We start from the raw sequence: 56,535 nt of genomic DNA, 5'->3' as shown, positions 1-56,535 counted from the left end.
GGCACTGTTGTCTTTAAGGCTGTCTACCGCTCGTTTACCCATTTTACACCAGTTTACCTTTCACCACAACCCCCCCTAATTCTCCGGAACAATGGAACAAAAGAATGCCCTGAACAAGAACGTGCGGCCTGCCGCTCCTGCCGCGCCCAAGGGTGAGGCGAAAGGCGGATCCGCGTTTGCCGCCATCGTGATTCCGCTGGCCTTCATCGTAAGCATACTCATCTTCCAATTTGTGCTGGGTGCTCCCGGTAACTTTGTGGGTAATGACAACGCTAACGCAGCTCTGCCCGGCAATTACCTCGGTACGGTGTACAAAGGTGGTGTCATCGTACCCTTGCTGATGACGCTTTTCCTGCTGGTACTGACCTTCTCGATTGAGCGTTTCCTGACTATCAGCAAAGCCAAGGGTTCAAAAGGTGTAGAAAGCTTCGTTCGTACCGTGCGTCAGAAACTGAACGTAAACGACATCACCGGTGCCATTGCTGCCTGCGACCAGCAGAAAGGCTCGGTAGCCGCCGTAGTTAAGTCGGGCCTGCTGAAGTACCAGGAAATGGCACGTGAGCGTGGCATGGACAAAGACCAGAAGATCCTGGCCATCCAGAAGGAAATCGAAGAGTCGACGACTCTGGAGCTGCCCATGCTGGAGAAAAACCTCGTTATCCTGTCTACCATTGCTTCGGTATCGACGCTGGTAGGTCTGCTGGGTACGGTATTCGGTATGATCAAGGCCTTCTCGGCTCTGGCCCAGGCCGGTAACCCCGACGCAGTAGCACTGGCAGAAGGTATTTCGGAAGCACTGATCAACACGGCTATCGGTATTGCCGGTTCGGCCATTGCCATCATTGCCTACAACTACTTCACCAGCAAGATTGACGAGCTGACCTACAGCATCGACGAGGCTGGCTTCAGCATCATTCAGACCTTCGCTGCCCAGCATGGCGAGAAGACGACGGAAACTTATACGGCTTAAGTCGCGGTTAACGCACTAGAGCCTCACAGTTTTCGTTTTTCTGAATATTCTCAACCACGCACGAAATGGGTAAAGTAAAGCCTCACAGAACCGGCCCCTCGCTGGACATGACCCCGATGGTGGATCTGGCCTTCCTGCTGGTGACGTTCTTCATGCTGACTACCAAGTTCTCCCCGGAGGAAGTGGTAGTGGTTGACACTCCTGCCTCTACTTCCGACTTCAAGCTTCCCGAAAGCAACGTTATCCGCATTCTTATCGATAAGGACAAGCGGGTGTTTTTCGGCTTGGAGAGCGACAAGGCCAAGCCTCTGCTGCTCGACAAGATGGCTGCCAAGTACGGCGTCACGTTCACGCAAAAGCAAAAGAACGCCTTTGGCGGCCTGAACAGCTTCGGCGTACCGGTGCAGCAGCTTGGCTCATTGCTCGATATGAGTACTGAGAAGCGCAAAGAAGTAAAGCAGCCTGGCTTGCTTTCCGTTACCGATACAGTTCAGTTGATGGACTGGGTTATGGAGGCGCGTAAGGCCAATCAGGAAGCCGTTGGCAAGCCTACGTTTATTGCCATCAAAGGCGACAACAACGCAGACGTAGCGACGGTGAAGCGTGTCATTCAGCTGATGCAAAACAAGAACATCAACCGTTTCAACCTCATCACCGACCTGGAGAACAAGCCGGTAGTGAGCCGTTAAACCAGCAGCGACATGGCAGAAATACAACAACAAGCCGACTCCGGTAAAGGAGGAAAGAAGCGGGCCAAAAAAATGTCGACCAAAATCGACATGACCCCCATGGTAGACTTGGCCTTCCTGCTTCTGACCTTCTTCATGCTGACTACCACGTTCAACAAGCCGAACGTGATGCAGCTGACCATGCCGGTTAAGGAAAAGAACCCGGAAGATCAGTCTCAGATCAAAGCCTCGGATGCTTTCACTATCGTAATGGGTGAAGCCAACAAGCTTTACTACTACGAAGGCCTGCTGGCCGACGACGTGAAGCCCGAGCTGAAGCTCTCGGACTACTCTGCCGATGGGATCCGCAAGGTCTTGCTGGCCCGGCAGCGCCAGAACCCCAAAACGGTGGTTCTGATCAAGCCGGACGACAAGTCCAACTACCAGAACATGGTGGATATCTTGGATGAGATGAACATCACCGACCAAAAGAAATATGCGTTGGTGGATATCTCGAAGGCTGACTTAGAACTCATTAAATCCTCCGGGCTATGATGGATAATGCGCAAATAGCGCAGGCGAGTCTCAACGACATCGTATTCGAAGGCCGGAATAAAGCCTACGGTGCGTATGTGTTGCGGCGCTTGTACAACAAGCACGTCACGCGCGCCCTTCTCATCGCAGTTGCCTTTTTTGCTCTGATCGTGAGCTTCCCGCTGATTGCGCGGATCTTCAGCGATAACACAGTAGTAGAAGAGGACAAGATGCTGAAGGAAAACGTCCTGATGGATGCTCCTCCATTGGACCAGACCAAACCACCACCACCGCCCCCGCCACCGGAGGCGCCACCACCGCCACCACCCAAGCTTTCTACCATCAAGTTCACGCCTCCGGTAGTGAAGAAAGATGAGGAAGTACGGAAAGTGGAGGAAATTCCGGATCAGAAGGAATTGGAAGACAAGGTAGTTTCGACCGTCACTGTGAAAGGCAACACCGACAACCCAATCGACCTGAACGGGCTGGAAGGTGAAGGCACTAAGGTGGTGGAAGAAGTAGTAGAGCAGAAGGTGTACCAGTACGTGGAACAAATGCCCGTATTCCCTGGTGGCCAGGAAGCCTTGCTACAGTACATTGCCAAGAACATCAAATACCCGGCGCTGGCTCTGCGGAATCAAGTAGAAGGAAAGGTGTTCATTGCCTTCGTAGTAGGTCCGGATGGTCAGGTGACGGATGTGAAAACTCAGAAGGGTATTGGAGCCGGTTGCGACGAAGAAGCAATGCGGGTTATCAAGAACCTGCCGAAGTTTGCACCGGGTAAGCAGAACGGCCGCGCCGTGAGCGTATCCTACACCGTACCGGTAACCTTCGCTATTAAATAAGCATACCAGAATCGGGCCTGGGCCTGATTCATTGAAAAAACCCACAACCAGCACGTGCCGGTTGTGGGTTTTTTATTTTCAGATTATTTATACGGCTTGCATACTATATAGGAAACAGAGGCCGTTATACCCCTGAAAGCCAGGCGGTGTGTGCCGTGAAGACGTGAGAATGAGCCGGGCTTGGGAATGCGCTGTGTGTATCCGTTTCACCTTTAGCCCATATATCCCATGAACACCCTCGATCTGCGCACCGCCACCCTTGACGACATGGTCTTCGAGGGGCGCAACAAAGCCTACGGCGCCTTCATTCTGCGGCGCCTCTACCACCAGCACCTGGCTCGTGCATCGGCCATTGCCATTCTGCTGAGTCTGCTCTTCATCAGCTCCCCCCTGATTGTGCGGTGGCTGTTTCCTCCTCTTGTAGAGGCGGCTGCCCCTATAGAATTGCCCCCTCCAGTAGTGGAACTGATGAAGCCGCCGGTACTTGACTCGCATAAGGAAGTAGCTCCACCCGTCGCACCAGTACGTCCCATTGTGAGGCCGCCCGCACAGGATATTGCTACCCAAGTGGTGAAAGACGAACTGGTGAAGCCGGAAATTGTCAAACCCACGATAACTGACGTGGGTCCGATAACCGATATTGAGACTATAGCCGGCTCGACTGGCAAATCGGGTACAGGGACCGGGACTGGTACGGGCAAATCAGATTCAGGCACCACGAAACCGGCATCCCCGCCCGCACCTTTTATCACTGCCGAAGTGATGCCACAATTTGTGGGTGGAAACGAGGCTCTGATGAAGTACATGCAGAAGAACCTCAAATATCCGCCGTTGGCCTTACGCAGCAACATTGAAGGCAAGGTATTCATCTCCTTTACCGTGCAGGCTGATGGGTCTATTGCCGACGTGCAGGTGCTGAAAGGATTGGGCTTTGGCACCGATGAAGAGGCCGTGCGGGTGGTAAAGGGAATGCCAGCCTGGGTACCGGGGCAGCAGAACAAACGCTCAGTTGCAGTGCGCTACAACATGCCCATTACGTTCCGCTACGACTAGCTTATTCCAGTCGGCGAGAAGCTGAGCATCACGCTGCCCGGCTTTCAGGAAAGTTGGAATTGATTTATAACAGGTCAAAAATCAGCCGGTCTTTCCCAGACTGGCTGATTTTTGACTTTTTTTGTGGCAATAACCATCCCTGTGATTCGTTCAGGCGAACCAGGCTCGGGAAATTTCGTGTTATACTGCTTACAAGATTTTGCGCTGACCTGCCTGCTATGCTGAACCGCCCCACCACTGAGGAACGCCTGAACCAAACGGCCCCGAAACTGCTGCTGCGCTACTTCCTCCTTTTCATGACCATCGTATATATGGGATTAGGGGTATGTTTGTGGGTAGCACCCATTCCCCTGAACCTAACGATGAGCACCCGCCGCATACTGGGAGGCGTATTCGTGGTTTACGGAATCATTAGATTTGTCCGCATCTATCGGGAACATTTCCAGAACTCTTCCTCCAAGCATGAACGCACCATTCGATAATCTGCGCACCTCCGGCCTGTTGCTGGCATCTGCCGTCCTGCTGCTGGCTGGCTGTAATCAGAATCCGGGAGCTAATACCGGGCCGAATGATGACACGCCTACCAGTGGCCGCATTCAGATCAGTGTCGATGAGACGTTTGCACCCATCCTGAAGTCGCAGGTAGATACCTTTCAGAAGCTCTACACCTATGCGCATGTGGAAGCAGCCTACAAGGCGGAAGACTACGTTGCCAATGACCTGATGACTGGTAAGGTGCGCGCCATTGTGATAGCGCGGCAGTTGACTGCGGCGGAGAAGGCCAAGTTGGAGAGCCAGAAGCTTATTCCGCGCACTACCAAAATTGCCACCGATGGTCTGGCCATCATTGTGCACCCCTCGAACCCCGATTCGCTGCTGACTATGGCGCAACTGAAAGCCATTTTTACGGGGCAAAGTGCTTCCTGGAAGCAGATAAGCGGTAAGAACCCGCTGGGAGAAATTGATGTTGTATTTGATGCGAACCGCTCCAGCACAACCCGCTACGTTCAGGATTCCATCACGCGAGGTACGGCACTTACCAAGCGGGTTTTTGCAGCAAAATCGAACCCCGCGCTGCTGGATTACGTTGCAACTCATCCGAACGCCATTGGTATCGTAGGCGCAAACTGGATTAGCGACCGGGATGATGCGGCTGTGCAACGGTTCCTAAAACGCGTACATGTAGCCGGTATCAGCAAGTCGGATAAGCCGGCCTCGCCCGACGATTATCTGCAACCGTATCAGGCCTATCTGGCCCTTAAAACCTACCCGCTCCGCCGGGAAGTGTATATCATCAGCCGCGAGGGGCGGGCCGGTCTTGGCACCGGTTTTGCATCCTTCGTAGCAGGTACCAAAGGCCAGCTGATTGTTCTGAAGTCAGGACTGATGCCGGCTACCGGGCAAACTCGTATCGTGACCACTACGAAACAGTAAGTCTGCTTCTTTTCCACAAACACACCATTTTCCAACATCCAATGCTCATGAACTTCAAGCCCTGGAATCTTTCATTCCTCGTTGCCTTGTCAGTTTCCGGCTCTGCCGCATTCGCCCAGACTCCTCAGAAGGCCATTGAACTGGAGCGCTACAGTGAAGCCCGCGCGGCACTGCTCCGCCAGGGCTCATCGCCCGAAGCGTCGTTCGAACTGGGTCGTCTGTACCAGATGCGCGATATGCCAGACTCGGCAGCATTCTACTTCAACCGCATCAGTCTGAACCCTAAGGACCCGATGACGATGGTAGCTGCTGGCCGTGCCGCTCTGGCACAGGGCAAAGCAGCTGAGGCACAGGTGCAGTTTGACAATGCGGTGAAAGCCAGCAAAGGCAAGGACGCCAAGGTGTATACGATGATTGCGCAGGCCTACGCCGAGTCGGATCTGAAGGACGCATCGAAAGGTCTCTCCTATGTAGAGGCGGCGCACAAACTGAACAAGAACAAGGATGATGCAGCGCTGATGATTGCGCGCGGTGACATCTATGCCAAGTCGGAAAACGGCGGTGGCGAAGCAATGAACAGCTACGAGCGGGCCCTGATGGCTGACCCCAACAGCGCGCTGGCCAGCTTCCGCAAAGGAGAGTTGAACGTACGTTCGCGCAACTACAACGATGCGCGTACGGCTTTTGAGAAAGCCGTAGCTGTTGATCCGAACTACGCCCCCGCTTACAACGCCCTGGCAGAAACGTACTTCTATGCTGGCAAGTACGATGAGGCACTGGCTACGTTCCAGAAGTACCAGGGTGTAGCTGAAAAGTCGCCCGGTACGGATGCCAAATATGCTTCCTTCCTGTTCCTGACGAAGAAATATCCGGAAGCGCTGGTAGAAGTGGAAAAGGTGCTGGCTCGTGACCCGCAGAACGTGACTATGAACCGCCTGAAGGCATACTCGTTGTTCGAAACCAACAAGAATGCCGAAGCCCTGGCTGCTATGGAGGCGTACATGAAAATACAGCCTGCCGACAAGCTCATTACCGAAGACTATGTGTACTACGGTAAGATCCTTTCCAAGGCAGGCCGTTCTGAAGAAGGAACCGCGGCCATCCAGAAGGCAATTGCCGCTGACCCCAAGAAGGCTGGTGAGCTGCAGAACGAGCTAGCCCAGAGCTATATGCTGGCCAAAAACTACCCGGCTGCCATCAAAGCTTATCAGGCCAAGATGAAAGCGGATGGCACGCCTGAACTCACTGACCAGATTCGTCTGGCTGTAGCTTACGGCGGTAACAAGCAGTACGACAAAGCTGACAGCCTCTACAACGCAGTGCTGGTTGCGCGTCCTACTTATGTTCCTGGCTACCTGATGCGGGCTAAAGCGAACTACTACATGGATCCAGACTCCAAGCAGGGTCTTGCCAAGCCTTACTATGAGAAATACATCGAAATGGCCAAAGCTGACCCTTCGAAGTATAAGGATGGTTTGGTAGAGGCAAATAGCTACCTCGGCTACTATTACTACCAGAAAGGCGACAAGACTACTGCTGCTCCGTATTACAAGGAGGTGCTGGCTCTCGATCCTAATAACGAAAGCGCCAACTCAGTTATCAACTCGATGAAGGCTCCTGCCAAGGCTCCGGTCAAAGCTGCTCCGAAAAAGAAATAGTTTCGTTTGAGCATTTCATTGAAAAGGCCCGCTACTGCTGTAGCGGGCCTTTTTTTGGTGCCGTCTTGTCTTTATTGGCAGGTAGTCAGGAAACAAACTTTTCCCAGTGCGCCAACAGGGAAGCAAAATCGGCCGGAAGCTCCGTCTCAAACTGCAACTGCTCGTTGGTAGTTGGGTGCACAAACCCTAACGATTTGGCATGTAGCGCCTGCCGGGGCATGAGTTCAAAAGCTTTTTCTACGAAGGCTTTATAGGCCCCCGTCCGCTGACCGTACAGCACCTTGTCGCCGCCGTAGGTACTATCTGAAAATAGTGGATGACCGATGTGCTTCATGTGTACCCGAATCTGGTGCGTGCGGCCTGTTTCGAGGTTGCACTGCACCAAAGCCACATGGCCGAAGGTCTGTAACACTTTATAATGGGTTACGGCGCGTTTGCCCTGGTCGCCCTCCGGAAATATGGCTTGCACCTTCCGGTCCTTCAGGCTGCGGCCGATATTGCTGCGAATCGTGCCCTGCTTCTCTTTCGGAATACCCCACACGAGTGCCAGATACGTCCGCTCGATGGTGTGGTGGAAGAACTGCTGCGACAGATGCGTCATGGCCCACTCTGTTTTGCCAACAACCAACAGACCCGAGGTATCCTTATCGATGCGGTGTATCAGGCCGGGCCGGATTTCGCCGTTGCGGCCCGTAGGCAGATTGTTGAGGTGATGCGTCAAGCCGTTCACCAGCGTACCGGTCCAGTTGCCAAAAGCCGGATGGACTACCAAGCCAGGCGGTTTGTTCACAAGCAACAGGGCTTCGTCTTCATAGCGAATGTCCAAGTCCATTTCCTCAGGCATCACCTTGTATTCGCGCGGTGGCTCAGGCAGCGTAATCGTAATGACGTCGTTGGGCTTTACCCGGTAGTTTGACTTCACCGCCCGTCCGTTTACCTGCACCGCTTCTGCCTTGATGGCATTCTGCAGCTTGGTTCTGGTAGCGTGGGGCAGCCGGTTCATCAGAAACTTGTCGAGGCGCAGCAGCTCCTGCCGGCGGTTGGCCTGAATGCGGTGGTGCTCGTACAGCTCGTCGCCTTCGTCCGCGTCATCCTCATCAGGCGACACGTACTGTTCAGGCAATTCTTCTTCGTGGAGGTCAGCGGAAGTCATATGGCATCTGGCAGGCTTTGTAGAGCCCTTCTATAAACAAGAAAGCCGGAGCACAGGGCTCCGGCCTCTTTGCCGAGTAATAATGGCGTAGGAAGCCTTATTTCTTCGTTTTGGTTTTCGTCTTGGTGTTGCTGGCCGGAGCGGCCGGCGTGGCAGCTTTAGGAGCAGCCGAAGGAGCGGCCGGAGCCGCACCCGGCGTTACGCCCATTTTCTTCAGAATCAGGTCCGAAATGTCGCCTTCCTTGGGGCCGTGGAGCAGCACCGGGCTGGCACCGTCCGAATTCAGCACGTACGTGTAGCCGTTTTCGTCTGCTACCAGGTCAATGGTTTTCTGCAGCTTGTCCAGAGCCGGCTTCAGCAGCGTCTGCTGCTTCTGCTGCAGGCTCTGGTCGGCGCTGCGCTGGAATTCCTGGATGGACTGCTGCATATTGGTCAGCTCCTTCTCCTTATCGGCACGCACTACGTCGGTCATGGTAGAACCACCCTTCTGGTAGGCTTCTGCCTTGGTCTGGTACTCCTGATATTTGCTCTTGAGCTGGTTCTCCAGCTGCGTGCTGAAAGCTTTTAGGTCAGATTCTATCTGCTTGCTTTCGGGCATCTGGCTCAGCACGTATTCCACGCTGGTATAGCCGATTTTCAGCGGACCGCTGGTAGTGGTGGCCGCCGTAGTAGGAGCCTGCGCCAACGTAGCCGTCGCCGAAGTGAAAGTGAGGGCGGCCGCAGCCAACGCAACGCGGAACATGTTCATGGTGGTCATCAAAAGGAGAACGTCTGAGAGGGTTAATGTTGCAAAGTTAGTTTTTTCGGCTGGCCGGACGCGTAGTACGGGGCGCAGGCGTGGTGGCGCCTTTTTCCGTATCTACGTCAGCCTCATCGCCAGCCGGCGTTTTAGGCGTTGCCACCGTCTTTACGCTGCCTTTCTGGGCGGTCTGGTTGCGGTCTTCGGTTGCCAGACCCAGCTCTTCCATCACAAATTCCGTGTAATCATGCACTGGATTGGTGTAGAGCATGGTCAGGTCGCCGGACTTATCGAACACAATAGCCAACTGCTTCTTCTTGGCAACTTTTTCAATGGCCTCGAATACCTGGTCCTGCACCGGCTTGGTCAGCTCCTGCCGCTTTTTGAACAGTTGGCCTTCGTAGCCGAAAATCTTGTTCTGGTAGGTTTTGATGTCCTGTTCCTTTTTCAGGATTTCGTCCTGACGCTTCTTTTTCATCGGCTCAGTCAGCAGCACTTCTTCTGCCTGATACGTCCGGTAGAGCTTATCAAGGTCCTTCTTTTGCGCCTCAATTTCCTTCTGCCAGTTCGACGACAACGTGTTCAGCTCGGTTTGCGCCTGCGCGTAAGCCGGCATCTTGCTCATCAGGAATTCAGAGTCGACGTAGCCAAACTTCTGAGCGAAGGATGAAGAGCCGGTTGCGACCAGCAGCACCAGCGTAGTAGCCAGCGTGGAAAGCAGTTTTTTCATAGGTGCGAAAATAGAAAGCCGGCCCGCTGCTGCCATAGTTAGCGAATCTGCTGGCCGATGATGAAGTGGAACTGGTTGCGGTCCTGGGTGGCCTGCGTACCACTCGTGCGTGGAATAGCATCGAATGCCCGACCGTAGTCGAAGCCTAGCAAACCAAATGCCGACATGAACACACGAGCGCCAAAACCTGCGGACCGGTACAATTTATACGGGTTGTAGTCGGTGTAGCTGTTGAAGGCGTTGCCTGCCTCCGCGAAGCTCAGAACATAAACCGTAGCCGCCGGGTTCAGCGACACCGGATAACGTAGCTCCATTACATATTTATTGTAGGCTACCCCACCGCTGGAACCCGACTGGGCCGTAGGCAGCGCATTCGGGTCGTTCGGATCGGCGTAGCCGCGCAAGCCAATGTATTCGGTGCCCACCAGGAAGTTGCCGCCGCCGCCGGCCGCCAGGCCCGAACCACCAAGCTTGAACCGCTCGAATGGCCCGATGGGACGGGAACTGTTGTAGGTGCCAATGTAACCGAAATGCGCCCGCGTATTCAGCACCAGCTTGCCTACAATTGGGGTGAACCACGAGGCGTCTACCATCCATTTATGGAATTCGACCCACTCGTTCACGTTCGGGTGCGAGCCGCTGAACACCGAGTAGGGCGGTGTCAGGTTCACGCTCATGGCCAGCGACGAGCCCCGACGCGTATAGGTCGGGTTGTCGATGCTGTTGCGCGACAGGGTAGTGTTGAGCGTGATGTTGTTGGCGTTGCCGTTGCTGAAACCCTGGAAATACGGGTAGTTTTTCAGCTTGTACTGGCTCACCGACAGCGAATTGCTGAGTGTGAAGTAGTCATCGGGCCAGCGTAGGCGGCGGCCCAGGCTGATAGCCGCGCTGTTTACCTTGATAGACTGCTCGGAATTAGCATCGAAATTGGTGCCGACACGCTGAATACTCTTGTTGAGGCTAAACGACAGCGAATTGGGCTTGCGGCCGCCCAGCCACGGCTCCGTGAAGGAGAAGGAGTATGCCTGATACTGCAGACCGTTGGCCTGTACGTTCAGCGAGAGGCGCTGGCCGTCGCCGGCCGGAACCGGCGTCCAGTTGCGGAAGTCAGCGGCTTTACGCAGCGAAAAGTTATTGAAAACCAGACCTACTGTACCAATAAAACCGGCATAGCCACCCCAGCCGCCCGAAAGCGTAATCTGGTCGGAAGGTTTCTCAACCACCGTATAGTTGATGTCCACGGTTCCGTCCGCCTGGTTTGGCACCGGGTTGATACCTACTTTTTCCGGGTCAAAATAGCCCAGGGTTGCAATTTCACGCTGGGAACGGATCAGCAGCTCGCGGTTGAACTTGTCGCCGGGCAAAGTCCGCAATTCGCGGCGTAGCACATGGTCCGACGTTTTGGTGTTGCCAGCAATGTTAATATCCTTCACCCGGGCCTGCACGCCTTCGGTGATGCGCATCTCGATATCAATCGAGTCGCCCTCCACCTTCGTTTCTACCGGCTCAATAGAGAAGAACAGGTAGCCATCGTTCATGTAGAGCGAGGTGATATCCTGGCCTGTGGGGTTGTAGTTGAGGCGCTTATCCAGCGTTTCCTTGCTATATACGCTTCCCTCCTTGATGCCCAGCACTGATGCCAGGGTCTTGTCGTCGTAGAGGTAGTTGCCGGCCCAGCTGATGTTGCGGAAGTAGTATTTCGGCCCTTCGTCCAGCTTCACCCGCAGTGCCAGCGCATCGCCGGTCCGCTCCAGCGTATCCGACACAATAACGGCGTCCCGATACCCTTCCGCGTTGTAGAACTCGATGAGCTTCTTTTTGTCTTCTTCGAACTCCGTGCGCTGGAACTTGCCCGAGTTCAGGAATTTAGGAAACTTCTTTTCCTTCGTTTTCTTGAATTTACCCTTCAACTTGCTGTCTTTGAAGGCCTCGTTGCCTTCGAATGCAATGTCTCGAATGCGGATTTTACCGCCTTTATCCACATTGATTTTCAACACCACGCTGTTCGACAGGCTGGAGTCGGGTACCTGCGTGATGTTCACTTTGGCATCCAGAAACCCTTTGTTGGTGTAGAACTTCCGGACCTGGGTTCGGGTATTGCTCAGCAGTGCATCTGTCACCACCTTGCCCCGGATCAGCTTGATTTTTTTCTCCAAGTCATCGGCCTGGCCTTTGCTGATGCCCGAAAACTCGAACTTCGAGAGCCGGGGACGTTCCTTTAGGTTGAAATCCAGGAAAATACGGTTGCCCTCGGTGCGCGCAATGGATACGCTCACATCCCCGAGAATTCCCTGGTCCCAGAGCTTGCGGATGGCCTTTCCTATCTCTTCACCCGGCACTGAAATAGGGTCGCCGATGCGCAGCCCCGTCAAGCCAATCAGCGTATTCGTATCCAGATAACGGGCACCACTAATGGTAATACCCCCCAACTCGTACCGTTTCGGCTCCTCGCCCGTTGTGGCTGGGGCAGTTTGCGCCAGCGTAGCCAACGGAAATCCCAGGCCAAGCGTAACTACTACGGCCGCAACCCGGCCTATTGTATGCAAAGAAGAATTCATTCTGTCGTCGAAACCTTACGAAACGGTTAGCTGCTCACTCGTCTTCCCAAAACGCCGCTCCCGGCGCTGGTAGGCCTTGACGGCTTCCTCAAAATGCGTGCGCCGGAAATCAGGCCACAGCAGGTCAGTTATATACAGTTCAGTATAGGCTAACTGCCAGAGCAAAAAATTACTGATTCGCTGTTCGCCACTCGTACGAATCAGCAATTCCGGGTCGGGCATACCTGCAGTCGTCAGATACGCCGCTATTGTGCTCTCCTTAATATCCTCAGCCCGAAGTTTTCCCAAGGCAACATCAGCCGCCATACGCTGCGCAGCTTGGGTCAGGTCCCAGCGGCCGCTGTAGCTTAGCGCCAGCACCAGGGTCATTCGGTTGCCATCTTTAGTCAGTTCTTTTGCTTCCGCCAACTCGCGTTGGCAGGAAGCCGGCAGGCTCTCAGTCTGGCCAATGGCTTCCAACCGGATGCTGTTTTTGAGCAGCGTTGGAGTTTCCTGCCGGATAGTATGCACCAGCAACTGCATCAGGGCCATTACCTCATGCGCTGGCCTCGACCAGTTTTCGGTTGAAAACGCATACAGCGTCAGGTAACGCACCCCCATTTCGGCGGCGGCCTCCACGGTTTCGCGCACAGCCGTAATGGCACTCTGATGCCCGAAGATGCGGAGGCCGCCCTTCTGCTTGGCCCAACGTCCGTTGCCGTCCATTATAACAGCAACGTGGGCAGGAATATTCTGGGGGTCTATTTCGGACCGAACGGCCATTGGTACTTTTTGCGTAAAGAGGCCGCAAGTTACGCAAATGGTTGCATTCGTCCTGTGTATACAACCACTTCTAGCGCAAGAGCTTCGGGTTGTCCTTGTACTGCGGCGGGCAGTTGATTTTGTAAAAAGTATAGGAGATGCTTATTCCGTTGTAGAAATACCAGTCCTGGTCGTGCGGATTGCCCATCAAATCGGTCTGGCCACTGGTCTTACCATCAATATGGTCCAGTTGGTCGCTGAATACTTTGCGTGCTCCAACTTCCAGGCCCAGGTTCCAGTGCGTGGAAACGGCATATTTAAGTCCAAACCCGGCCGGCACTGCCAGTCCCAGAATACTGCCGCTCTGGTTTAGGGCCGGCAGCGTGGTATTGTTGGTGGCGGTGGTAGTATTGGCCAGAAAGCCCGCCAGCCCCACGAACACATAAGGCGTGAAATGCACCTTGGCTTTCCGGTAATGGTAATCGAAGAAATTATACTCCACCACGGCCGATGCTTCGTACAGACTGCCTTTGGTATTGGCTCGCCGGTAAGCATGTAATGGAGCAATCTGCCCGTTTACACCCTTCACATTCCCGTCATCGGCGCGTAGCAACCCAGCCATAAGTGCGCCTCTCAGCGTAATCGGGGCTGAAATATCCTTCCGATAAAAAGCAGTCAGTGCGGGCCGGTTATTCTGAAACTGATATCCCGGCGACAGTTCGCCCTTGTAGCTGAGGCCGCCTAGCCCCACCCCTATTTCGCTGGTATATTGGGCAACTGCCGAATGGGCAAAAAAAACACTCCCTGCCTGCACGGAGCAAACAAGGAGTGTTTTAAAGAGATTCGCTTTGGTCATCTGACTGGCTGTAGGTGATGCTAGCCAGTAAAGGTGGCTAGCGGAATTTTGGGCTCTTAACGCGCGGAGCAAGGATGTAGTTTACGGTGAGGCCGGTAGTTACATACCAATCGTCCTCGTCGCTCTTACCACGCTGGCTGCCGGGAGCGTTGAAATTAGCGAATTGGCCGGTAGAGCTGAGTGCATTGCCACCACCAAAATATTTGGCGGCATCCGAGCCCAGCGAAGCCTGGTCTACATAAACGGTGCTTACGTCATCAAGATAATCGTTGAAGGTCTTACGGAAACCGATTTCCAGACCTACGTCAAAGCTCTTGTTCACTTTGTAGCGTACGCCACCACCGAACGGGATGGCAATACCGCTTTTGTTGTAAGCAACACCTTCCGTTTTCAGCGGCTGCAGTGGCACGTAAGAACCTTGCGAGAGGCTGCTAGGAGCGTTGCTGCCAACCAGGCCTTTAGGATTGCCCGCGTAACCGGCAACACCACCGAACACATAAGGAACCAGATCCGGGCGCTTCACATACGTGTTGCGGTTTGGAATCAGGTCGAAGATACCTACAACGGAGAGTTCTGCAATATCATTGCGGAAGCTCATGTTGCGGTTGTAGCGGTACTTGCCGTCCGGATCATTTGGATCCGCTGCTTTCGAATCATCACCGGTGATACGTCCATACGACAGACCGGCACGAGCCGAAATACGCGGAGTAAAGCGGTGCGTGAAGGTTACCCCCAAGTTTGGACGGGTAGCGCCAAAGCGCAGGCTAGGAATGCTGGGCTTGGGAGTGACGTCGCCAAAGTAGTTCATGGCACTCAAGGTCACGCCCACAGAGTTGTATTGCTTTCGCTTACTAAACTGCTGTGCACTCGCCTCGGAGGCTACCAGCGACAGGGCCAGTACCAGCGCTAGGGTGTAGGTGAAGATTTGCTTCATATGGAGCGGTGTTTAAAAATATCAGAGGAGATGATGAGAAAGTGAACCTGGCAGAAACACAGTCGCAGTTGGCGACAAAATTAGAAGATACCGGGAACTAAAAAAACAAATAGCAGAAAAAGAATATCTACTATACGGGGGTCCCGGCCGGGTTTCTACGGTCAAGACCCCAATTCAGTTTACTGCGCAAGGTACTCAGGAAGTTAACATGATTGAGTTTTACGAGACGAACTGTGAAGTTTTCACGACGAACCGCAACCTGAATACCGGCATCAACAGCGACTGAGCGTGAATCGAGAGAAAGCAGGAATTGGTTGCTCCGGCCTTCTATTTCGAAGGAAATCACGCTGCGGTCCGATACAATGAGGGGGCGCACATTGAGGTTGTGCGGACATACGGGAGCAATAATAAAATTGTTTGTCTGGGGCAACATTACCGGGCCGCCGCAGCTGAGCGAGTAGCCGGTAGAGCCGGTTGGCGTAGCTACGACCAAGCCGTCGGCCCAGTAAGAATTCAGGTATTCGCCATCGATGTACGTGTGCACGACAATCATAGACGACGTGTCGCGCTTCAGAATGCTGAACTCATTGAGGCCGAAGTTGATGCCGTCAAACACTTCCGGATCGGTATCGACCCGGATCAGGCTGCGTTCTTCCAGCACGAAATGGCCTTTGAAAAGGGCATCCATAGCTTGGGCAATCCGGTCGGGGGTGACGGTAGCCAGAAAGCCGAGCCGACCAGTGTGAATGCCTAAAATCGGTATTTCGTAGCTCCCAACGTAGGTTACCGTGTCGAGCAGGGTGCCGTCGCCGCCGATGCTGAGCGCAAACTGCACGCCGCGCAGCGAGTCGCCGCGCTGGAAAGTGCGGATGCCTTCGGGCAGTGTGAGCCGCGCACTCAGGTGCTCAAAGAACGGTGCCGTGATGCTGACCTCCGTGCCGCGGCGGGTAAGGTCATTGAGCAAGTCCTGCATGAATGGCAGGCTTTCATCATCGAGGGGCTTTCCCAGAAGGGCTATTTTCATAATGAAAGCGTAATCCGAAGAACGGGCTGTAGGATCAGATGGGAAACTCGGAGCGCAGAAAGAAACCACCCTGCCCCCGCAGGTTACGGGTGTATTCCAGGGTAAAAACCCGGTCGTAGTACGTAACCAGGTGTACCCCTATACCTGCGGACGCCAGCAGACGCCCCGGCAGTTGGTTGGCAGGTACACCGGAAGCGCCCCGAACGTAACCAGCGTCGGCAAAGGTATTTAAATACAGCACCAGCGGAACGGTATTGATTTTCGGATTGCGGACTTCCTTCAGCCTTACCCGTCCGGCATCAAATATCCGGTAGCTCAGCCCCTGCTGCAGCAGTGCGTAGTGCCGGCCATCCACTACGTAGGCATCGTAGCCCCGGACCAGCGCATCATAGCCCAGCGCCCGGTTGTCGGCATAGCTTAGCTGGTGACTGAAGCGCAACTGCCCCTGCACTGCTCCGCTGTAGTAGAAAGGACCACCCAGCGCGACGTAGCGGGCATAGCGGCCCTGCGCCAGCAGCTGCGCTGGAGCGGCTGCCGCGAGAAAATGGCGGTAGACGAGAGTGAGCTGCGCGTAACGACCAGTGAGTGGGTAGGCAAACGTATTGCGCTGATTGAGCACGACGCTTAGCCCCGAATCGAAATATTCCCGGCTGGTGCGGCCCAGGTAATAATCGGGGTTGAGCACATTGATGGAATCGGATATCTGCTCCCGGTGGTAGCTGACATCCAGCGCAGCAAGTAACTGTACTGTGCGGCGCCAGCGCAGCCCGGCAGTCAGGTACTGCCGTTTGATGGGGCTGCCTTCAACGGGCCGGAATGTGGTTAGCTGGTCCCGTACGGTGGCATAATCGAGGGCGCGGGCTCGATAGTAGGAGCCCCCGACCCCAAGGCCGATTCGCCGACGACGCCCATAGCCGGGAGCTTCATAAAACAGTTCGTATTTGCGGTTGAAGCCCAGCTGCAGGTTGCCGCGCAGTTGCTCGTTGCGGCCCCGGAAGTTGTTGCGGGTCAAATGCAGCCCGTAATCCACGCGGCTCCACCGGTCGGAGCGGTTGGCCCAGGCCCGGAAGTTCCGCTCGGCCAAGGAGAAGATGGGCACCGGGAACGTGTACCACCGCTCCTGCATGCTGAACAGGACGGTCAGCTCGCCGTTGCGGCAGGCCAACTGCACCAAGACCTGATGAAACAGCTGCAGGTTGAACAGTCGGCGGCGGTTAGCTTCCAGCTGTTTTGCGAGTTGTCGGGCCTGTAGTGTATCACCTTCCCGGAAGTCAAGTTCGGCGCGCAGAACCGGCTCTTTCGTCGTCTCGTTGCCAACAAACAGCACTGACGCCACCCGTAGCACGGTATAGCCGGGGCATTGTGCCTGTATCAGGCTGTCGAGCGTGCCGAGGCGCAGGGAATCGGGAGAAGCCCACGCCGGACAGGTGCCGGCAAGCGTACTGGTCCGGTGCGTGGCGGCCCAGGATGAATGGCAGCAGATAAGCAGCCAAACCAGCAGCCACAGCCTTTTGCGTGCCCGGGCCGGCACCTACAGACTCAGGTATTTCAGCAGCGCATTATACCGCTCCTGCTCATCTTCGCCCAGCTCCCCAACCCCATTGAACTGCGCCGTAATGGCATAGCCGAACCGTTCCAGCGTGGCTGCAATACGTGTCAGGCTGGGCGTATTGACCTTCAATGTGAGCCGAATCCGATACGGGTCGTGCTCATCCTGCGCCACGTGGGCACTCAGGATTTTGGCGTTGTTTTCTTCTACGTAGCGGCTGATAGTCGCCAGGGAATAGTCACGCTCTTCCATGGAAAGCACCAGCACGGCCCCCTGACCGGCAGCAATGGGCGGCTGGCCAAAGGCGGCCAGCGTATCACTCACCGTTACGACTCCCATATACTCGTGGGCTTCATTCAGGACTGGCACAAGCTGCACCTTGTTCTGGATGGCCATTTCCATAATACTATAGAAATGCTGGTCGTGCTGCACATGCACGTTGGCATAGCCCAACGCAAGACCTTCCAGCAGCTGGCCGGTGTTGTCGGCGCGCTCAAAATCCAGCAGATCGGCTTCCGTTACCAGGCCCCGGTACTGCCGGTTGTCGAGCACTGGTAGCTGCCCCACATGGAATTCCTCCAGCCACTTGGCTGCTTTCCCGACGGTATCCGACACCTTCAGGGGCGGAATCATCTGGTTGAGCAAGTCTTCGGCAATCATCGAGTGCATTGGCGGAAGTATTGGAAGAAGGGGAAGCGGGGGTTCTTGAAGAAGCGAGGTACTAGGACTAGGCTACCTTGCAAGAAGATACGAAAAGCGGGCAGGGTTGGCGGGTAGGAAGCAGATTTTGTGGAAAAAGGTTTTGCACAAGCATCGGGCCAGAGGAGGAACTTCTCTTCGGCTACCCGAAAAACATTCGTTGCCAGCAGGAATCAGGCCTGTAATACGCCTTCCGTGCGCAGCAGGAACTGCCGCAGCAGCTGGTTGAACTCGTGGGGGCGCTCCATCATGGGCGCGTGGCCGCAATGGTCGAGGAAGCGCAACTCGGAATGCCGGATGAGGCGGTTGAACTCGTGGGCAACTAGGGGCGGCGTAATAGTATCGTTCAGGCCCCAGACCAGCAGCGTTGGCACTTTTATCTTGCCCAGCTCCTTGCCCAGGTTGTGGCGCTGGGCCGAACGGGCAATACTGATAATACGCAGGCACTTGACATTGGAATTCGTGATGCTGAACACCTCATCCACCAGTTCCTGAGTAGCCACAGTGGGGTCGTAGAAGGTGTAGGCTACCCGCTCCTGCACGTAGGCGTAGTTGCCGCGCTTGGGGAAAGAGCCGCCCATGCTGTCCTCGAACAGGCCGCTGCTGCCGGTAAGTACCAGCCGCGCTACCTGTTTGGGGTTGCGGAGCGTGTACTCCAAGCCTACATGCCCGCCCAGCGAGTTTCCCAGAACCGTGCAGGGCTCCGTCAGGCCGATGGCCCGCACAAATCCCTCCACATATTTCACTAGGCCCGGTACACCGGCCTGCGTGAGCGGCATGTCGTAGATGGGCAGCAGCGGAATGATGACCCGATACGACGGGCGGAACTCGGCTACCACTGCCTGCCAGTTGCTGAGCGCCCCAAACAGGCCATGCAGCAGCAGCAGTACCGGACCAGTGCCTTCCTCTACATACTGAAACTCGTTACGTTCTTTAATCTGCAATTCCATCTTCTCAAAGGGCAGCCGGAAGGATAGAGGCCGGCCGGCCCTCATCTACAATGATACAATACCGAACCCAATTGCGCAGCATAGCCAGGCCATGCGTGGTGAGCAGCGCTTCGGGGTGAAACTGAACGCCCGTCAGGGGCAGGGTGGTGTGGCGCAGCGCCATTATTTCGCGGTTTGTATCGGCGGTGTGGGCCAGAGCGCGCAGCGTAGGCGGTAGGTCCTTCACTATCAGGGAGTGGTAGCGCGTGACGGATAGCCGCGCGGGCAGCCCCTGAAACAGTGGCTCGTCTGTGGCAACATCCAGCTCCGTCACTTTGCCGTGCATTGGCCGAGCAGCACGGGCCAGCGTGGCGCCAAAAAATTCTCCCAGCGCTTGGTGCCCCAGGCAAACACCCAGCACCGGCACCCGCTGGTGCCAGTCTGCCAGCACCTGCATCATATTGCCAGCCGAAGCAGGCGTGCCGGGCCCCGGCGACAGGACCAGCGCGTCAAACTGCCGCTCCTGCAGCGCGGCGGCCGGCGTATCGTTGCGCACTACCTCTACCTCACACCCCAGCTGCCGGAAGTAGTCCAGCAGGTTGTAGGTGAATGAATCAAAGTTGTCGAGCAGCAGCAGACGCATTGGTGGACAAGAACTGGGTAGCTGAACCTGAAGAGCTTACTTCCTGCTCCGCTTTCTAAAACACTTCCCGCAGCCTATCGAGTAGTGTGCCGGCAAAAGGCATGACGAAACCAATAATTTCCAGCGCCACGGGAGTTGCCTGGCGCACCAGCGGCAGAACTTGCGAGTCGGCCAGGAGGGTGGGCGAAATCAATTCCAGGCCGGCCATGCCAATACCGTGCAGCAGCAGACTCAGGCCCAGCACCCATTTCAGCACGCCGGCCAGCCCGCCACCCAGGTTGTCAAGGACACCCAGCGGCGTGAGGTGTACGGCTGTTTTGATGAAACTGCCCAGCAGGTGCACGCCCCAGACAATAGCCACAAATACCAGCACAAACGACACGAACGGCAGCAAACCGAAAGCCTCGCCCACATAGTGCCGCACGAGCGGAATAGCATCGTTGAGCAGCACCAGCCCCCCGATGGCGCCCAGCACGAAGGCCAGCAGCGAGGCTACCTCCAGCACCAGCCCGCGTCGGAAGCCCTTCACGGCGCCCACTCCCAGCGGAATGAGCAGCAGAATATCAAAAGCAGACACAGACGTGTGGTTTCAGAGCAGTAGTTTTTGGCAAGCTGACATAGTGCCTGTCGCTGGATTCCTGAAGCGAAGCCCAGCAACAGGCGCTATGTCAGCCTGTCAAAACCAGACCATTACTTACAGATTCGTGTTGTTGAGCAGGTTGCTGACCACCTGCGAAATCACGCGGCCATCTGCCTGGCCCGACAGCTCGCGCGCCGCAACGCCCATCACCTTGCCCAGGTCCGAAGGGCCGGTAGCTCCTACCCGCTGGATAATGCCAACGATATGCTCTACCAGATCCGCTTCGGAAAGCTGCTGCGGCAGGTACTCTTCGATGATGGCCAGCTCGTTGAGCTCCACTTCCTCCAGGTCGGAGCGAAACTGCTTCTGGTAGGTTTCAGCGGCCTCGCGGCGCTGCTTGGCCTGTTTGGTCAGCAGCTTGATTTCGGCGTCGGGCGTGAGGGCGGCCCCGTGTTGGCCTTCGGCCGTTTCGGCCAGCAGAATCTGCGACTTGATGCTGCGCAGCGTGGTAAGGCGCACTTTGTCTTTGGCCAGCATGGCCTTCTTGATATCGGCGTCGATGGTTTCTTTCAGAGCCATAAGGAAAGGGGGAAATGAGGTGCAAGATTACGGTTTTTGCTGCAAGCCGGAGCCGGAAGCAGCCAAAGCAGGCCGAACAGGAGAAACCGGATAGGCAGGCCGGTAGTTTGGGTACGTATCTTTGGCTACAAACTACTCCGCAAACCCTTTCTACGCATGACCAAGCTTAGCGTAAACATAAATAAAATAGCTACCCTGCGGAACGCCCGCGGCCACAACCGGCCCGACCTGTTGCAGGCCGCCCGTGACTGTGAGCGGTTTGGTGCGCAGGGCATTACCGTGCACCCGCGGCCCGATGAGCGCCACATCCGCTACCAGGACGTGCGCGACCTGAAAGCAGTAGTCACGACCGAGCTGAACGTGGAGGGCAACCCGACCCCGGACTTTCTGGATCTGGTGCGCGAAGTACGCCCCGAGCAAGTAACGCTGGTGCCCGATGCGCCCGACGCCATTACCTCCAATGCCGGCTGGGACACGCTGCAGCACCAGATTTTCCTGATTGGGGTGGTGCAGGAACTCAAAGCGCTGGGCTGCCGGGTCAGTATTTTTCTCGACCCCAACCCGGAAATGGTGAAAGCGGCCGTAGCAACCGGCACCGACCGGATTGAGCTCTACACCGAGGACTACGCCCGCCTCTACCCCACCGACCCGGCCGCCGCGCTGGCTCCTTACCGCGCAGCCGCTGTCCTGGCTCAGCAGCTCGGCCTGGGCCTCAACGCCGGCCACGACCTCGACCTCGATAACTTGGCCTATCTCAAGCAGAATCTGCCGGGCCTTGAAGAAGTCAGCATCGGGCACGCCCTCGTGTGCGACGCGTTGTACCTGGGCCTGGAAAACACGATTCAACTCTACCGGCGGCAGCTGGCGTAGTAACGAATCAGCAATTAAGAAGGCTTAAGAAGAGAAATGCCTCTTCCTCATTCTTACTTGCTGATGCTTCTTAACCGAAAAACATGCCCCGTCTCCCCATTCAGGAATTTCTGCAGTTTTCCGCCGATGCCCCCGTTCTGGATGCCCGTGCGCCCTCGGAGTATGCGCAGGGGCATATTCCCGGGGCTATCAGCTTTCCGTTGTTTTCGGATGAGGAGCGCGCCCGGATTGGCACTACCTACAAGCAGGTAAGCCAGGATAAAGCCGTGCTGCTGGGGCTGGATTTCTTTGGGCCGAAGATGAGCCGCATGGTGCAGCAGGCCCAGAAGCTGGTTCCGGGCAAGCGGGTGCGGCTGCATTGCTGGCGCGGCGGTATGCGCAGCGGGGCCGTGCAGTGGCTGCTGGAGCTGGCCGGCTTCGAGGTGCAGCTGCTCGACAAAGGCTATAAGGACTACCGTCATTTCGCGCTGGCGGAGTTTGCCAGGCCACGCGCGCTGCTGGTGTTGGGCGGCCTCACGGGCTCCGGCAAGACGGATGTATTGCACGAGCTGGCCCAGCAGCAGCAACCCGTCCTCGACCTCGAAGGACTGGCCAGCCACAAAGGCTCGGCATTCGGCAGCATCGGGCAGCCCCGCCAGCCCACGCAGGAGCAGTTCGAAAATGACCTTGCGTGGCAGCTGGCCCGGCTTCCGACGGATGCGGCGGTGTGGGTAGAAGACGAAAGCCGCACGATTGGCAGCGTACACGTGCCAACTCCTCTCTTCGGGCACATGCAACAAGCCCCGCTCGTGTTGCTGGAAATTCCGCGTGAAGTGCGCGTGCGCAAACTCGCCGACGAATATGGCCGCCAGGATGCCGGTGCGCTGGCTACCTCTATTCTGCGTATCCGGAAGCGGCTGGGGGGCCTGGCTACCAAAGAGGCCTTGTCGGCTATTGCGGAAGACGATATGGAGAAAATGGTCAGCCTAGTGCTCGATTACTACGACAAAACCTACGGCCACGGCCTCACCAGCCGTTCTGCCATCCGGGTGCCTTCCGGCACCTGCGACGCGGCCGCAAATGCGGAGTTGGTGCTGCACGCCGTCCGGAATAGGGTGCCTTCCGCCCTTCCGCTTACCAACTAACGTACACCCTGCCGGTGCAGCGCCTTGCGCCGCCTTCTTTGCTCCTTTTTCTATGGCTTCCTCCGAAATTTCCACCGACCAGATTCGCCTTACGCAATACAGCCACGGCGCCGGCTGCGGCTGCAAAATCGCGCCCAAGGTCCTCGACCAGATTCTGCACACCAGCATTCCGCAGCCCCACGATGCGCAGCTGCTCGTCGGCAACTCCTCCCGCGACGACGCAGCCGTCTACGATATTGGCGGCGGGCAGGCCATCATCAGTACCACTGACTTCTTCATGCCCATCGTAGACGATGCCTACGACTTCGGGCGCATTGCCTCGGCCAATGCCATCAGTGACGTGTACGCTATGGGCGGGCGGCCCGTCATGGCCATTGCCGTGCTGGGCTGGCCCATCGATAAGCTGGCCCCCGAAGTGGCGCGCCGCGTAATTGAAGGCAGCCGCAGCATCTGCCAGGAAGCCGGCATTCCGCTGGCCGGCGGCCACAGCATCGACTCTCCGGAGCCGATTTTCGGATTGGCGGTTACCGGCCTGCTCGACATCAGGAACCTGAAGCAGAACGACACGGCCACCACTGGCTGCGAGCTGTACCTGACCAAACCGCTGGGCGTGGGTATGCTGACAACAGCGCAGAAACGCGGTATTCTGCGCCCCGAGCACGAACAGATTGCGCCTCGCAGCATGATGCAACTCAACAAAATCGGGCAGGATCTGAGCCGGCTGGCAGCCGTGCGCGCCATGACCGACGTAACGGGTTTCGGGCTCCTGGGCCACCTCTCGGAAGTGTGCGAAGGCAGCAACCTGACGGCTGAAATCGAATTCGGTAAAGTGCCGCTGATAGCTGAGGCGGCCGAGTATTACGCGCAAAAATCTATTCCGGGTGGCACCGTGCGCAACTGGGACTCCTACGGCCACAAAATCGGGACCCTCACCGACGAGCAGCGCGCCTGGCTTTGCGATCCGCAAACGTCGGGCGGGCTGCTGGTTTGCGTGGACCCGGCCGGCCGGGCCGATGTACAGGCGGTGTTTGGGCAGTATGGGCTGGCGCTGGAACCCTTCGGTGTATTGCGGGCCCACCAGCCCGAAGAGGCCTGGATTCAGGTGCGCTAGCGGCCAGTGAAGACACTCGCACTGCTACGGCCCTTACTGGAGTTTGGCGCGGTAGTACTGGCATTGCTATTGGGCGTACGCCTGATTACCGGCATTTTCCGGGGGAAGCGCCGCAGCTACACGCTCACTTTTCAGCGGCAGATGGTGCTGCTGTTCTGGCCGCTGCTGTGCCTGAGCATCGGGCTGCCCTTCCTGGCTTCTTTCCTGTTTGCGGGCGCCATCGCCACATATGAGTTGGTGCTGCTGCTGGCATTTTCGGCGCTGATACTGGGGTTTGCGGCACCGGCCCTGGCACTTCACCTGCACTACTACCTGCGCAACCACACCACCGAGGTAGTGTTTGAGCCGAAGCAAAACCTGCTGGAAGTATATGAAGCCGGGCAGCGCATTCCGTTTGGTCGCGCCGACCTGGCGCGGGTAGAGTACGTCCGGTGCACGTCGCGGCGGCTGTTCTGGAGCAACTACGAGTACGTGCAGTTGCACCTGCACAGCGGCCAGACGCTTACCATCACCTCGCTGCTGCTGAAACTGGGGCCTTTGGCCGAGTTTCTGCGTAATGCCAATCTACAGACCCATCAACATATTTTTTGTATAATACGAATATAGAAATCACCAATACGCAGATTTAAAACCGGTTGCTGCTCCATGATTCACAACTGAGATACGCGCTTAAAGCACACCGTAGTAGCAATGTAGATAAGCTTTCAGGTGTCGCCCAATTCCTGACATGATTACTAATACCGACAAAGTCACTACATTTACATATTGTCTTTTTGTATTTCTGCTTGATGCGGCACCTGTTGTTCTGGGTATTTCTTCTGTGTGGCACGTGTGCGGGCTTTTCCGCGCGGGCCATGTCGCAGGTATCCGGTTCTGCTGCCACCAAGCTCATCCGCAACCTGGCAACCCAGCCTCGTGACACAGGCCGGGTGCGGCTGTTGGCGGCTTTGTGCTACGAACTCCACGACACCGAGCCTGCCCAGGCGATTCGCTACGGCAAGCAGGCCGTGGATCTGGCTACCGCGCTGCACGACCAACCCGGCCTGCTGCGCAGTCTCCTGAATCTTAGCAGCTGCTACGCTAACGTGTCCGATGGCCCCCATGCGCTGCAGCTACAGCAGCAGGCCCTCACGCTGGCCCGCCAGCTCCGCGACAACGACGGCATCGTGCGGGCCTATACCGGAATTGGCGGGGTTCACCACGAGCGCAACGACACCATCAACGCGCTGCACAACTACACGCGGGGATTGGCGCTGGCCTACGCTAAGGGGGTAAAAGTGCGCACGCAGCTCATGCTATTCGGCAACCTGGGCAACCTCTACTCGCATCTGCGCAACTTTCCGCAGGCGCTGCTCTACACGCGCCGGGCGCTCCGGCTGGCCCGTTCCAGCGGCGACAAAGCCGGCGAATCGCTCTATCTGGCCCATTTGGGCACCTTCTACTACCAGCAGGACCAGCTGGATACCGCCGAAGGGCTGCTGCGCGAGGCTATTACGCTGGTAGAGCCGCTGAAAAACTACCGTATTGAAGCCGGCCACCTGGAGCTGCTTGCTGTTGTGCTGCTGCTGAAAGACCAGCTCGACGAAGCGGAAACGCTGACGTTGCGTGCCCTGCAGCTTGCCCGCCAGACCAACTATCAGGAGCGGGTACTGGATGGCTACAATCTGATGGCCGAAATCCAGGTAAGCCGCCGCCAGTACGAACAGGCTTTCAACTGGCAAAGCCGCTTCCGCGACCTGAACGACTCGCTCAACAGCCGCTCCCGCCTGCAAACCCTCACGGCCCTGCAAGCGCGCTACGATACGAAGGAAAAAGAACACCAGATCCGGCTGCTTACCCAGCGCGGCGAGCTGCAGCAGCTCCGGAACCGCGAATTATGGGCGGTGGTCGGCACGCTGGTTTTGGGCCTGGGCGGCATAGGCCTGCTCTACTGGCAGCTTCGGCGCAGCCGCTCGGCGCTGGCTACCAAAAACGTGGCCCTGCACCAGGCCACGCACGAGCTGCGTGAAGTGGCGGCCTCCAAAGACCGGCTGTATGCCATTGTGGCCCATGATCTGCGCGGGCCTGTTACCTCGTTCGTAGGTGTCACAGAGCTCATTGAATTCTACCTGCGCCAGGGCGACGAAAAGGGCCTGCGCCGCCTGCCGGCCCTGGTGCGCCAATCTGCCCAAAGCCTCAACGGGCTACTTGACAACCTGCTGAGCTGGGCCGTCAGCCAGAACGGGGAATTGGTGAGCCAGCCGGAGTCGTTGCCCGTCAACGAGCTGTTTGCTGAGATTGAGGAGCTGTACCGCACGACGGCTGAAGCCAAGCAGATCCGGCTAAGCACCCCTCACCTGCCCGACCTCGACCTGCGGGTATGGGCCGACCGCAACATGACGCGCACCATTCTGCGCAACCTTGTGGGCAATGCCTTCAAATTTACGCCCGGAGGCGGCCAGATTGCCCTTACCGCCCACTCCGCTCCTGACGGCAACAGCATCCTGCTCTCCGTAGCCGATTCGGGACGGGGCATGGCGGCCGAGCAGGTAGAAGCGCTGCTGCAGCAGGGCGCGCCACAGCCGCTTGTGCCCGCCATCAGCCGCACCACCCGCTCCGGCACCGGCCTGGGCCTGCCGCTGTGCCGGGCGTTTGTAGAGCGGCTGCACGGTACTTTGTCGCTGCACAGCGTATTAGGTGAAGGCACCACCGTATGGGTGCAGCTACCGGCCCAGCCGGTAGTGTAGCTGGTTGATGCGGGTTTGCCTGCTACTCCCGACCTTTGCTCGCTCTATTTGCCTCTGCTATGCAACTTCATCACCGCGAACAAGGCCAGGGCACACCGCTGGTTATACTACACGGCCTGTTTGGCACTCTCGACAACTGGCAGACGCTGGCTAAGCGTTGGGCCGAGGCCGGCCACCGCGTTATCAGTGCCGACCTGCGCAACCATGGCCGCTCCTTTCATACCTCCGAGCACAGCTATGAGCTAATGAGCCAGGATGTATTGGCTCTCTTCGACAGCCTGCAGCTGGGCCCCGAAACAACCCTGCTCGGGCACAGCATGGGGGGTAAAGTGGCCATGCACTTCGCCCTGCACCACCCCGACCGGCTGGCGCGGCTCATTGTCGTTGATATTGCGCCCCGTGCTTCCTCCATGGAGCACCAGGACAATATTCTGGCCGGCCTGAACGCCGTGCCACTCGCCCAGCTTGAAAGCCGCCAGCAGGCCGATGATGCCTTGGCGCAGCACATTCCGCAGCCCGGCGTGCGGCAGTTTCTGCTCAAAAACCTGTACCGCAAGGAAGACAACTCGTTTGCGTGGCGGCAGAACCTGACGGTGCTTACCGACAACATAATGGCCGTGGGTGCCGAAATAAGCGCGCCGCAACCTTTCCAGAAACCGGCGCTGTTCATACGCGGCGGCAAATCGGACTATATCAACACCGAGGACAAGCTGTACGGCATTCCGGCGCTGTTTCCCAATTCGCAGGTAGAAACCATCGTGGATGCCGGCCATTGGGTACACGCCGAAAAACCCGACGAAGTATTTGGGCTGGTGGATGCCTTTTCGAAAAGTTGAACTCTATTTCTACGTGTTCAGACTGCGTTTACCTTAACAACTGATTCGTCTTGAAAACCGGCACGCTTTACCTTATTCCCACTATTCTGGCCGACGACACGGCAGCGCAGGTGCTACCGCCGCAGGTAGCGGAGCGAGTGGCGGCGCTGTCTTACTTTCTGGTAGAAAATGCCCGCACGGCCCGGCGCTTTATCAAAAGCGTAGCGCCCAGCCATAGCATAGAAGCCCTGCGCATCAGCGTAATTGATAAGGATAGCACCGAAGCCCAGATTCAGGCGGCGCTGCAGCCGCTGCTGGCGGGCCAGGATGCGGGCGTTATTTCGGAAGCCGGCTGCCCCGGCATCGCCGACCCAGGGGCCGAACTGGCGCGGGCGGCCCATCAGGCGAGCGTCAGAGTGGTGCCGCTGGTAGGACCATCGTCGTTGCTGCTGGCACTTATGGCGTCTGGCATGAATGGGCAGAGCTTCACGTTTCATGGGTATCTGCCGATAGAGCGCGCCCGGCGGGCAGCGGCCATCAAGCAGCTGGAACGGCTGGCGCTGGCCCAGCACCAGACCCAGCTGTTCATCGAGACTCCCTACCGCAACATGCAGCTACTGGCCGATCTGCTGGCGCAGCTCAGCGGCAGCACACGGCTCTGCGTGGCCGCCAGCCTCACGGGGCCCGACGAATACGTGCGCACCGATACGGTGGCCGGCTGGAAGAAAAAAGGGTTGCCGGAGCTGCATAAGCAGCCAGCCGTGTTCCTGATTGGCAAGTAGCTCGCGCTAACGCGGCACTATTTCAATACCTGATAAACGAGCAGCGACGCCAAATAGGCTAATCCTGTCATGTATACCAACTGCAGAATGGGCCAGCGCCATCCTTTGGTTTCGCGGTACGTGGCGGCCAGCGTGCTCATGCATTGCATGGCAAACACATAAAACACCAGTAGCGAAGCGGAGCGGGCAGGCGTAAAGAACGGTTGCCCGTTTTCGTCTTTTTCAGCAGCCAGCTTCTGTTGCACGGTCAGTTCGTTGGCATCCTGGCCCACACTGTAAATAGTGCTCATGGTGCCCACAAACACTTCTCGCGCCGCAAACGAGGTGAGCAGCGAAATCCCGATTTTCCAGTCGAAGCCCAGAGGCCGGATGGCGGGTTCGATGAGGTGGCCGAAGCGGCCGGCGTAAGAGCTTTCCAGCTTCTGAGAAGCTACGCGGCTTTCGGTTTCTGCGGGCGTCAGGGCTTGGCTGATGGCTGTGTTCCGGGCCCTGGTTTCGGCCTGCTCCATAGCCTGGCCCGGCCCATACGAAGCCAGCACCCATAATATCACCGAAATAGCCATGATGACCTTGCCGGCCTGAAATACAAAGGCCTTCACCTTCTCCACGATGGTCAAGCCCACATTTTTCCAGCGCGGCCAGCGGTACACCGGAAACTCCATAATGAAGTAGCTGCGCTCCGTCGTGCGCATCAGCAGCTTCATGGCCCACGCCGAGCCGACCGCCGACACGAATCCCAGCAAGTACAGCCCCATTAGGGCCACACCGCGCAGGTTGAAGATACCCAGCACCGGCTGGTCGGGCACGACCAGTCCAATGAGCACGGTATACACCGGGATGCGCGCCGAGCAGCTCATCAGGGGCGTCACGAAGATGGTAATGAGCCGGTCTTTGCGGTTTTCGATGGTGCGCGCGCTCATGATGGCCGGTACAGCGCAGGCCATACCGGAAATAAGTGGCACCACGCTTTTGCCGTTCAGCCCGAACTTGCGCATGATGCGGTCCATCATGAATGTGACGCGGGCCATGTAGCCAGTTTCTTCCAGCACTGCTATGAACGCGAAGAGCAGCGCTATCTGCGGAATGAAAATCAGCACGCCGCCCAAACCGGCCAGAATGCCTTCGGTCAGCAGACTGATCAGCGGGCCGTCGAAATTGGTCTGGATTAGGCTGTTGATCCACGCGACGCCCTGATCGATGAGCTCCATGGGGTAGCTGGCCCAAGCGAATACTGCCTGAAACAGCAGAAACAGCACCGCCATAAAAATCAGGTAGCCCCACACGCGGTGCGTCAGCACCTTGTCGATGCGGTTGCTATACGGCTCGGCCTTTTCCGTGCGCGTAACCGACACCACGTTCAATAGCAGCTCGTTGATGTGGTTGTAGCGGGCTATGGTTTCCTGCGCCTGCCGGGCCGTGGGCTCAAACGCATACTTCGCCACCAGCTCCGCTATGTACGCCTTGTCATCGGGCGTCAGGAAGCTGATGTGGCGGAACTGGTGCGCATAATGCAGCGCCAGGTAGTCGTTGTGCAGATTGAAATAGTAGCGAATCTGCCGGATCATGGGCAGCAACTCCGGCTCCGGCTCATAGAAAGAGACACCGGGAGCATCCAGCTGCTGCGCCATCACAATCTTTAGGGCTGCTACCCCAATGCCTTTGCGGGCATTCATCGGAATGACAGGCACGCCCAACTCCTGCTGCAACTCGGCCAGATCAATGCTGATGCCGTGCTGCTCGGCCACATCCATCATGTTCAGGGCCAGCACTGCCGGCAGGCCCAGGTCGGCGAGCTGCGTGAACAGCAGCAGATTGCGCCGCAGGTTACTGGCATCGGCCGTCACCACCACAAAGTCGGGATACTGCGCCGAGCCCCGGTCGTAGAGCAGGTCCGTAATGACCTTTTCGTCGAGACTCTTGGGATAGAGCGAGTACGTGCCGGGCAGGTCAATGATTTCAGCGCGGTGCTGGGGCGTGAGCTGGCTTATGCCCGTTTTGCGGTCCACGGTTACGCCGGGGAAGTTGCCTACTTTCTGGTTGAGGCCGGTCAGCTGATTGAACAGCGACGTTTTACCGGAATTTGGGTTGCCGATCAGCGCGATACGCGTCAGGCGGCCATACCCCGGCAGGCGGCCGGCTGCTGTTTCCAGCGCGGCCACCGAAGCAGCCTGCCCGGCCGGGGCAGTTCGGATTCCGGCACTACTCATCGATACGCTACTCCTTCAGCAAAATGGTAGCCGCTTCACTCACCCGCAGCGACAAGGTATAATCGGCGGCTTCCCCCACTACCAGCGTAATGGGGCAGCCCAGTGGAGCACGGCTGTTGAGGCGCACCTGAGTGCCCGGAATGCAGCCCATTTCCAACAGCTTCAACGCCATTTCCGGGTCTTTCAGGCAGCAGATAGTGCCACTTTCGCCCAGCTGCAAGTCTTTTACACTCCGGCGGGCAGCAGTTTCGGGGGTAAGGATGGGAGTGGGCATGGCAGCTGAGTTATTTAGACTTGCTTTAAACAAAGGTACCACCCATTTAGGTTTCGGCCAAAATAGTATGCTTCCTCCCACACAATTCCTTGGTCCGGAAAGAACCGTCCTATAACTATTCCTTCGCGCAATTGCATCTTTATAAATATTTGAAGAATACTTGCCACAAATCGGCATTATCATTTTAATTTTGGCATATAACACTAGTTCTGCCTACCCATGCTCCAACGTTTACTTGCCTTTTTTGCATTTCTCCTGCTGTTTCCGGCCCTGGGCATGGCCCAGGAGAACCGCCTCTCCGGTCGCATCGTCGACCAGAAGACCAAGGAGCCGATTCCCTTTGCTTCTATCAGCCTGCGGGAAGAATCAACCGGCGCCCTGACCAATGAGTATGGCTTTTTTCAGATAGCCACGCCCGAGAAGAATGCACAGGATTCTCTTGTCGTTATTGCCCTGGGCTTCAAGCGCATGGCCGTGCTAGTGAAGCGCGGCGTTTCCCAAACCGACATCATCATCGAGGTTCCCAAGCGCGTAATTGAGCTGAAGAACGTAACCGTAACCGGCGGTAAGGTGAAAGACCTGGCCTTGGGCTCCAAAGCAAGCACACCAGGCGAAGGCATGATTCAGGGGATGCCAGGCAGCCAGTATGCTTTCTTCGTGAAAAATGACAAGTCGAAAAAGCTTGGCAACATCCGCTCGGCCTCGTTTTATATCGGCGAAAATGGCTTCCCGCGGGAGCCTTTCCGGGTGCGTATCTACAAGGCTGATGGCAACTACAACTCGCCTAATACGGACCTGCTCACCGAAAACGTGGTTGTATCTGCCCCCAAAGGTGGCGCCTGGTATACTGTCGACCTCACTTCCTACAACATTGAGGCGCCTACAGAAGGCTTCTTTGTAGCCATGGAATGGATTGTGAGCGGCGACAAGTTCTATACCACCAACTTCATGGACACCTACACGCCCTACGGCCAGATCATGCGCCCCACCTTCGAGTTCAAGGAAAGCCGCACCTGGAGCTACACGATGGGCAAAGGCTGGAGCCTGCTCACGCTTTCCAGCAATGGCCAGCGCTACAACGCCATGATTAAGGCGGAAGTAGACATGATTAAAGACTAACAGCAACGTGTGTTCTACGGACCACGCGGACAAAAAAAGAGGCTTGCCGGTTGGCAAGCCTCTTTTTTTGTCCGGTTATCTTGGCAGGCCGTGCATTGGCTACGAAACCCGTGCATGCTACTGCAGCCCGTAGCCTTACTTAATCACGGCAATTTCTACGCGGCGGTTTTGCTGGCGGCCTTCGGCAGTAGCGTTGGAAGCTACCGGCGCGGTTTCGCCCATAGGCTCAATGCTGACCCGGGCATCGCCCATCCCGCCGTTCTGCGAAAGCCATTTCTTCACGGCTTCTGCCCGCTTGGCGCTCAGTTCGCGGTTGTACGACTTGTCGCCCCGCGAATCAGCAAACCCCATTACGCGCACCTGGCTTTTGCCGTAGCGCCGGCCCACCGAAGCGGCTATTTCCGACAAGGCCCGCGTGGCCGTAGGCTTGATTTCTGCCTTGTCCGTATCGAAGAGCACTGTTTCTTCCAGCCCGTACACGCTGAACCGGTCGTCGCCGCGCACCGAAATTTCGGGCAAGTCGATTTCCTCGTAGGTTTCGTTGGCCAGAGTGGCTTTGGTCATGTCCCAGGCAGCATCGGCAGCGTTTGCTGTGTTGGTAGCGGCATCGGCCACGGTGGCGCCGTCGCGGGCCACTACGGCGGTGTCGGTGGTGGCTTCCTGAAGCTGGTCTTTTTCCTCGGGCTTTTTCAGGTCGCTGCAGGCCGAAGCCAGCAAAGCCGTTGCCGCCAGAGCGGAGAGCAAGTGTTTTTTCATGGGTAAGGTTGGTTGGGAGAGAAGTGAGCTGATATCCTCATCAGCGGGAAACCAAAGGGATGCTATTTCTTGGGCGTAGTATGCGCCACGATCCAAGAACGTATTATTTCTTCAGCCGCCGGCGAGAAGTTTCCGTGGGGCTTGCCGTTTACGAGCGGCCATTCTGTAGGCAGCGGCTGAAACAGGTGGTTTACGCCGGGCAGTTTCCGGATGGTTACGTCGCGGTTGGTGCGTAGTCCTTTGGCCAGGGCGCTCAGGTTGGCTTCGGGGGCTACTGCGAGGTCGGCGGTACCATTCAGGAGCAGCACAGGGCATTTGACATCCGCCAGACGCTCCAACGGATTGTAATCCAGAAAGTAGCGGTAGCGAGGCGAGGTAAACTCAACGGCTCTGGCCTGTAGAGTTGCCTCATCAATCCCCATGGTATTGCCCTGGCGAAGCAGGTTGGCCACAATAGCTTTGGACTGGGCCGCATCGGGCGTGTTCCGAATTATTTCGACCAGGTTCTGCTGCCGTTTCGTGGACAACTCAATCTGAGCGTCCTCGATTCCCAAGGAGCGTAGCCGGGCCTGCTCCTGCTGCACCACCAGTTCACTGCCCGGCACGCCGTAGGCGGCCAGCGTCACGACGAAGGCCGGCGGCAGCGGCTGAGCGGCCGACAGCAGGGCCACATTGCCACCTTCGCCATGCCCAATCACCCCAATCTGCGAGACGTTGATTTCGGGGCGGGTGCGCAGGTAGTTGAGGCCGGCCTGCACGTCGCTTACCAGCGAGGCAGTCGTTGTCGTGGAAAAATCCCCGGTCGAGCGGCCCACGCCCCGGTCATCGAAGCGCAGTACCGCCACCCCACGACGGGTCAGGTAGTCGCCCAGCGTCCCCAGCGGACGGTAGTCGCCGACGGTGCCTTCGCGGTCCTGAGCACCAGCATCAGACACCAGCACTACCGCCGGAAATGGGCCAGGACCGGCCGGAATGGTGAGCATGCCAGCCAGGCGCAGGTCGGCCGGAATGTTGGAATACGTGACTTCCTCTTCGCGGTAGGGCGGCGTGAGGCGGGCTTTCGGAGCCGTGTTGATGGGAGCGGCGGCAAAGGAAAGCGTGAGCGGCGACTGAAAGCCGGGCTGCCGCCAGATGCCTTCTATCTGCTTGCCATCGGGAGCCAGCCGGCCTGTGAAGCTGCTGCCGGCTTCTTCGGAAGCAAAAATGACCGTATCACCTTTCAGGTCCACTTTCACCTCCAGCTGGCTTACCTTCTGCAGCGGCACATCGAGGGTAGCGAAGTAAGAGCCGCCGGTGAGGCTTACCAGCCGAAAGATGACTTCCAGCTGGCCGCCGGGCATTGTGATGGGGCCCTTCCACAGTCCATCGAGTACGGGAGCAGCCGTGCCGGGTACCGCCGCTGCCAGTAGCAGTACCAGCAAGACGCAGCGCAGCCGGAAAGCGCGTAAAGTTGTTTTCATAGAGTAACAGGTGTGAGCAAAACGGGTTGGCGGCGCAGACGTGAGCAAGCCAATTATGACAAGTGCCCACGACGAGTAATGGCATATTCCCCGCAAGATAATTATATCTGATTTTTGTATTGCTACCATCTGAGGCAGACGGCGTCTTTTAATTAGCAATCAGCCAGTTTGCGACGGAAAGTATGTCCGTGAGCTACTCCGCCACAAACACGCGTTTTACCCGCTCACTCACATTCGTAAGCAGTTCATACGGAATAGTCCCGATTCGGCGGGACAGCTCGGGCAGCGGTACACCGGGCCCGAAAACTTCCGCCGTGTCGCCGGCCTGGGCGCCTGTGATGTGCGTGACGTCGGCCATGCACATGTCCATGCAGACGTTGCCGATGAGCGGCGCGCGCTGGCCCCGGATAACGACCTCGCCCGTGCCATTGCCGAAACGCCGGTCGTAGCCGTCGGCGTAGCCGATGGCCAGCGTAGCAATGCGCCGCTCGAAGTCGGTGGCCTGGCCGCGGCGGCCGTAGCCTACGGTTTCGCCGGGCGGCAGGGTTTTCACCTGCGAAATAGTAGTGCGCAACGTACTGACGGGCTGCAGGGCGTCCTGCTCGCGGCCGCTGGCTTCTACGCCATACAGGCCAATGCCCAGGCGCACCATATCGAAATGGGCCTCCGGGAAGCGCAGGATACCGGCCGAGTTGAGGGCATGCTTTAAGATGGAGTAGCCCAGGGCCTCTTCCAGCACGGGCGTCATGCGCTGGAAGGCGGCCAGCTGACGGCGCGAGAAGTCGTTGTGCTGCTCCTCGTCGGCGCCGGCAAGGTGCGTGAGGGCGCTGGCTACGCGCAGCAGGGCCGCATTTTCGCGCAGCAGCCGAGTTAGTTCGGGCAGGTCTTCTTCAGCGAAGCCGAGGCGGCGCATGCCGGTATCGAGCTTGAGGTGAATAGCCGGCAATGGCTGCTCACGAGCGGCCCGCAGGTAGTCGTGCAGCCTCTCGAAAGAGTAGATTTCGGGCTCTAGATGGTACTGGCGCAGCTTCTGGAAGGCGTCGGGCGAGGGGTTCATCACCATCACGGGCAGGCTGATACCGTGCTGGCGCAGATCCACGCCCTCATCGGTGTAGGCTACGGCGAGGTAATCGGCGCGGTGAAACTGGAGCAGGTTGGCGACTTCGGCCGAGCCGCTGCCGTAGGCGAAGGCCTTCACCATCACCATGAGCTTGGTGCCGGGCTGCAGGCGGCGGCGGTAGAAGTTGAGGTTGTGGGCCAGCGCATCGAGGTTGACTTCGAGCACCGTGCCGTGGATTTTCTGCTGGAAGGCAGCCACAATCCGCTCGAAGCCGAAGCGGCGGGCGCCCTTGACGAGGATAGTTTCCTGGCGGAAATCGTCGGGGCGAAAGTGACGCAGGAAGTCTTCGGTGGTATCATGAAAGGCCAGCTCCACATCGTGGAAGGCCATCTGATGCAGCCGGATTTCGGGGCCGATACCGATGAGGCGGTCGACGCCGTGGGTGGCGAGCTGGGCGGCGGCACGGGCGTACAGCTCGGGACCGGTCAGGCCCGACTCCAGCACGTCGCTCAGGATGAGGGTTCGGCGGCCGCGGCGGGGCTGGCGCGCCAGGGCATCGAGGGCCAGCGCAAGGCCGGCGAGGTCGTTGTTGTAGGTGTCGTCGAGGACGTAGCAGTCGTTGAGGGCCTGCTTCATCTCCAGGCGCATGGCCACGGGCTGCAGCCGGTCGAGGCGGTGCTGGATTTCGGCGGCGGGCGTCTGGTGCCAAAGCAGCACGGACAGCGCATGGAGGGCGTTTTCGACGGAAGGCTCGTCGGCGAAGGGCAGCGTGAAGGTGTGCTCCTGGGGCAGCGGGCGGGCCATGCTCACGCGCACCACGGTGCGGTCGGCGGAGGCTTCGGCCACGGTCACGGCCACATGGGCAAGGTGCGGATGCTGGCGGCTCCAGGTGAAGGTGCAGTGCTCGGGCAGATGGCGGCTGGCAGCGGCATGAATCAGCTCGTGGTCGAGGCAGTAAAAGAGCGTATCGACGCCGAGGAAGAGCTGCATCTTCTCTTCTACCTTCTCCTGGGGGCTGCTGAAGCCGGCATCGTGGGCAGTGCCGAGGTTGGTGAACAGACCAAGCGTGGGCTGGATGATGGCGGCGAGGCGGGCCATTTCGCCGCGCTCCGAGATGCCGGCCTCGAAGATGCCGAGCGTGTGCGTGGCGTTCAGCTCCCAGACGCTGAGCGGCACCCCCACCTGCGAGTTGTAGGACCGGGGACTTTTGCAAAGCAGCTCATCGGGGGCCAGCAGCTGGGCCAGCCATTCCTTGACGATGGTTTTGCCGTTGGAGCCGGTGATGCCCAGCACGGGCAGGCGGAAGCGGCGGCGGTGGGCGGCAGCCACGGCCTGCAGGGCAGCCAATGCATCATCAACCAGCAGAATACCCGCCTCAGGATAGGCCAGCAGACCACCGGGAATTTCCTCTGCCCTATCTACCACAAAGAGCCGCACGCCCTGTTTGTAGAGCTCGGGCAGGTAGCGGTGGCCGTTGTGCTGGGGGCCACGCAGCGCAAAAAAAACGCTGCCAACAGCCTGCCCGACGCGGCGGCTATCCAGGAGCAGCGACTGAATGGGCGCGGGGCCGGCGGGAGCCAGCAGCAGGGTGCCGCCGGTGAGGGCAGGCAGATCGGCAGAGAAATCGAGCATGGTGGCGCAAAGGTACTATGGTGATGAGGTGCGGCGGGGGATGGAACAGGTGGGGCCAGGATTTTATCGAGTGAATCCTGAATGGGAACAGGCAGGACGAGGGTTTGGAAAGATATGGCGCAGGTTGGAACGAGCGGGGCGGGCCCTGGAACCGTTGCGGCGAGGGTTTGGGGAGTGGCATTGTACTGGCGGCGCGGATGGTAACCGGTCGGATGGCGGCCACTGTTCGACCGGGGGGTTGGTGTACCTTTGCGGCCGGCTTACTGATTAAAATCCGCTTTGAAATTTTCACGTCATCATCTGGCCGCGCTGGCGGCTTTTCTTATCTGGGGCTTCTTCCCGATTCCGCTGCGGCTGCTGGGCGGCTATGCCAGCGGGCAGATTCTGTTTTTCCGGGTGCTGCTGTCCCTGGCGCTGTTACTGCTGATTCATGGGCTGGGACGGCGCGAAACGGTACGGGCTACGTGGCGGCAGTGGCAGGCGGCACCGGCGGCGGAGCGGCGGGGCGTGGCCATCAGCACGGTGCTGGGCGGGGTGCTGCTGACCTCGAACTGGCTGCTCTTTATTTATGTGGTTAACCAGGTGAGCGTGCAGGCCGGCTCGTTTGCCTACCTGATCTGCCCGATTCTGACGGCGCTGCTGGGCTTTTTGCTGCTGCGCGAAAAGCTGCGGCCCAACCAGTGGGCGGCTATTGCGCTGAGTGCGCTGAGCTGCGCGCTGCTGGGCGTGGGCGAACTACGGACCCTGCTCATGAGCTTGGTGGTAGCTTTCACGTATGCGTTCTACCTCATCACGCAGCGCCGCCTGCAGGGCTACGACCGGCTGGTGCTGCTGACGGTGCAGCTGGGACTGGCCGCGCTGATTATTCTGCCGCTGGCACCGCTGCTGGGCGCGCAGCCACTGGCGGGCCTTGCCGACACCCGGCTGCTGCTCGTGACAGCCGTGTTGAGCTCGGTATTTACCGTGCTGCCGCTGTTTCTGAACCTGTACGCGCTGAACGTACTGCCTTCGGGCACCGTCGGAATTCTGATGTACGTGAACCCGATAGTGAGCTTTGCCCTGGCGTTTCTGTATTTCGGGGAAGCCGCCACGGCGGTACAGGGCGCGGCCTACGGCGTCATTCTGGGGTCGGTGGTACTGTACAATTTCCGCTCACGCTCCTGAAGCCGTTGTGCATTCGGGAGTCTAATAAACCGGCAACTCGCGCTGAAAGTGGGTTTTGAGCACTTGATTCACTTTTTCTCTGGTGAGCGGCTTGCTAAGCAGGCCGGCAATCGGGAACTGCTCCAGCCGGTGCATATCCTGCGGGTGCAGCGAAGTAGTGAGCATCACAATAATGACCGAATCCTTGTGCAGCAGCGGGAGCCGCTGGTAGGCTTCCAGGAAATCGAAGCCGTTCATGACGGGCATCTTGACATCCAGAAAAAGCAGTACGGGGCACTGAGGTGTGTTTTCCTGGCAGTTTGCGACCAGCACGTCCAGCGCTTCCTGGCCATTGAGGGCTATCAGGAGCTGCTCTGCTACCTGCAGCTTTTCCAGCAGCCGGCGGTTGAGAAAGTTGGTTGCCTGATCGTCATCAACCAGCAACAGACAGGGAAGCTTTTGCATAACAGCCGGGGTAAATCAACTACCCGAAAACGAGAAACAAACGAAGTGGGTCTGGCAGAGGAAACACACGAAGAAAGTGCAGCCGGCCTTTTCCTGGCTTTCGGCGCTGCTATGGCCGCCGACATTTGCCACCATTTTTTTCACCAGGCACCGGCCCGCACCCGAGCCATCTACGGACGTATGGAAACACTGAAACATACCAGACAGGTTTTGCTGCCGCTTCTGGTCGGCGGTGTCCGTGAGGCTGACAACCCGTAGCTGGCCGCTGCGGCCTTGCAGCAAAGCTGCGTAAACGCAAGCACGTTCTACCGGCGGGCCGGGGGGCCAGCCCACAGTCTGCTGTACCAGCCGTTGTTCTGATTCTCAACTGTAAAAGGCGGCAACGGTTTCCGGACCTACGGGCTACGGGCAGGAAGTGCGGCGGCGGTGCGGTTTCGTTGTTAACTTCGGGCAGTTTTTGGATCTATACTCCTGCTGAATGACGACCGTTTTTTCTGCGCCGGCCGTGGCGCCCGTTACCGTGCCGCTATGGCGGCGGGTGCTGCCCCACCTGCTGGCTGTGCTGGTATTTCTGGCCTTGGCCGTGCTCTACTTCTCCCCCATCATGTTCGATGGCAAAACCCTGAGCCAGCACGACATCGTGCAGTTCAACGGCGGGGCGCATGAGGCGCAGCTGTATCGGGAGGCCACCGGCAAGGAGGCGCTGTGGACCAACTCCATGTTTTCGGGAATGCCTACGTACCTCATCAGTACCCACTTTACCGGCGACCTGAGCATTTATCTGCAGAAAATATTCACGCTGGGGCTGCCGGCGGTAGTAGCCAACCTGTTTCTGGCGCTGGTGTGCGGCTACGTGCTGTTCGTGGCGCTGGGCCTTTCGCCGGTGGTGAGTGGCGTGGGTGCCATTGCGCTGGGCTTCACCAGCTACAACCTCGTGATTCTGGCCGCCGGCCACAACACCAAGAGTCTGGCCCTGGCCTACGCGCCGGTGGTGCTGGCGGGTCTGATAGTAGCGTTCCGGCGCAATAAGTGGCTGGGGACGGGCCTGTTTGCCGTGGGCTTGGCCATGAACGTGCGGGCCAACCACCTGCAGATTACCTACTATCTGCTGCTGCTGGTGCTGGTGTTCGGCATTGTGGAGCTGATTGGAGCCGTGCGCGAAAACCGCCTGCCCGACTTCCTGACCCGCACGGCGCTGCTGGCCGTGGCCGCGCTGCTGGCCGTGGGCGTGAGCTTCGGCCGCCTCTATACCACGATTGAATATGGCAAGTACAGCATCCGGGGCAAGTCGGAGCTGAAAACCCCACCCCCGACTGCCCCCGGCCAGCCCGCGGCCGCTCCCGCCGGCGACGATGGCGCAGGCGGCTCGGGTCTCGACCGGGACTACGCCTTCGGGTGGAGCTACGGCGTAGGTGAGAGCATCACGCTGCTGATTCCGAACTTCTACGGCGGCGCCTCGCAGAGCAAGCTATCTGACGACTCCGAAACGGGTAAGGCGCTGGCCGGCATGGGCCTGCCGCCGGTGCAGCTTTCCGACTACCTGGCCCACATGCCCACCTACTGGGGCGACCAGCCGATTACGAGCGGGCCGGTGTACGTGGGCGCCATCGTGTGCTTCCTGTTCGTGCTGGGGCTTTTCGTGGCCGACCGACGGCTGCGCACGTGGCTGCTGGTGGGCACCATTCTGTCTATCGTGCTGGCCTGGGGCAAGAACTTCGAGAGCTTCAACTACCTGATGTTCGACTATTTCCCGGGCTACAACAAGTTCCGCTCGGTGAGTATGGCCCTGGTGATTGCGCAGCTGGCTATGCCGCTGCTGGCCATTCTGGCGCTGGCCCGCGTGCTGCGTAGCCGTGCCGTGGCTACTACCGCTGCCGGAGCCAGCACCCACCCCAGCCTGGCCGCCCTCAGTGCCAAAACCACCACCGACGCGCCCGAAACCGCCGAGCTGAAGCGCAAGCTGCTGCTGGCGCTGGGCATTACGGTGGGCGTGTGCCTGCTGGCTTTCCTGATGGGGCTGGGCGCTGATTTTGCCTCGCCGATTGATGCGCAACTGCAGCAGCAGGGCTTCCCGCTGGACGCGCTGCGCCAGGACCGCGCCGCCATGCTGCGCGGCGACGTGTTCCGCTCCATTGTGTTCATTGTGCTGGCAGCCGGGGCGCTGTGGTTCTACCTGCAACGCAAGCTGTCGGCGGGCATGGCGGCGGCGCTGGTAGGCGTACTGACGCTGGTGGACCTGTGGAGCGTGGACAAGCGCTACCTCAACGACGCCAATTTCCAGCGCGAAACCGTGGCCCAGCAGTTCGTGCCCTCGGCCGCCGATCAGCAGATTCTGCAGGACAAAGACCTGAGCTACCGGGTGCTGAACGCCGCCAATCCGTTCAACGAGGCCAATACGTCGTACTTCCACAAGAGCATCGGAGGCTACCACGGGGCCAAGCTGCGGCGCTACCAGGACCTGATTGACCGGCAGATTTCGCTGAACAACACGCAGGTGCTCAACATGCTGAATACCCGTTATGTGATAGTGCCCGCGCAAGCGCCCCAGCAGCAAGGCCAGCCCGGTCAGCCGGAGCAGGTGCAGCGCAACCCCGGCGCGCTGGGCAATGCGTGGTTCGTGAACGAGGTGCAGAAAGTGCAGACGCCCGACCAGGAAATCCAGGCCCTGACCGGACTGAACGCGGCGACGACGGCCGTGGTGGACGTGGCCAAGTTTCCGCTGGCCAAGACCAGCTACCCGGCACCCGGCTCCACCATTTCCCTCACGGATTACTCGCCTGACGCGCTGAAATACCGCGCTACGGCCACCGCCGACGCCTTCGTGGTGTTCTCGGAAATCTACTACGCCGATGGCTGGAACGCCTACCTCGACGGCAAGCTGGTGCCGCACCTGCGGGTCAATTACGTGCTGCGCGCCATGCCGCTGCCAGCCGGCACGCACACCATCGAGTTCCGGTTTGAGCCCACGGAATACGCCATCGGCAACACGGTTTCAATGATTTCGTCGGTGCTGCTGATTCTGGTGCTGCTGGGGCTGCTGGTGTACACGGTGCGGCAGCCAACGGAGCCCGCTGAGCCAGCTTTCGTGTAGCCATTATTCTCCTTCATGCGAAAAGCCCTGCCGGTTCGGCAGGGCTTTTTCGTGGGCTGATTTGCTGCTTTCCATGATTCTCGAACCGTTACATGAGCCCGAAGCAGCCCGCCGCCACATCCGGCTGCTGCTACTGCGCGACGACCTGGCCCACCCCGAGCTGCCGGGCAACAAGTGGCGCAAGCTGAAATACAACCTCGCCGAAGCCCGGCGGCTGGGGCACGATACGCTGCTGACGTTCGGCGGGGCGTTTTCCAACCACATTGCGGCCGTCGCCGCCGCCGGCCGCCTCACCGGACTCCGTACCATCGGCATCATCCGGGGCGAAGAAACGCAGCCGCTTAACCCTACCCTGGCGCGGGCCGCAGCCGACGGTATGGCTCTCCGCTACCTCGACCGGGAAACTTACCGCCGCAAGCAGGAGCCGACGTTTCTGGCGGAGCTGCTGCGCGAAACCGGCCCGGCCTACGTCATTCCTGAAGGCGGCTCCAATGCCCTGGCCCTGCCCGGCTGCGCCGAGCTGGTCATGGAGCTGGCCACGGAAATCGACTTCGACTACTTGTGCGTAGCCTGTGGCACGGGCGGCACGCTGGCCGGCCTGCTCACGGGGCTGGCCCCGCAGCAGCGGGCGGTGGGCGTGGCAGCCCTGAAAAACGGCAGCTTTCTGCGCCCTAGTATCAACGCGCTGACGCAGGCTGCTACCGACCGCACCTTCCCCAACTACGACCTGCGCACGGACTACCACCTGGGCGGCTATGCCCACTTCTCGCTTGAGCTGCTGTACTTCATTCAGGAATTTCAGGCCCGACACGGCGTGCTGCTGGACCCTATTTACACCGGCAAGCTGCTGTTTGGGGTACTGGACTTAGTGCGGCAGGATTATTTCGCGGCGGGCTCTACGGTGGTGGTGGTGCACACCGGCGGCCTGCAGGGCTGGGCCGGGTTCCGGCAGCGGTTTGGGCACCGTAGCGCGTGGTGGCCGGAGGGCATTCCGTCCTCCTGAGTGCCGCGAAGAACCCTGTCACGCCTGAGCGGAACAAGAGAAAATTGTGATGATGGAAGAATATCCTTCGCGGCACTCATGATGCCAAAAGGGTAAACATTTTTACCACTGAAATCTACGCTCTAATCGGCGTAGCCAGGGCTGGGCACCCAGGGCCGCCAGCAAAAACCAGTGCGACAAAACCGGCGCCGAAAACCGGATATCCCAGTCTTCCACCGTCATCATCACGACAACGGCCTGCAGCAGAATGACGGCGGCGGCATACACGCGGGCGGGCCGAGCTACGGCGCGGCGGGCCAGTCCGCGCAGGGCCAGCCAGTAGATGGGCGGCAGTGTGGCGGCCAGCAGCAGGCAGTGCAAGGCAGAGTAATACGGCTTCGGAAAGCCCATGAAATATGTGAGCTTGAGGGCTGCCAGCTGCGCAAACCACCGTGGATTTTGCCCGATAAACGACAGCAGCCGCCACAGCGGCGGAGCGGCCGGGGCGGGCAGGTGTAGGGGCGCCGTTGGGTGTAAGTTGGCCTGCGGATAGCCGAAGATGATGAGGCCCTGCTCGTAGGTTTCGATGAGCGTGAAGGTGCGCAGCAGCTCGTTGAGCACCACCCACGCCACCGGCAGCAGCACCAAGCCCGCCAGCAGCCCGACACGCAGCCACTTCCGCTGCCCGTGCGCCCGCAGCCACGCCAACGCCGCCAGCCCGCCAGCCCCGAAGGCCACAAAGCCGTTGGGCCGAACTGTGGCCGTAGCCAGCAGCAACAATATCGCCAGCAGCACCCCGCGCCAGGTACGCAGCCGCGCCACTGCCCACAGCGAAAACACAAGCAGGCTGGTAAACAACGACTCCGTGAGCAGAAAGGGGTTGGCGCGCTGCACATCCGTCCAGCCGATGAACAATAGCGCCGCCAGCGCCGCCGTGAGCCAGTGCCCGCCACCCAGGCGCCGTGCTGTGCCGTACAGCGCCCGCGCCGCCAGCCCCGACAAGGCTACCTGCGCCAGCCCGATGCCCCACCAGCCCAGCCGCAGCTTCAGAAACACGCTCATAAACAGCGGATAACCCACGTAGCGCAGGTAATGCCCGCCCTTAAACGTGCCGGTTTCGGCCAGCCGGGTAGCGTACTCGAGGTATTGCTTACTGTCGCCGCTGAAGCGCGGGCCCTGGTAGAGCCGCCAGCACCACACCTGCACCAGCAGCCACAGGCCAGCCAGCAGCCAGCCGTGCCAGCGGTGCAGCCAGCCCCGCCCCGCCCCCACTGCTGGCGCCGGAACGGTAGTCGGGTTGGCGGAAGGGGCTGCGGAGGTAGTCATGGCGCCGTAAAGCTACGTCCACGGTGCCAGACCCGGCTTCCGGTCGCAGCGTTGCGCTTCGGCAGAACTTGCGGGCTTCGCGTATACGTTCGGGTTCTGCTCTCACTTCTCTCCCCGCATGTCCGCTTCTCTGTTGCTTCGCCGCCTGCTGCCGCTGCTGTTTTTGGTAGGCCTGGGCTGGTTTCTCTGGACGAAAGTCCGCCCGGCCCTCGCCGATTTCGACAACCCGCTCAACCCCACGCCGCGCGTAACCGTGACGCACAACACGGTGCTGCAGAAGGTGGAAAGCCTGGGCAAGCTGGAGCTGGTGCGCTACCAGTTCAAGGATGTGGTGGAGTACAAGAAAAGCACCTACCGCTTCCTGCCCGACGCCAAAGTGGCCCTCATTGTGGCCGGCAACGCCATTGGCTGCCTCGATTTGCGCAAGGTGCGGGAGCAGGACGTGGTGTTCGAAGGCGACTCGGTGGTGCGCGTGGCGCTGCCGCCCGCCGAGCTGTGCACCTGGCAGGTAGACCACAGCCAGAGCCGCGTGTACAGCGTCGAGAACGGCTTTTTTCAGGATGCGGAGCTGGTAGATGCCGGCTACAAATACGCCGAAGCCAACGTACGCCGCGCCGCGCTGCAGTCGGGCATTCTGGCCCAGACCGAGCAAAACGCCCAGCAAATCCTCAAGCCCATGCTCGAAACCATGACCGGCCGCCGCGTGGTACTCACCAAACAGATGCAGAACCCGTTGCGGCCGGCGAAGCAATAGAAAACAGAACGTCATGCAGAGCGGAGCCGAAGCATCTCGCTAATGTGGTAGAATCATTTACTACACTAGCGAGATGCTTCGGCTCCGCTCTGCATGACGTTTGGGAGAGCAGCAAACCGACTTCGCTAGTCTTCGTCATCTTCAGGGGCTTTGCCCAGGTCGTCGAGAGCCATTTTGATGAGGTCGGATTCGTAGCCTTTGGCCGTGAGGAAGAGCTGGATTTTCTGGCGGCGCACCCGCGGGTTGCGCTCCTTTTCCTGGCGGTCCTTCTTTTCCAGCACATCCACGAGGTTCTGGTAGTACTCGTCGCCGTCTATTTCCTTGAGGCCTGACTTGATGCAGTAGTCCGAAATGCCTTTCTGCTTCAGGTCCTGCACGATGCGGCGGCGGCCCCACTTCTTCTGGTTCACGTGCCCGCGCACGAAAGCCTTGGCAAACCGCTCCTCGTCCAGCAGCTTCTCGCGGCTCAGCCGGATGATGATTTCGCCGGCCTCGTCTTCGTCTAGGCCGTAGCTGCGGAGCTTGGCTTCCACTTCCTTCTGGTTGCGCTCTTGGTAGGCACAGAAGGCGGCTATTTTCTGGAGCGCCTCGCCGGGCGTGTAGGTTTTCTGCTTTTTCTCCTGCTGGTTGCGGTTCATCATAGAGCAAGATAACGCGGATTGCGGGGCAGAAGTGCGTTTTTTTCTGGTATTAGCTGCCCGATGCCAGCAGCGGATGGTGCAAACCGGAGAGGCTGCGGGCGGTTGTAGCTGCATTACCTGTTTCCGCTATGCCGCTGCTCACGCCGGGCGTCCGCTACATGCTGCTCAGCACGCTGTTTTTCGCGCTGCTGAACGTGTGCGTGAAGCTGCTGCCGCACCTGCCGCCCCTCGAAATCATCTTTTTCCGCTCGGTGCTTTCGCTGGCTCTGAGCTACGGGGCGCTGCGGCAGGCGCGGGTGCAACCCTGGGGCCAGCCAGGCAGCCGCTTTTATCTGCTTTCGCGCGGCACAACGGGGGCGCTGGCGCTGGTGCTGTATTTCTACACGCTCCAGACCATGCCGCTGGCCTCGGCCGTAACCATTCAGTACCTAGCGCCCATTTTCACGGCGGTGCTGGGCATTTTCATCGTGAAGGAAAAGGTGCAGCCCTGGCAGTGGGCATTTTTCCTGCTTTCGTTTGGGGGCGTGGTGCTGGTGAAGGGGGTTGATACGCGCATCGAGCCGCTCTACCTGGCCATGGGCGTGGCGTCGGCCGTGTTTTCGGGGCTTTCCTACAACTCCATCCGCAAGCTGGGCGGGCGCGAGCATCCGATGGTAATTGTGCTGTTTTCGCAGCTGGTGGTGGTGCCGTTCAGCGCGGTGTACTGTCTGATGCACTGGACTACGCCGGTAGGCTGGCAGGACTGGGGCGTGCTGCTGCTGACGGGCATTTTCACGCAGCTTTCTCAGGTGTACAAAACCAAGGCCTACCAGGCCGGGCCGCTGGCCAGTATCAGCAGCCTCGACTACCTGGGCATTCTGTACGCGCTGGGGTTGGGCTTCACGTTTTTCGGCGAAACGTTCGGGCTGCCCTCCTACGCTGGCATGGCGCTGGTGCTGCTGGGCGTGGCGCTCAACGCGGCCTACACGTTCCGGCAGGCGCGCCGCCCGGTGCCGGCTTCGCCGGTAGTGGAGGAAGTGGCTGCGTAACAAACCGGTTTGGTCGAAAAACACCGTCCGTACCGGGCACAGACAACCTTACGGCTGGGTATTCTCTCTATCTTGGCACCAACTGTTTTTATCTGCCCGATGCACCGCTATTTACTCCTGCTCTTTTTTCTGATCAACACCCTTGCGGCGCAGGCCGGCATCATCAAGGGCCGCGTCACGGACCCGCAGGGGGCCGGACTGGCCTTTGCCAACGTGGCCGTACGCACCACGACCACCAGCACCGCCACCAACGAGCAGGGCAACTACCAGCTGCGGCTGCCAGCCGGCTCCTACGAGCTGGTGTATCAATATGTGGGCTACAAACCGCGCATAGAAACTGTACGCGTAGCCGGTGGCGACACGGCCACTACGCTCAACATTACGCTGGAGCCCGAAAGCTACAAGCTGCGCGAAGTAGTGGTGCGCGCCTCCGACCGGGACCCGGCCTACGCCATCATTCAGCAGGCCCAGCAGTGGCGGCGCTACCACCTGCGCGAAGTCTCCGCCTTCAAAGCCCGGGCGTACATCAAAGCATTGGGACGGTTTGCGGAAGTGCCGGGCAAGATTCTGGGCCTCGTGAAAATCGGGCCCGACATCAAGCCGGGAATTTTCTACCTGTCAGAATCAGTCTCAGAGCTGAGCTTCAGGCAGCCGAACGTGGTGCAGGAGCGCATGATTTCCTCCCGCGTGAGCGGCGACACCAAAGGCATCAGCTTCAACCGGGCGGGGCGCGGGGCGGGCCTCAACTTCTACGAGAACGTGCTGAAAAGCGGCTTTTCAGAGCGCGGTTTCGTGTCGCCGGTTGCCGATGGGGCCATGCTGTTCTACAAGTACGAGCTGGAAGGCAGCAGCCAGCAGGGCGGCGTGCTAGTGCACAAAATAAAAGTCACGCCGCGCCGCCGCACCGACCCGGTGTTTTCCTCGGGCCACATCTACATCGTGGATGGGACGTGGCGGCTGCACTCCGTGTCGCTCAACCTCGACAAAAACGCCCAGCTCGACTACGTCGACAATTTCCGCATCGAGCAGCTGTTTGCGCCCGCGCCCGGCGCGCCCCACGTCTGGGTGATTCAGTCGCAGAAGATTACAGTGGGCTTTACGGCGTTTGGCTTCAAAGGCAGCGGCTACCTGACGGCGGTGCTCAGCAACTACAAGGTGCAGCCCACCTACCCCAACCGCCCGGCACCAACTGCCCTGCCAGCAACTCCCACGGCCACAGAGCCCGCGGAAGCGCCCGTGACGCGCGAAACGGCCGCCGAACTCAGAAAGCAGAAGCCAAAGCTGAGCGGCCTGAACCGGGAGGTACGCCGCCAGAGCAAAGCCGCGGAGCGCGACACGGCCGGCCTGAGCATCGGGCAGCTGAAGCGCGGCGAGATAATGTTAGTAGAAAAAGGCGTGAACGAGCGGGATTCCAGCTACTGGGACACCATCCGGCCCATTCCGCTGACCGAGGAGGAGCAGAAAGACTACCAGGTAAAAGACAGCACTGAGGTAGTGCGCAACTCACGGCCCTACCAGGACTCACTGGATCGGGTGCGCAACGAGCTGGAAGTAAGCAAGTTTCTGCTGACCGGCTACACCTATTCCAATACGTTCCGCAAACGCTCGTGGTACGTGGCGCCGGTGTTCAACATCCTGAACTACAACACGGTGGAAGGCACCGTTATCAACCCCGAAGCCACGTTCACGCAGCGCACCGACGACCGACGTTCCTACTCCATCACGCCGGCCGTGCGCTACGGATTCAGCAATAAGCTGGTTAGTCCTAGCCTTGCGGGTACCTGGCAGCTGCATCCGGTGCGCGTGTCGCGGCTCACGGCCCGTGTGGGGCGCACCATCGACAACTTCGACCCTAACACGCAGCTGACGCCCTTCATCAACACGTATTACACGCTGCTCGAAAACCGCAACTACGCCAAAACCTACCGCCGCGACGGGGGCCAGCTGGGCTACCAGGCCGAGGTGCTGAATGGCCTGACGCTGCAGGTCACGCTGAGCTACTACGACCGGCGCGAGCTGGAAAACACCACCATTGACTTGTGGCGCGACAAGCCCGGCGTAGCCTTCACGCCCAACGACCCGCGCAACGAAGAGCTGCCCGGCGGCACCGGTTTCGGCCGCAACCAGGCCCTGACCTGGGAGCTGGCGGCCTCGTTCCGGCCCGGCCAGCGCTACATCACGCGGCCCGACGGCAAGATTAATCTGGGCTCGAAGTCGCCGACGTTTGTGGGCATCTGGCGGCAGGGCGTGGGCGGCGTGCTGGGCTCCGATGTGCGCTACACGCTGCTGGAAGTTGGTATCCGGCAGAACATCGGGCTGGGGCTGCTGGGCACGAGTAGCTACAAGGTAGCGGCCGGCGGCTTTGTGGGCACGCCCAAGCTGTCGTTTATGGACTTCCGCCACTTCTCAGGCAACCGCACCTACCTGGCCGCCGATTTCAGCCAGTTTCAGCTCCTCGACTACTACCGCTTCAGCACGCGCCGCCAGTTTCTGGAGGCGCACTACAACCACCATTTCAACGGCTTCTTCCTAAATAAAATCCCGCTGCTGCGGCAGCTGAAGTGGCAGGAAGTGGCCTCGCTCAACTACCTTACTACCGCGCAGGTTGGCCACTACGTGGAGCTGGGCGTGGGCCTTGAGCACGTGTTCAAGGTGATGCGTGTGGACTTCTATACCGGCCTGCAGTCGGGGCAGCGCGTAGGCACGGGCGTGCGGGTAGGCATCGGGTTTTAAGAACCGTTCGGGCTCCGCGCCTCCCAGCCGCGAGGTTGCGCAGCTTTACCGCAGTATTGCGACTCCAGGGCGCGACTTTACGGCTGGGAGTCGCAATACCGCGGCTTCCAGCCGCGAAGTCGCGCCGTTTTACCGCAACACTGCGGCTCCAAAGCGCGAAGTCGCGGCTGGGAGTCGCAACCGCGCCCCTCCCAGCCGCGACTTCGCGACAAAACGGCGCGATGCTGCGGGTGCTCCCGCGCTGCTGCTGTAGAAAAGGCCCTCTACCGCATTGGCAAAGGGCCTTTTCTATGACAGCAGACCGACCTATTTCACTTCCTCGAAGTCCACGTACTCGCCGCCTTTGAACTCCTTGGGCTGCGCAGGTTTCGGGCGGGGCGGCACGTAGTCTACATGTACGTCGCCGCTGGCGGTGCGGGTTTGCTCCGACGCGTTGGGAGCAGCTTCAAACGGGGCACCACCGAACTGTTGCGCGTGCCGGCGGGCCTGCTTTTGCAGAAATCCAACCACCAGGTAGCGCATCAGCACGGGCAGCACAAAGCGCAATACCAGCGCCAGCAGGAAGAAAATGAGCAGGAATTTAATCAGCATGGATCAGCCGGGGCTTAAACAGGTTGAAAGTAAAAATCAGCCGTAACTGCGCTGTTCAGCTGGGCTTCCGAGCACGGCACGAGTTCAGAACGCTCCGATAGCACGAATGGTTTGTAGCCCAGCTTATCGAGCACCGCTACCACGGCGCGGCGGTTTTCCAGGCCATTCAACTCCGTTTGGATGAGCGGCCGGAAACGGCGCAGCGTGGCCTGCATGTGCCGGAACACCTCATGCTCGAAGCCTTCCACGTCGCACTTCACGAAGTCGAGGCGCGGCAGGTGGGCCAGCAGGTCATCAGGCACGCGCATGGGCACGTCGTAAGTGCGGGCGTAGTGCTCATCGGGGTTGCTGGCTGCTACTTTGGTCATGCCGTGGTGCAGCAGGCCGTTGCGCTCGGGTGTACCCATCTGCACGGTAGTGTTCTGGCCACCCAGCGCATAGGGCAGTAGCGTAAGGTTGCGGTAGCCGCTGAGCTTCACGTTGTCCTGCCAAATGGCCTGGAAATCCGGAATCGGCTCCACGGCCAGCACCTGCCCTTCCGGCCCTACCAGCCGCGAAAGCGCCACCGAGTAGTAGCCCAGATTGGCCCCGATATCGAGACACACAAAGCCCGGCCGGATAATCTTCTCCAGGAAAAACAGTTCCGGGTATTTCGTACGGCCCCAGCCCGCGCCCACCAGCCGCAAGTACACGCGGCTCACGAAACGGATGTACCGCTCGAAGCCGAGCGCGCGGACCAGAAGTTTACGGAGTGCTTTCATAGAAGCGGTAAAGGTAGCAAGCCCGGCCGGGTCTGCGGAATCCTTAGGCGCCACCACACTTTGCATCTGCTACTATAGCTGCTTCCGCCCGCCTTTTTCCCAGCCGCTGGCCAGCAGCTGTGGCAGCCTATAGCCTGCCAGTACTGACCGGTACCCAGCAGCCACGCGGCTGCATGCTGGGCTACCATGAAAAAATGCGGCCAACGCTTGTGTGGTTTTCCGCAGGGTTTCTATCTTTGCTGCCCCTGACGGATACGCCGCCTCGGAAATGCCTGTTTAGCTCAGCTGGTAGAGCAGCTCATTCGTAATGAGCAGGTCGTTGGTTCGAGTCCAATAACAGGCTCAGTGGGTATGAAAGCCTTTGCAAATCCTGTATTTGCAAAGGCTTTTTCGCGTTTAGGGCTCTCCTTCCTTAGCTCGCAAACCGGAATCAGAGCGGCACGTTCGGGGTGCTTGGCGTGGCCAGCCAGTGTACGCGTCACCGCAGTTGTCCTTCCTTCGGTATACAGCATATGAAACTCTCTTTCCTTCTGTCATTACTTGGCCTGGCAATGCTGGGCAGTTGTCAGCAGACTCCTTCTGCTGAAAGTCCGCAAGCGCCTTCTGAACAGCAGGCCCAAGAACAGACCAGCGCAACCGGGGCGCCCACTGCCACTGCTGCCCGCGCTGCAGTGGGCCGATACCTGCAGGGCCAGCCCAACGCTGCACTTTACGTCCTCGATTCGGCCAGCGTGCTGGAAGTAGACGACCACTGGCAGGTGCTCGTGCTGCGCACCGACTGGGCCGGCCGCATGCCCAACCGCGCCGCCTTCGAGGTAGATAAGAGCACTGGTACAGTGAGCCCCTTGGCCGTAAAGTATGTCTTGAACGGGCACAACGAAACTAACTTGCGCCGGGCGAGTGTTGGCAAAATCATGGTTCAGCTTCCGGAACCTGTCTTCACTTATGCACCACCTTATATATAGCAGTACATCCGTAGTACCTTTCTCTGAGGAGCAACTACACACCTTGCTCAGCCAGGCCAGAGCCAACAACGAGCAGCAGGGACTGACGGGCATTCTGTTATATCACGCCGGTCAGTTCATGCAGTTGCTGGAGGGCCCGCCAGCTGCCGTGCACGCCGTATATAACCAGATTGCCCAGGACCCACGCCATACAGGCATCATCAAGCTGGCCGACAAATCGGTAGAGAGCCGCAGCTTCCCCGATTGGTCGATGGCGTTCCGGGTGCTGGATGGTGAGCAGTTCAACCACCTGCTGGGCTACCAGGCGCCGGAAACCGCCAATGTTGCCCCATCGGGCCTGAGCGCCGCCGACTCTCTGCTGCTGGGGATTATGCGCACTTACATGCTTCGCGACGACCCGGAACAGTAAGCATCCGCATCCCCCTTAACCAAAAACGCCGCCAGCATCTCCTGCTGGCGGCGTTTTGATTAATACTCAGCTAGGCCGTTGCATATGCAAAGCTTAGCGCGGGTGAAGTGCCTAGAAGCTGCTGTCGTCGTCGCTGTTGTGCAACGACGACGTCGTGCCACGGTACACCGACTCGCTGCTGGACTTCCACTTCGATTCACCCTTGGGCGTGTAGCGCGAGTCGCTGGCTACCGACGTTTTTCCGCTTTTGCCACGCAGCGCCAGCCAGCTCAGACCGCTTACCAGTAAAGCACCACCCACTACCTTTTGGGTAGTCGAGAGGCTATTTACCTGCTCCAAGGCCTTGTTGCCGAAGTCCTTGAGCGACTGAGGCAGTTGGTCTACACTCTTGGCCCACTGCTCCTGGTCGAGCCAGGACTTGCGCTGGCTGTCCTGATTCTGCTCGTTCTGGGTAGCAGGTGTAGTGCTTTCCGCCTGTGGCTGGCGCGAAGCTGTATTGTTGCTGGAAGCGGAAGAAGGCTGCTGATTCTGGCGGCCAGAAGAGGCACTACCAGAAGTGTTTGCTGAAGGAGTAGCCGAACCGCTGGCAGATGGAGTAGCAGACTGCGCAGCGGGCTTATTGGCGGCGCTGGAAGACGAGGAAGAAGACGTGCCGGAATTCGACTGGTTTTGCTTGTTGTCCATGATAATGAAAGAGTAAGGAGTACAACTAAGTAACGGAGCGGCCTTCCGGCCGCTCCTGCCCTCTATTCGAAAAATTTGCCTTTGGGGTTGCAGATCAGGCGTATTGGTTTTTGGCTTTCTGCTCATTTTCAGTGCCAGCAGCAGCTCACTTATTCCGCCAGCTAGCCCCTGGCCCTGTTTTCCGCAGCCTGGACGGGCACTGCCGAAAAACTTATGCCCCGCCCCGGCGTTTGTGCGTAGGCCGCCGGCAAGCGCGGCAGTAACTCGGTTCAGAACAGTAGCATGCAGCAGCGTTTTCAGGATAAAGTGTGTTTTATTACGGGTGCTACTTCCGGCATTGGGCGGGCAGTGGCAGTACAGATGGCTCAGGAAGGAGGCTTGGTGGCCATATTAGGCCGCGACGCGCAAGAAGGCCGCGACGTAGTGCGCGAGATAAAAGCGGCAGGAGGAACGGCTATGTTTATCCGCACGGATGTGGGCCGCGACGCGCAGCTGGTGGCAGCCGTAAGCAAAACGCTGGCCGCCTGGCATAAGATAGATGTACTGGTCAGCAACGCCGGTATGATGACGTTCGACCCCATCCTTACGCTCAAGCCCAAGAGCTGGGATACGCTTTTGCAGGTGAATCTGCGGAGTCTGTTCCGGCTCACGCAGCTTTGCCTGCCGCATATGAAGCATGGCAGTATTGTGGCCGTCAGCTCAGTGCATGCCCACCAAACCACCCCCAACGTCATTCCATACGCCACTAGCAAGGGCGCCATTGAGGCCTTTGTGCGGGGTGTGAGTCAGGAAATACCGCATACGCATGCCCGCATCAATGCCGTGGCGCCCGGTGCCGTGGACACGCCTATGCTTTGGAGTAACCCGAACGTGAAGAGCGGCAAAGAAAAGATTACCGGTCAGGTAGGCACGCCCGAGGAGCTGTCGGCCGCTATCTGCTTTCTGGCCTCTCCTGAAGCCAGCTTCATCAATGGCACCACCCTGATAGCTGATGGTGGGCGTCTGGCAACCCTATAACTATTAAAGAGTGAGATAAAGCGCCCCTTTTCAGTTGCCAGGTAACTGCAAAGAGGCGCTTTGCGGGTAGGCCTTTCTGTAGATTGGCCCTGTGTTTACGTTGCCTTCGGGCCTTGGTGCATGGTAGCCGGGTCGGGCAGAGGACGACCTTGCGCGTATTGGGCCGCATTCCGGTGACCTGCTTCACGAGCCTGCGCTTCAAAAGGAATGTTGTAGTACCCGTGCCGGGCCCAGCCTACCAAGTAGCGCCACAGAAACCCCAGCCGCCCATGCTCCTGAAATTGACGGATGTGCTCCATTTCGTGTGCCACCCAATACGGGTCATTCAGAAATTCCTCTTTTGTTGCTCCGCTCAAATGAATGGTATTGCCGAGCACCATAGCCACGCTCCGGGTGCCCAGCTTGAGGCGGGCAACGCGGGCCAAAGGTGAGTTTTCGATAATGCGCGGAGAGGTCATGGGGCAGGAGAAAAACAGGGCGGAGTATACGCACCAACTAACCTATACGGTTACACGTGTTGCATGTATTATTGAACAATAAATTGACTTTAGGGAAGAATATTGTCAAAAATGGCAGACAAAACTAGGCTAGTCCGGAATTTTAGGCCTAGCTTTAACCATCGGCGAAAGTAGAGTCTGCTCTTTTTCGTCGTTTTTTCACCGATTTACGCTTCCTTTTTTCATCCGCTTCTATCGACGAAAGAAGTACTTCCCGGTTCCTTCGGCCCCTGCCGAAAACCGATTTTGCCACCTCCACGACGGACAATGAAGAATATTTCCCTGTATTGCCTCGCCGCGGCCGCCATGGCCCTCTCTTTCCTCTTCGAACAAGCTCCTTCCACCGCTACCTCCGCTTCGGCCCCTATACATGCTGAAGCGTCCTTCCTGTCCGGTTTCTCACTCGACGAGGAAGAAAAGCCTGCCGCCGCGGCCAGCGACTCCGCTGCATACGACTACTACGGCCAGGCTCTCGGACTCCGGCTGGCCCGCACCGAGAATACTACCCTGCTCCGCACCGTTCTTGACTGGATGGGCACCCCCTACCGCTACGGCAGCAACAGCAAAAAAGGCACCGACTGCTCCGGTTTTGTAACCCGGGTATTCAAAGAAGTATACGGCATCACGCTGCAACGCAGCTCCCGCTCCATGTTTCAGAGTGTGAAGCGCGTGGATAAGGACGAAATGGAAACCGGTGATTTGGTTTTCTTCCGCCGGGGCCCGGGTCAGCCGATTTACCACGTTGGCATCTACCTGAAAGATGGCAAGTTTGCGCACTCTGCCACCAACGGCGGCGTGATGGTCAGCTCCCTGAACCAGGCCTACTACCACCGCAACTTCTACGCTGCCGGCCGCGTGGCCACCAACTAACAGGCTTGCGTACTGGCTATTTGATGCCTCGCTCCTTTCCGGGCGGGGCATTTTTATTGGTAGTCTGCCAACAGATAACCATTTTGCGGCGAAACAGTATAGGCAGGCAGTAGCCCTATGCTTTACCAGCGCAGGGCCCCACTTACGTTCTCTCCTTTTCCCGTTATGGATAAGCAAACCCCCAAAGGCGAACAAGTAGCTGATTCGCCAGTATTCAAGAAGTTCGTTGGCAAGGCGGAGGAGTACATCAAGAAGCCAACCCGCATCAAGCAGCTGCTGAACGATGCCTACGAGAAGGCCCGCGATAAAAACGACATTGGCAGCCTGGCGCACGAAGCCTGGGAAACGCTGCAGACCCTGTTTCGCCTCATTCGCGCTTCGGTTTCAGGCGAGTATACCGGCCTGCCCACCAGCACGGTTGTAGCAGCCGTAGCGGTTACTATCTATTTCATGAGCCCCATCGACCTGATTCCGGATTTTATTCCGGTGCTGGGCCTGCTGGATGATGTGGCGCTGGTAGCATGGTTCAGCTCTACCATAAAAGAGGAAATGGACAAATTTGCGGAGTGGAAAAAAACCCGTCCGCAACTGGTAGAGGATGCCCAGGTAATAGAAGAGGACGAAAAGCCTGCTGCGTCTCAGCACGCCGCTTCTAAAGCGGAGCCCGCCAAACCCAGCCCGGCTAAGCCGACTCAACCCAAACCACACACCGATACTGCCGCCAACACGACCGACAGTACCCGCGAACCAAACCAGTCTACCGATGCCCGCCCGGATGGCGGCGACACGGGCGGCAACGTTCGGTAGCAGCAAAAGCTACCAAAGTAGAAACACAAAAGCGGCCCGGAACAGTGTTCCGGGCCGCTTTTGTGTTTCTGCGAAAAAGCAATCAGGCAGCCTTGGCGTGCGAAGCCACATAGCTCACAAAGTCGCCGACGGTAGCCAGCGGCACTTCGTCGGGAATAGTGATGTGGAAATTGCGCTCCAGCTCCAGAATGATGTCTACCACATCTACCGTATCGAAGCCTAGCTCGCGGCTCAGGCTGCTGCTGATACGCAGGCGCTTGGACTTGATAGCCTTGCGCTTGCTGATGATACGCAGCACCTGCTGCTGAATGGATTTGGGGGCGGAAGTTGTCGTGGCAGCAATCATAGGAAAGTACGACGTGGTACTGGTAGAGAAAAATGAGAGGTGGTAGTGGGCGCAGGCACCTGGCTATCAGGGCCGGACGGCCTTCCTGCCCACTACCAACTACCCAGGTTATGCTTCGGTCAGCTCCCGCTGCCGAACGGTAGAGTCCTGCTCCAACGAATCGGTTGCATCGGTATTGGCCGGTTTACCGAAAATTTTCAGCTTCAGGGATTCTGTTATCAGATACATCACCGGTACTACTACCAGCGTGATGACGGTGGCAAACACCAGACCGAAGATGATGGTCCAGGCCAGCGGCCCCCAGAACGTCACCGATTCGCCTCCGATAAAGAAGTGAGGCTGAAACGAGTTGAACAGTTCGTAGAAGTCGATATTCAGACCAATGGCCAGCGGAATCAGGCCCAGGGTGGCGGCGGTGGCCGTCAGGATTACCGGGTTCAGGCGCGTGCGGCCCGCCATTACGATGGCCTCACGGAGCGGCATCCCCTGGCTGCGCAGTATGTCGGTGAATTCGACCAGCAGAATACCGTTTTTCACCACAATACCGGCCAGGGCAATGATGCCCACGCCCGTCATTACGATACTGATGTTCATGCCCGTAATGGCCAGGCCC

53 protein-coding genes, 1 tRNA gene and 1 pseudogene (1 of these 55 running past the window's edge) are annotated in these 56,535 nt (G+C 58.6%); 27 read left to right on the top strand and 28 right to left on the bottom strand.

Going from position 1 to position 56,535, the window contains the following annotated elements; all coding sequences use genetic code 11:
- Positions 1-91 precede the first annotated feature (91 nt).
- From IC231_RS02380 to IC231_RS02350, 7 genes are all read left to right on the top strand, one after another.
- On the top strand, positions 92-970 hold the full coding sequence (locus tag IC231_RS02380; RefSeq protein WP_190783008.1) for a MotA/TolQ/ExbB proton channel family protein: 879 nt from the start codon (positions 92-94) through the stop codon (positions 968-970).
- 65 nt (positions 971-1,035) lie between these two features.
- Positions 1,036-1,659: an ExbD/TolR family protein gene (locus tag IC231_RS02375; protein ID WP_190783007.1), complete on the top strand. Its 624-nt coding sequence runs from the start codon at positions 1,036-1,038 to the stop codon at positions 1,657-1,659.
- Positions 1,660-1,671: 12 nt separating this feature from the next.
- The gene (locus IC231_RS02370) at positions 1,672-2,193 is read left to right on the top strand and encodes an ExbD/TolR family protein (protein ID WP_190783006.1); all 522 of its coding nucleotides are present in this window, start codon (positions 1,672-1,674) and stop codon (positions 2,191-2,193) included.
- Positions 2,190-3,017 (top strand): energy transducer TonB, encoded by an 828-nt coding sequence (locus tag IC231_RS02365; protein ID WP_211538818.1) that lies wholly within the window; start codon positions 2,190-2,192, stop codon positions 3,015-3,017. Before IC231_RS02370 ends, IC231_RS02365 begins: the two co-directional genes overlap by 4 nt.
- A gap of 228 nt (positions 3,018-3,245) precedes the next feature.
- A complete protein-coding gene (locus IC231_RS02360; protein ID WP_190783005.1) occupies positions 3,246-4,070 on the top strand; it encodes an energy transducer TonB in 825 nt (274 codons plus the stop codon).
- A 462-nt stretch (positions 4,071-4,532) separates the two neighbouring features.
- Positions 4,533-5,504, top strand: coding sequence for a PstS family phosphate ABC transporter substrate-binding protein (locus IC231_RS02355; RefSeq protein WP_211538816.1), 972 nt, complete (start codon positions 4,533-4,535; stop codon positions 5,502-5,504).
- A gap of 47 nt (positions 5,505-5,551) precedes the next feature.
- Entirely contained in the window at positions 5,552-7,162 is a 1,611-nt protein-coding gene (locus tag IC231_RS02350) for a tetratricopeptide repeat protein (protein ID WP_190783004.1), read from the top strand.
- Positions 7,163-7,247: 85 nt separating this feature from the next.
- Here the strand turns inward: IC231_RS02350 and IC231_RS02345 are convergent, their stop codons facing one another.
- From IC231_RS02345 to IC231_RS02280, 14 genes are all read right to left on the bottom strand, one after another.
- Entirely contained in the window at positions 7,248-8,315 is a 1,068-nt protein-coding gene (locus IC231_RS02345; RefSeq protein WP_190783003.1) for an RluA family pseudouridine synthase, read from the bottom strand.
- 97 nt (positions 8,316-8,412) lie between these two features.
- Positions 8,413-9,072 carry an OmpH family outer membrane protein gene (locus IC231_RS02340; protein WP_223831349.1) on the bottom strand — a complete coding sequence of 220 codons (660 nt, stop codon included), beginning with the start codon at positions 9,070-9,072 and terminating at the stop codon, positions 8,413-8,415.
- 37 nt (positions 9,073-9,109) lie between these two features.
- Entirely contained in the window at positions 9,110-9,784 is a 675-nt protein-coding gene (locus tag IC231_RS02335; protein ID WP_190783001.1) for an OmpH family outer membrane protein, read from the bottom strand.
- A 38-nt stretch (positions 9,785-9,822) separates the two neighbouring features.
- Positions 9,823-12,342: an outer membrane protein assembly factor BamA gene (gene bamA / locus IC231_RS02330; protein WP_190783000.1), complete on the bottom strand. Its 2,520-nt coding sequence runs from the start codon at positions 12,340-12,342 to the stop codon at positions 9,823-9,825.
- Positions 12,343-12,357: 15 nt separating this feature from the next.
- A complete protein-coding gene (locus IC231_RS02325; RefSeq protein ID WP_190782999.1) occupies positions 12,358-13,104 on the bottom strand; it encodes an isoprenyl transferase in 747 nt (248 codons plus the stop codon).
- Between the two features lie 70 nt (positions 13,105-13,174).
- Positions 13,175-13,939 carry a type IX secretion system protein PorG gene (porG, locus tag IC231_RS02320; protein ID WP_190782998.1) on the bottom strand — a complete coding sequence of 255 codons (765 nt, stop codon included), beginning with the start codon at positions 13,937-13,939 and terminating at the stop codon, positions 13,175-13,177.
- Positions 13,940-13,976: 37 nt separating this feature from the next.
- Positions 13,977-14,873, bottom strand: coding sequence for a DUF6089 family protein (locus IC231_RS02315; protein ID WP_190782997.1), 897 nt, complete (start codon positions 14,871-14,873; stop codon positions 13,977-13,979).
- A 130-nt stretch (positions 14,874-15,003) separates the two neighbouring features.
- Complete coding sequence (locus IC231_RS02310) at positions 15,004-15,897, bottom strand: NAD kinase (RefSeq protein WP_190782996.1); 894 nt, start codon at positions 15,895-15,897, stop codon at positions 15,004-15,006.
- Between the two features lie 34 nt (positions 15,898-15,931).
- Positions 15,932-17,428 carry a POTRA domain-containing protein gene (locus IC231_RS02305; RefSeq protein ID WP_190782995.1) on the bottom strand — a complete coding sequence of 499 codons (1,497 nt, stop codon included), beginning with the start codon at positions 17,426-17,428 and terminating at the stop codon, positions 15,932-15,934.
- Positions 17,429-18,115, bottom strand: coding sequence for a CBS domain-containing protein (locus tag IC231_RS02300; protein WP_190782994.1), 687 nt, complete (start codon positions 18,113-18,115; stop codon positions 17,429-17,431).
- Between the two features lie 203 nt (positions 18,116-18,318).
- On the bottom strand, positions 18,319-19,095 hold the full coding sequence (locus IC231_RS02295) for an alpha/beta fold hydrolase (protein WP_190782993.1): 777 nt from the start codon (positions 19,093-19,095) through the stop codon (positions 18,319-18,321).
- A 4-nt stretch (positions 19,096-19,099) separates the two neighbouring features.
- Positions 19,100-19,717, bottom strand: coding sequence for an anthranilate synthase component II (locus IC231_RS02290; RefSeq protein WP_190782992.1), 618 nt, complete (start codon positions 19,715-19,717; stop codon positions 19,100-19,102).
- Between the two features lie 55 nt (positions 19,718-19,772).
- Complete coding sequence (locus tag IC231_RS02285) at positions 19,773-20,294, bottom strand: CvpA family protein (protein WP_190782991.1); 522 nt, start codon at positions 20,292-20,294, stop codon at positions 19,773-19,775.
- Positions 20,295-20,411: 117 nt separating this feature from the next.
- Positions 20,412-20,876, bottom strand: a complete 465-nt coding sequence (locus IC231_RS02280; RefSeq protein WP_185887825.1) for a GatB/YqeY domain-containing protein — start codon at positions 20,874-20,876, stop codon at positions 20,412-20,414.
- Between the two features lie 156 nt (positions 20,877-21,032).
- Between IC231_RS02280 and IC231_RS02275 the strand changes: the two genes are divergently transcribed.
- The 7 genes from IC231_RS02275 (at position 21,033) to IC231_RS02245 (ending at position 28,304) form a co-directional block, all read left to right on the top strand.
- A complete protein-coding gene (locus IC231_RS02275; protein WP_190782990.1) occupies positions 21,033-21,746 on the top strand; it encodes a pyridoxine 5'-phosphate synthase in 714 nt (237 codons plus the stop codon).
- Positions 21,747-21,829: 83 nt separating this feature from the next.
- Positions 21,830-22,870: a tRNA 2-selenouridine(34) synthase MnmH gene (gene mnmH / locus IC231_RS02270; protein ID WP_190782989.1), complete on the top strand. Its 1,041-nt coding sequence runs from the start codon at positions 21,830-21,832 to the stop codon at positions 22,868-22,870.
- A gap of 52 nt (positions 22,871-22,922) precedes the next feature.
- Positions 22,923-23,981 carry a selenide, water dikinase SelD gene (gene selD, locus IC231_RS02265; RefSeq protein ID WP_190782988.1) on the top strand — a complete coding sequence of 353 codons (1,059 nt, stop codon included), beginning with the start codon at positions 22,923-22,925 and terminating at the stop codon, positions 23,979-23,981.
- 6 nt (positions 23,982-23,987) lie between these two features.
- The gene (locus IC231_RS02260) at positions 23,988-24,587 is read left to right on the top strand and encodes a hypothetical protein (protein WP_190782987.1); all 600 of its coding nucleotides are present in this window, start codon (positions 23,988-23,990) and stop codon (positions 24,585-24,587) included.
- A 248-nt stretch (positions 24,588-24,835) separates the two neighbouring features.
- Positions 24,836-26,707 carry an ATP-binding protein gene (locus IC231_RS02255; RefSeq protein WP_190782986.1) on the top strand — a complete coding sequence of 624 codons (1,872 nt, stop codon included), beginning with the start codon at positions 24,836-24,838 and terminating at the stop codon, positions 26,705-26,707.
- Between the two features lie 59 nt (positions 26,708-26,766).
- Complete coding sequence (locus tag IC231_RS02250; protein WP_190782985.1) at positions 26,767-27,543, top strand: alpha/beta fold hydrolase; 777 nt, start codon at positions 26,767-26,769, stop codon at positions 27,541-27,543.
- A gap of 50 nt (positions 27,544-27,593) precedes the next feature.
- On the top strand, positions 27,594-28,304 hold the full coding sequence (locus tag IC231_RS02245; RefSeq protein ID WP_190782984.1) for an SAM-dependent methyltransferase: 711 nt from the start codon (positions 27,594-27,596) through the stop codon (positions 28,302-28,304).
- 17 nt (positions 28,305-28,321) lie between these two features.
- On the opposite strand, the gene feoB is transcribed toward IC231_RS02245, so the two are convergent.
- Both feoB and IC231_RS02235 read right to left on the bottom strand, forming a co-directional pair.
- On the bottom strand, positions 28,322-30,511 hold the full coding sequence (feoB, locus tag IC231_RS02240; protein ID WP_190782983.1) for a ferrous iron transport protein B: 2,190 nt from the start codon (positions 30,509-30,511) through the stop codon (positions 28,322-28,324).
- 7 nt (positions 30,512-30,518) lie between these two features.
- Positions 30,519-30,785, bottom strand: coding sequence for a FeoA family protein (locus IC231_RS02235; protein ID WP_190782982.1), 267 nt, complete (start codon positions 30,783-30,785; stop codon positions 30,519-30,521).
- 219 nt (positions 30,786-31,004) lie between these two features.
- On the opposite strand from IC231_RS02235, the gene IC231_RS02230 reads away from it, so the two are divergent.
- Complete coding sequence (locus IC231_RS02230; protein WP_190782981.1) at positions 31,005-31,904, top strand: carboxypeptidase-like regulatory domain-containing protein; 900 nt, start codon at positions 31,005-31,007, stop codon at positions 31,902-31,904.
- A gap of 135 nt (positions 31,905-32,039) precedes the next feature.
- On the opposite strand, the gene IC231_RS02225 is transcribed toward IC231_RS02230, so the two are convergent.
- The 3 genes from IC231_RS02225 to IC231_RS02215 all read right to left on the bottom strand — a co-directional run bounded on the left by IC231_RS02225 (position 32,040) and on the right by IC231_RS02215 (position 36,812).
- Positions 32,040-32,660, bottom strand: a complete 621-nt coding sequence (locus tag IC231_RS02225) for an OmpA family protein (protein WP_190782980.1) — start codon at positions 32,658-32,660, stop codon at positions 32,040-32,042.
- Between the two features lie 62 nt (positions 32,661-32,722).
- Complete coding sequence (locus IC231_RS02220; RefSeq protein ID WP_190782979.1) at positions 32,723-34,120, bottom strand: alpha/beta hydrolase family protein; 1,398 nt, start codon at positions 34,118-34,120, stop codon at positions 32,723-32,725.
- Positions 34,121-34,313: 193 nt separating this feature from the next.
- Positions 34,314-36,812 (bottom strand): bifunctional UDP-N-acetylmuramoyl-tripeptide:D-alanyl-D-alanine ligase/alanine racemase, encoded by a 2,499-nt coding sequence (locus tag IC231_RS02215; protein WP_190782978.1) that lies wholly within the window; start codon positions 36,810-36,812, stop codon positions 34,314-34,316.
- 279 nt (positions 36,813-37,091) lie between these two features.
- On the opposite strand from IC231_RS02215, the gene IC231_RS02210 reads away from it, so the two are divergent.
- Positions 37,092-37,976, top strand: a complete 885-nt coding sequence (locus tag IC231_RS02210) for an EamA family transporter (RefSeq protein WP_190782977.1) — start codon at positions 37,092-37,094, stop codon at positions 37,974-37,976.
- Positions 37,977-37,997: 21 nt separating this feature from the next.
- On the opposite strand, the gene IC231_RS02205 is transcribed toward IC231_RS02210, so the two are convergent.
- The gene (locus tag IC231_RS02205) at positions 37,998-38,420 is read right to left on the bottom strand and encodes a response regulator (protein ID WP_190782976.1); all 423 of its coding nucleotides are present in this window, start codon (positions 38,418-38,420) and stop codon (positions 37,998-38,000) included.
- A 478-nt stretch (positions 38,421-38,898) separates the two neighbouring features.
- Here IC231_RS02205 and IC231_RS02200 point away from each other — a divergent pair, with 478 nt between their 5' ends.
- Both IC231_RS02200 and IC231_RS02195 read left to right on the top strand, forming a co-directional pair.
- Entirely contained in the window at positions 38,899-41,511 is a 2,613-nt protein-coding gene (locus tag IC231_RS02200) for a YfhO family protein (RefSeq protein WP_190782975.1), read from the top strand.
- Positions 41,512-41,584: 73 nt separating this feature from the next.
- The gene (locus tag IC231_RS02195) at positions 41,585-42,514 is read left to right on the top strand and encodes a 1-aminocyclopropane-1-carboxylate deaminase/D-cysteine desulfhydrase (RefSeq protein ID WP_190782974.1); all 930 of its coding nucleotides are present in this window, start codon (positions 41,585-41,587) and stop codon (positions 42,512-42,514) included.
- A gap of 102 nt (positions 42,515-42,616) precedes the next feature.
- On the opposite strand, the gene IC231_RS02190 is transcribed toward IC231_RS02195, so the two are convergent.
- Positions 42,617-43,819: a hypothetical protein gene (locus tag IC231_RS02190; RefSeq protein ID WP_190782973.1), complete on the bottom strand. Its 1,203-nt coding sequence runs from the start codon at positions 43,817-43,819 to the stop codon at positions 42,617-42,619.
- Positions 43,820-43,937: 118 nt separating this feature from the next.
- On the opposite strand from IC231_RS02190, the gene IC231_RS02185 reads away from it, so the two are divergent.
- Positions 43,938-44,573, top strand: a complete 636-nt coding sequence (locus IC231_RS02185; RefSeq protein WP_190782972.1) for a DUF4230 domain-containing protein — start codon at positions 43,938-43,940, stop codon at positions 44,571-44,573.
- A gap of 125 nt (positions 44,574-44,698) precedes the next feature.
- Here the strand turns inward: IC231_RS02185 and IC231_RS02180 are convergent, their stop codons facing one another.
- The gene (locus IC231_RS02180; protein ID WP_211538814.1) at positions 44,699-45,214 is read right to left on the bottom strand and encodes a regulatory protein RecX; all 516 of its coding nucleotides are present in this window, start codon (positions 45,212-45,214) and stop codon (positions 44,699-44,701) included.
- Between the two features lie 128 nt (positions 45,215-45,342).
- On the opposite strand from IC231_RS02180, the gene IC231_RS02175 reads away from it, so the two are divergent.
- Both IC231_RS02175 and IC231_RS02170 read left to right on the top strand, forming a co-directional pair.
- A complete protein-coding gene (locus IC231_RS02175; protein ID WP_211538813.1) occupies positions 45,343-46,242 on the top strand; it encodes a DMT family transporter in 900 nt (299 codons plus the stop codon).
- Between the two features lie 99 nt (positions 46,243-46,341).
- On the top strand, positions 46,342-48,975 hold the full coding sequence (locus IC231_RS02170) for a DUF5686 and carboxypeptidase regulatory-like domain-containing protein (protein WP_190782971.1): 2,634 nt from the start codon (positions 46,342-46,344) through the stop codon (positions 48,973-48,975).
- 306 nt (positions 48,976-49,281) lie between these two features.
- Here IC231_RS02170 and IC231_RS02165 read toward each other — a convergent pair whose 3' ends face one another.
- Together IC231_RS02165 and IC231_RS02160 are read right to left on the bottom strand one after the other, a co-directional pair.
- The gene (locus IC231_RS02165; RefSeq protein WP_190782970.1) at positions 49,282-49,566 is read right to left on the bottom strand and encodes a DUF4834 family protein; all 285 of its coding nucleotides are present in this window, start codon (positions 49,564-49,566) and stop codon (positions 49,282-49,284) included.
- A 14-nt stretch (positions 49,567-49,580) separates the two neighbouring features.
- Positions 49,581-50,327: an FkbM family methyltransferase gene (locus tag IC231_RS02160; protein WP_190782969.1), complete on the bottom strand. Its 747-nt coding sequence runs from the start codon at positions 50,325-50,327 to the stop codon at positions 49,581-49,583.
- Positions 50,328-50,597: 270 nt separating this feature from the next.
- Between IC231_RS02160 and IC231_RS02155 the strand changes: the two genes are divergently transcribed.
- From IC231_RS02155 to IC231_RS02145, 3 genes are all read left to right on the top strand, one after another.
- Positions 50,598-50,670, top strand: a tRNA-Thr gene (locus IC231_RS02155).
- A 169-nt stretch (positions 50,671-50,839) separates the two neighbouring features.
- Positions 50,840-51,292 carry a hypothetical protein gene (locus tag IC231_RS02150; protein ID WP_190782968.1) on the top strand — a complete coding sequence of 151 codons (453 nt, stop codon included), beginning with the start codon at positions 50,840-50,842 and terminating at the stop codon, positions 51,290-51,292.
- A complete protein-coding gene (locus tag IC231_RS02145; RefSeq protein WP_190782967.1) occupies positions 51,273-51,701 on the top strand; it encodes a BLUF domain-containing protein in 429 nt (142 codons plus the stop codon). The genes IC231_RS02150 and IC231_RS02145 overlap by 20 nt, the downstream gene beginning before the upstream one ends.
- 111 nt (positions 51,702-51,812) lie before the next feature.
- On the opposite strand, the gene IC231_RS02140 is transcribed toward IC231_RS02145, so the two are convergent.
- Positions 51,813-52,385, bottom strand: a complete 573-nt coding sequence (locus IC231_RS02140; protein ID WP_190782966.1) for a hypothetical protein — start codon at positions 52,383-52,385, stop codon at positions 51,813-51,815.
- Positions 52,386-52,667: 282 nt separating this feature from the next.
- Here IC231_RS02140 and IC231_RS02135 point away from each other — a divergent pair, with 282 nt between their 5' ends.
- On the top strand, positions 52,668-53,402 hold the full coding sequence (locus tag IC231_RS02135) for an SDR family NAD(P)-dependent oxidoreductase (RefSeq protein ID WP_190782965.1): 735 nt from the start codon (positions 52,668-52,670) through the stop codon (positions 53,400-53,402).
- A gap of 95 nt (positions 53,403-53,497) precedes the next feature.
- On the opposite strand, the gene IC231_RS02130 is transcribed toward IC231_RS02135, so the two are convergent.
- Entirely contained in the window at positions 53,498-53,860 is a 363-nt protein-coding gene (locus IC231_RS02130; RefSeq protein ID WP_190782964.1) for a hypothetical protein, read from the bottom strand.
- 306 nt (positions 53,861-54,166) lie between these two features.
- On the opposite strand from IC231_RS02130, the gene IC231_RS02125 reads away from it, so the two are divergent.
- Both IC231_RS02125 and IC231_RS20400 read left to right on the top strand, forming a co-directional pair.
- Positions 54,167-54,769 carry a C40 family peptidase gene (locus IC231_RS02125; protein WP_190782963.1) on the top strand — a complete coding sequence of 201 codons (603 nt, stop codon included), beginning with the start codon at positions 54,167-54,169 and terminating at the stop codon, positions 54,767-54,769.
- Between the two features lie 405 nt (positions 54,770-55,174).
- Positions 55,175-55,288 (top strand): annotated as a pseudogene (locus tag IC231_RS20400) (YkvA family protein); the annotation flags it as partial.
- 370 nt (positions 55,289-55,658) lie between these two features.
- Here the strand turns inward: IC231_RS20400 and IC231_RS02115 are convergent.
- Both IC231_RS02115 and IC231_RS02110 read right to left on the bottom strand, forming a co-directional pair.
- On the bottom strand, positions 55,659-55,922 hold the full coding sequence (locus tag IC231_RS02115; RefSeq protein WP_185890089.1) for an acyl carrier protein: 264 nt from the start codon (positions 55,920-55,922) through the stop codon (positions 55,659-55,661).
- A gap of 108 nt (positions 55,923-56,030) precedes the next feature.
- Positions 56,031-56,535: the 3' portion of an efflux RND transporter permease subunit gene (locus IC231_RS02110; RefSeq protein WP_190782962.1), read on the bottom strand. The gene runs 3,008 nt beyond the window's last position; 505 of the gene's 3,513 nt are visible here — the last part of the coding sequence; its start codon lies off the right edge, out of view; the stop codon is at positions 56,031-56,033.

Origin of the sequence: Hymenobacter duratus, assembly GCF_014698995.1 — a bacterium.
GTDB classification, from domain to species: Bacteria; Bacteroidota; Bacteroidia; order Cytophagales; family Hymenobacteraceae; genus Hymenobacter; species Hymenobacter duratus.
The sequence above is the reverse complement of the archived record's forward strand: the minus strand, read 5'-3'. Positions and strand labels throughout refer to the sequence as shown.

What these genes read in the sequence shown, in the direction of transcription:
- IC231_RS02380 (WP_190783008.1), top strand. Translation starts at nt 92, where the DNA reads ATGGAACAAAAGAATGCCCTGAACAAGAACGTGCGGCCTGCCGCTCCT.
- IC231_RS02375 (WP_190783007.1), top strand. Translation starts at nt 1,036, where the DNA reads ATGGGTAAAGTAAAGCCTCACAGAACCGGCCCCTCGCTGGACATGACC.
- IC231_RS02370 (WP_190783006.1), top strand. Translation starts at nt 1,672, where the DNA reads ATGGCAGAAATACAACAACAAGCCGACTCCGGTAAAGGAGGAAAGAAG.
- IC231_RS02365 (WP_211538818.1), top strand. Translation starts at nt 2,190, where the DNA reads ATGATGGATAATGCGCAAATAGCGCAGGCGAGTCTCAACGACATCGTA.
- IC231_RS02360 (WP_190783005.1), top strand. Translation starts at nt 3,246, where the DNA reads ATGAACACCCTCGATCTGCGCACCGCCACCCTTGACGACATGGTCTTC.
- IC231_RS02355 (WP_211538816.1), top strand. Translation starts at nt 4,533, where the DNA reads ATGAACGCACCATTCGATAATCTGCGCACCTCCGGCCTGTTGCTGGCA.
- IC231_RS02350 (WP_190783004.1), top strand. Translation starts at nt 5,552, where the DNA reads ATGAACTTCAAGCCCTGGAATCTTTCATTCCTCGTTGCCTTGTCAGTT.
- IC231_RS02345 (WP_190783003.1), bottom strand. Translation starts at nt 8,315, where the DNA reads ATGACTTCCGCTGACCTCCACGAAGAAGAATTGCCTGAACAGTACGTG.
- IC231_RS02340 (WP_223831349.1), bottom strand. Translation starts at nt 9,072, where the DNA reads ATGACCACCATGAACATGTTCCGCGTTGCGTTGGCTGCGGCCGCCCTC.
- IC231_RS02335 (WP_190783001.1), bottom strand. Translation starts at nt 9,784, where the DNA reads ATGAAAAAACTGCTTTCCACGCTGGCTACTACGCTGGTGCTGCTGGTC.
- bamA (WP_190783000.1), bottom strand. Translation starts at nt 12,342, where the DNA reads ATGAATTCTTCTTTGCATACAATAGGCCGGGTTGCGGCCGTAGTAGTT.
- IC231_RS02325 (WP_190782999.1), bottom strand. Translation starts at nt 13,104, where the DNA reads ATGGCCGTTCGGTCCGAAATAGACCCCCAGAATATTCCTGCCCACGTT.
- porG (WP_190782998.1), bottom strand. Translation starts at nt 13,939, where the DNA reads ATGACCAAAGCGAATCTCTTTAAAACACTCCTTGTTTGCTCCGTGCAG.
- IC231_RS02315 (WP_190782997.1), bottom strand. Translation starts at nt 14,873, where the DNA reads ATGAAGCAAATCTTCACCTACACCCTAGCGCTGGTACTGGCCCTGTCG.
- IC231_RS02310 (WP_190782996.1), bottom strand. Translation starts at nt 15,897, where the DNA reads ATGAAAATAGCCCTTCTGGGAAAGCCCCTCGATGATGAAAGCCTGCCA.
- IC231_RS02300 (WP_190782994.1), bottom strand. Translation starts at nt 18,115, where the DNA reads ATGCACTCGATGATTGCCGAAGACTTGCTCAACCAGATGATTCCGCCC.
- IC231_RS02295 (WP_190782993.1), bottom strand. Translation starts at nt 19,095, where the DNA reads ATGGAATTGCAGATTAAAGAACGTAACGAGTTTCAGTATGTAGAGGAA.
- IC231_RS02290 (WP_190782992.1), bottom strand. Translation starts at nt 19,717, where the DNA reads ATGCGTCTGCTGCTGCTCGACAACTTTGATTCATTCACCTACAACCTG.
- IC231_RS02280 (WP_185887825.1), bottom strand. Translation starts at nt 20,876, where the DNA reads ATGGCTCTGAAAGAAACCATCGACGCCGATATCAAGAAGGCCATGCTG.
- IC231_RS02275 (WP_190782990.1), top strand. Translation starts at nt 21,033, where the DNA reads ATGACCAAGCTTAGCGTAAACATAAATAAAATAGCTACCCTGCGGAAC.
- mnmH (WP_190782989.1), top strand. Translation starts at nt 21,830, where the DNA reads ATGCCCCGTCTCCCCATTCAGGAATTTCTGCAGTTTTCCGCCGATGCC.
- selD (WP_190782988.1), top strand. Translation starts at nt 22,923, where the DNA reads ATGGCTTCCTCCGAAATTTCCACCGACCAGATTCGCCTTACGCAATAC.
- IC231_RS02255 (WP_190782986.1), top strand. Translation starts at nt 24,836, where the DNA reads ATGTCGCAGGTATCCGGTTCTGCTGCCACCAAGCTCATCCGCAACCTG.
- IC231_RS02250 (WP_190782985.1), top strand. Translation starts at nt 26,767, where the DNA reads ATGCAACTTCATCACCGCGAACAAGGCCAGGGCACACCGCTGGTTATA.
- feoB (WP_190782983.1), bottom strand. Translation starts at nt 30,511, where the DNA reads ATGAGTAGTGCCGGAATCCGAACTGCCCCGGCCGGGCAGGCTGCTTCG.
- IC231_RS02235 (WP_190782982.1), bottom strand. Translation starts at nt 30,785, where the DNA reads ATGCCCACTCCCATCCTTACCCCCGAAACTGCTGCCCGCCGGAGTGTA.
- IC231_RS02230 (WP_190782981.1), top strand. Translation starts at nt 31,005, where the DNA reads ATGCTCCAACGTTTACTTGCCTTTTTTGCATTTCTCCTGCTGTTTCCG.
- IC231_RS02225 (WP_190782980.1), bottom strand. Translation starts at nt 32,660, where the DNA reads ATGAAAAAACACTTGCTCTCCGCTCTGGCGGCAACGGCTTTGCTGGCT.
- IC231_RS02220 (WP_190782979.1), bottom strand. Translation starts at nt 34,120, where the DNA reads ATGAAAACAACTTTACGCGCTTTCCGGCTGCGCTGCGTCTTGCTGGTA.
- IC231_RS02215 (WP_190782978.1), bottom strand. Translation starts at nt 36,812, where the DNA reads ATGCTCGATTTCTCTGCCGATCTGCCTGCCCTCACCGGCGGCACCCTG.
- IC231_RS02205 (WP_190782976.1), bottom strand. Translation starts at nt 38,420, where the DNA reads ATGCAAAAGCTTCCCTGTCTGTTGCTGGTTGATGACGATCAGGCAACC.
- IC231_RS02200 (WP_190782975.1), top strand. Translation starts at nt 38,899, where the DNA reads ATGACGACCGTTTTTTCTGCGCCGGCCGTGGCGCCCGTTACCGTGCCG.
- IC231_RS02195 (WP_190782974.1), top strand. Translation starts at nt 41,585, where the DNA reads ATGATTCTCGAACCGTTACATGAGCCCGAAGCAGCCCGCCGCCACATC.
- IC231_RS02190 (WP_190782973.1), bottom strand. Translation starts at nt 43,819, where the DNA reads ATGACTACCTCCGCAGCCCCTTCCGCCAACCCGACTACCGTTCCGGCG.
- IC231_RS02185 (WP_190782972.1), top strand. Translation starts at nt 43,938, where the DNA reads ATGTCCGCTTCTCTGTTGCTTCGCCGCCTGCTGCCGCTGCTGTTTTTG.
- IC231_RS02180 (WP_211538814.1), bottom strand. Translation starts at nt 45,214, where the DNA reads ATGATGAACCGCAACCAGCAGGAGAAAAAGCAGAAAACCTACACGCCC.
- IC231_RS02175 (WP_211538813.1), top strand. Translation starts at nt 45,343, where the DNA reads ATGCCGCTGCTCACGCCGGGCGTCCGCTACATGCTGCTCAGCACGCTG.
- IC231_RS02170 (WP_190782971.1), top strand. Translation starts at nt 46,342, where the DNA reads ATGCACCGCTATTTACTCCTGCTCTTTTTTCTGATCAACACCCTTGCG.
- IC231_RS02165 (WP_190782970.1), bottom strand. Translation starts at nt 49,566, where the DNA reads ATGCTGATTAAATTCCTGCTCATTTTCTTCCTGCTGGCGCTGGTATTG.
- IC231_RS02160 (WP_190782969.1), bottom strand. Translation starts at nt 50,327, where the DNA reads ATGAAAGCACTCCGTAAACTTCTGGTCCGCGCGCTCGGCTTCGAGCGG.
- IC231_RS02150 (WP_190782968.1), top strand. Translation starts at nt 50,840, where the DNA reads ATGAAACTCTCTTTCCTTCTGTCATTACTTGGCCTGGCAATGCTGGGC.
- IC231_RS02145 (WP_190782967.1), top strand. Translation starts at nt 51,273, where the DNA reads ATGCACCACCTTATATATAGCAGTACATCCGTAGTACCTTTCTCTGAG.
- IC231_RS02140 (WP_190782966.1), bottom strand. Translation starts at nt 52,385, where the DNA reads ATGGACAACAAGCAAAACCAGTCGAATTCCGGCACGTCTTCTTCCTCG.
- IC231_RS02135 (WP_190782965.1), top strand. Translation starts at nt 52,668, where the DNA reads ATGCAGCAGCGTTTTCAGGATAAAGTGTGTTTTATTACGGGTGCTACT.
- IC231_RS02130 (WP_190782964.1), bottom strand. Translation starts at nt 53,860, where the DNA reads ATGACCTCTCCGCGCATTATCGAAAACTCACCTTTGGCCCGCGTTGCC.
- IC231_RS02125 (WP_190782963.1), top strand. Translation starts at nt 54,167, where the DNA reads ATGAAGAATATTTCCCTGTATTGCCTCGCCGCGGCCGCCATGGCCCTC.
- IC231_RS02115 (WP_185890089.1), bottom strand. Translation starts at nt 55,922, where the DNA reads ATGATTGCTGCCACGACAACTTCCGCCCCCAAATCCATTCAGCAGCAG.